Below are 57,671 nucleotides of genomic sequence, written 5' to 3'. Positions count from 1 at the left end.
AGATCTAAACGATGTAGCAGTAGAAAATCATTTAAATCGGATTGAAAAGAACATCAATCGTTTCGGACAATCAATTGATTTCACTTCGGAGGACTTTGCTGGCAATATTTCAGGAATCGCCATGAAATATAAGTTGATGGCGATTGATAATAAATGTAAAACACTTGAAAACAAATTTAATACCTCGTTAACTCAAATGATGTATCTTGTGTGCCACGTTTGGAATACACAAAAGGTTGATCTTAATTATCTTGATGTGTTCTTTACATATAAAAGAAACCTTCCGACTGATTATCTGTATGAAGCGCAAATTAGTACAGCTTTAAAAGGTAACGTCTCTGAACGTACTCGCTTATCTCTTCTTTCTTTTGTGGACGATGTTGATTATGAACTTGAGCAAATGAAAGAAGATGCTGAAGCTTCAATGACTGCTTTTACTAATCCATATTCTGATGTTGAGGATGAATTTAATACCGGCAATTTAGAAGAAGGTGAAGAGGATGAACAAGAAGCAGTTTAAGGAGTATCAGCGGATTATTAAAACAATCAAAAGTTCTTCAGAAAAACAAATTGGTAAAGAGTATTTGAAAGCAATGCAAGCTATTAAATTAGAACTTGCCAATATGTTTGAAAAGTATGGAGAACGTGGAATTGTCCGTCATGAAGTTATGCAGAAATATAACCGGTTGGCAGTACTTGAGAAGAAGATGATTGACCATATTAATTCCTTAACCAAGGTGCAAATTAAATATACTAAGAATGCAATTTTAGATATTTATAAAAAGTCATATTATTATCAAGGTTATGTTATTGAGACTTTAGCCGGTTTTAGTATGTACACAATGATTAATCCGTCTGTATTAGATTCCATTATCTTTAATGAGATGGATGCAATCAAATGGGATGAGCGCACAAAGGAAAATAATAAACTGTTAATTCGTCAATTGAAAGAGACTCTTCTTTCTGGTTTAGTTCAAGGGCATTCCTATCAGAAAATGGCGAAGGTTGTATCTGAAAAGATGAATATTGGACAAAACAAAGCAATTCGTATTGTTCAAACTGAAACACATCGTTCTTCACAAATGGCTAATCTAAATTCTATGAATCATGCTGTTTCTAAGGGTGTGATTATGAAAAAGATGTGGCTTGCAACTTTAAGCAATAAAACCCGTGATACTCATCGTCATTTAGATGGTCAAATTGTTTCAGTGGATGATCCTTTTGTTTCTAAAAGTGGTGCAAAAGCACAGTCACCGGGAAGGTTTGGACGGGCAGAGGAAGACATTAATTGCAGATGTGATATGATTTCCGTTTTTGATGGCATTGAACCATCTGTGAGAAAAGCAAAAAATCCCCATGCAGGTAAAAATGAAATGATTAAATATCAGACATTTACTGAGTGGGAAAAGAATCTTGCTTCTTAAATAAAAATAAAATTATATATGAGGGCAGATAAGCAGCAACTTCTTTTGAAGGTGCTTTTTTATTTGAACTCATTAGGAGGAAACTAATTATGTCAAAACCAGTTACAACAAAACAAAATTTCTTATTGCCTTTAGATATTCAATTCTTTGCTGAGGGTGGAGAAGTGGAAAACAACGGTGGAGGTAGTGAGGACAGTAAAGGTATTGGACAAGCTACTGAAAAAGTTGAAGCAACAAATGAACAGAAGAAAAATGATATTCATAACGGTTCAGCAACAGAAGAAATGATTAAGAAAATTGTTCAATCTGAAACTGATAAAATCCGTACTGAGTATTCAAAGAAGCTTAAAGACAAAGATGTTGAATTAGAAAACTTCAAAAAATCCAAGATGTCAGAAGATGAGATTAAGGATTTTGAAGCGAAACAGCGCCAAGAGGAGTTAGCTTCTAAAGAAAAAGAAATTGCTGAAGCACTAACTCAAATCCAACAAACAAAGATGGAATTGCTTACTGTTGATTTATTGAAAGAGCATGAATTGCCAATTGAAGCGAAGGGATTCTTGGTTAATCTTGATGCTGATAAAACAAAAGAAAATGTCGTTGCTTTCAAGACCATGTTTGACGAGGCGGTTCAAAAGGGTGTCAATGCTGCTATTAGCGGTACATCTAAGGAATTTAAAAAAGGTGATACGGCTAAACCGGCATATACAATGGATCAATTGAAAAACTTGTCTACTGAAGAAGCACGACAATTGATTAAATCAACTGATTGGAAAGATATTGCATCTGCAATGGTTCAATCAAAATAATTACCGTTTAAGAACATGTCAAAATGGCATGTTTTTTATATTTTAAAAAAACTAACTTATTGGAGGAATTATTATTATGCAAAACTTTATCCCAGCTATTTGGAGCGCTAAACTACTTGAGGAAATGGATCAAAAATTCACTTATGGTAACCTTGTTAATCGTGATTATGAAGGTGAAATTAAAGATGCCGGTGACCGTGTAAAAATCAACTCACAAAATCCTGTAACAATCGGTGACTATGTGAAAAATACTGATATGGCTGATCCACAACTTCTTACTGGTACTCAACAAGAACTAGTTGTTGACCAACAACCATACTTCAATTTCTATATTGATTCAATCGATGCTGCACAATCTAATATTGATAACATGGCAAAAGCTATGAAAGATGCAAGTAACGGTCTGAAAAAGCGTGTAGAAACTAAAATCGCTTCTCATTATGTAGATGTTCATGCTGATAACTTCTTGGGTTCTGATGCAACTCCTGAAATCATTACAGCTGCAAACGTTTATGATAAAATCGTTGATTTGAAAGTACGTCTTGATGAAACTGATACTCCTGATGATGGACGTTTCCTTGTTGTTCCTGCTTGGTTACATGGAATGCTTTTGAAAGCTGAAGTGCTTACACATTCAACTCAAGCTGCTGATGGAGTAGTTGCAAACGGTTATGTTGGTCGTGTAGCAGGCTTTAACCTATTCAACTCAAACAACGTTCCGTTTTCAACAGTAACAAAAGACAAATACAAAATCATGGGCGGTGTAAGTCAAGCTATCACTTTTGCCGGTCAAGTAACAGAAATGAAGGCATATGAGCCTGAAAAACGTTTCGGTGCTGGTGTTAAAGGTCTTTACACATTTGGTACTAAAATTACTCTTCCTAAACAATTAGTTGTTCTTACAGCTAACAAAGGCTAATACATAATTGAATCCCTCTTATGTTTAGGAGGGATTTTTTTATTTTATTTGTGAAAGGGTGAAGAGAATGAAAGTTATTAAAAATAATACAACAGGTATGGAATTTCAAATTGAAGATGAAAAACTGATTGAATATCTTCTTGAAAAAGAGGAATTTGCAGAAGTAAAACCAGTGAAGAAAGCACCTGCTAAATCGAAAGAAGAGAAGTAATTATGGTTACTCTTGGGGAAATCAAAAATTATTTAAGCGTTAAAGACAATTCAAAAGATGATTATTTTACTTCCATGATTCCCGTTGTCACTTCATTCATTGAAAAAGAAACCGGTCTTGATCTTACTGCTAATCCTTCACTAGTCGATGACACATTAAAGTTTATGGCAAGCAAGATCATTGAATTTTTCATGCTAAAATCAGGAGTTAAAGCAAAGGCAATATCAAGAATGAACACTACATATTCTGAAGAGCTTCCTTCTTATATCACTTCTACATTGGAGCGATATAAAGAAACAACTGATCCTTCAGCTGGTGGATGGAGTTTCATCTAATGGAGCAACTTTTCACAATTAAGCGTAAAGTAGTTGCTATTAATGAATTGAATCGTGAAATCACCACTTTACAGGATGCCGGTACTGTAGAAGGTGTTCTTGATTTGCTTACTGGAAGCACTGTCTTTAAATACGCAAGGATGCAAGAAGAATCAACTCATATTCTTATTTGTGATGTAGTGGATGTAAAAGAAAACGACATTCTTATCAACCAGTATAGCAATAAGAAATATGAAGTTACATATGTGGATAATCCTTTAAATATGAATGATCATTTAGAGATCGAGTTGAAATTCATTCCTCAAAGTGAGGAGGGGAAATAATGAGATTTGAAAATCATTTTGATCGTGTAAGAGAAGAAATACAGAAAAACGTTGAAAGAAGCCTTGAAGCGATTGGTCAATACGTAAAAGGTGAATCGAAATTACGTGCGCCCGTTGGTGAATATAAGAATGGACGTGTTGGTGGGCGTTTGAGGGATAGTATTAATCATAAGGTTGATATAAACTCGAAATCCGTTCAAATTGGAACAGATGTTGAATATGGGGTTTATGTAGAAAAAGGAACCTATAAGATGAATGCTCAACCATACTTAACTCCTGCTGCTGAAGAGAATCTTGATAATATCCAACGTATTCTAGAAAATCATTTTGAAAACCTGGATTCTTAGGAGAAGCGATTATAATGAAAACAGCGAAAAAAATTAATTTTATTATAAATCAATTAAGCTCTGTAACACATAAAGCTTTTTATATGAAAGCACCAAAAGAAACATCATTTCCTTATATAGTGTTTAACTTTCCTTCCAACAATCCTTCTAATAGTAATGCAGAAGACAGAATACTTGAATTAGATGTTTGGAATCAAGATAAACCCAATTATGACGCTCTTACTGAAACTGAGAATTTAACAGATCAAGTAGAAAATATTTTTAAGACTCTTCGTCATCTAGATGAGGAGTCTTTATTTATATTTACTAAGTTAAACCGTTTTTCTCTGCCAGATGAAGATACAAGTATTGAACGCAGACAATTGCGTTTCCTTATAAAAAATTATGATAGAAACTAGGAGGAATTTAAATGTCACTGAAATCAACTAGCTATACAAATAAATCAGTAGAACGTTTTGTCATTGATGCTGGAGCAGTCTACAAGAATCTTGAGATTGATCCTACTACCGGAAATCTAATGTCAGGTGAAGTGATCGGCGCAACTGAAGGTGGTAACGAATTTGTTGTTGAAACAGAAATTAGAAATATCGTTGTTGATGGGATGAAGGGAAGAGGTAAAGGATTAGCAGTAAAAGAATTTGAAAACCCTACTCTGCTTGTTAATTTGAAAGAAGTTACGGCTCAAACACTTGCTTTGACTATTTCAGGCAGCAATGTTGATACAACAACAAATAATATTTATGACATCATTACAACAAAAGGGATAATTGAGCTAACCGATTACCTAGAAAATGTTGCTCTTGTTGGTCGTTTAAGTGATGGTCAACCAATTATTGTTGTGATTGAAAATGTTATTTCTATTGAAGGATTAGAAATGAAAACAAAAGACGGAGCGGAAGTTGTTATCCCTGTAAAATTAGCAGGGCATTATGATGAAACGCACCTTGATGAAAATAGAGCTCCTTATAAAATTTACTATCCTAAGGCGCCTGTTTCTCCTGCAACACCTTAATTAAAGATTTAAATCGAGAGTGTCACTAATAGGGATGCTCTTTTTGTATATCTAACAAAAATAATTATTAATCAATGGAGGAAACGAATAATGACAAAACAAGAAAAAGAATTAGAAATTAGGGGACTTACATACAAAGACATTTTTCCTATGTCGAAAATTATTTCAAAACTTAATATTAAGTTGAAATTTGAAAAAGGACTTTCACAAGAAGAAATAGGTTTTGAATTAGCTAGCCGTGTTTTAAGTGGATTGCATCTAGCAGAAAAAGAAATTACTGATTTTCTTTCTAGTTTACTTCAAGTTAAACCAAAAGAACTTGAACGTTTAGGATTTGAGGTGCTTTTTGAGGTGTTTAGCCAATTATCTAAAAGTGAGGAATTTGACCGTTTTTTGAAACTAGCTTCGAAGTAATCAATAACGAGTGGGAGATAAAAGACCTCTTATTGTCCCGTTATGGTGGTGGCTTTGAAACAATCATGGAAATGTCTGTTGTAGGGGGCAGAGAAATGACCATGAAGGCTAATGAAAAGAAGTTAGATGAACACATGGAAAAGCTTTATGTTTCATTGTATCCGCACATACAGAATGAAAATTTCATGACATTTACACAGTTCAAAGATCGTGTAACAGGCAAGAAAAAACCGTCTTCTAACAATCACAATGTTGTTCGATCTGGTAAATCTGATGAAGAAATTATCCAAGATGCTACAAACATTTTGTCTATGGGCTTTGTACAAGTGGATTTTGAAAAAATCCCTAAAGATAGGAGGTGATATACGTTGGAACTCTTTAGGTTATTGGGTTCAGTATTTATTGATACAGATCAAGCTGATCAGGCTTTAAATGACACTGAACAACGTGCCCATGCTTTAGGAGCGAGCTTTAAAAATATTGCTGGGAAAATGGCTGGCACAGGTGCTGCAATAGCAGGTGGTATTGGTTTAATAGGCGGTGCATTGCTTAATAGTGCTATGGATTCCGATGCAGCAAGCGCCCAAATACAAGCGTCATTAGGTTACACAAAAGATCAAGCAGACGCTCTGGTGCAGACAGCAAAGGGAATTTATAAAGATGGATTTGGTGAAAGTTTAGAACAAGTCTCACAAGATATGATTTCCGTTAAAGAGCAAATGCAGGGAATAAATGACGCTGAATTAGGCGGGGTAACACAACAAGCTATGGTGCTAGCAAAGACAATGGATGAAGATGTTGGAGCCGTTGCAAGATCGGCAGATATGCTTATGACACAGTTTGGGATTTCTTCTAATAAAGCATTTGATTTATTGGCAGTTGGACAGCAAAAGGGGCTTAACTTCTCAGGTGAGTTTCTAGACTCTATTAACGAATACTCAGTCCACTTTAAAGAAATGGGTTATACAGCTGAAGAAGCCTTTGCGATTATGGTTTCAGGAAGTGAAAATGGCGCTTTCAATTTAGATAAAGTTGGAGATGCGGTTAAGGAGAACTTTCTACGGTTATCTGATATGGGCAAAGGTCAAGCCGAAGTAATGAGTGCAATTGGTTTGAGTGCAGAAGACGTTATGGGCAAGATCAATGCAGGTGGTGAATCAGCAAAGGGCGCTTACACTGAAGTGATGACAGCGTTAGCTGGTGTAAAAGACGAAACTGAACGTAATCGTATGGGAGTTGAATTGTTTGGAACTCAATGGGAGGATGTCGGTCAAAAAGTTGTAATGGCTATGAATCCTTCCACAGAGGTTTTGGGACAAGTAGAAGGTGCTGCTAAAAGAGCTGGAGATGCAATTGAACAAAGTGTTTCTCAACAAGCTACAGCAGTTTGGCGAGAATTTAAAGGCGCATTAGAACCATTAGGTCAAGTGCTGCTTAAAATGGCTCAAGATTGGATGCCTAAAGTTTCAAGTGCTGTTAAAGGTCTATCTGGTTTCTTTTCAAATATGTCCCCAACCATGCAAAAAATTGTTGTAGGTCTTGGATTAGCAGCAGGGGCTTTGGGAGTTTTACTGATTGCCATATCACCTATAATCACAATGATTGGTACGCTAATTCCTTTATTTGCAACTGCAGGAATAACATTTGGAGCAATAGCAGCACCTATTGGAATTGCAATAGCTGCAATAACAGCTCTAGTAGCTGCTGGAGTATTTCTTTATAAAAATTGGGATGAGATATGGGCATATGCTAAAAAAGTTTTCGGAGCATTGAGCGATTTTCTTTCAAATGCAACGAAAACAGCAGGTAAAGCTTTATCAAGCGGATGGCAAGCAACAATAGATTTCTTAGCAGAACTATGGGATAGCATAGTTCAAACAGGTATTAATACTTGGAATTCCTTGGGGGATATACTTTCGAAGGTTACAGAAACAACAAAAGACTTCCTAGTAAACGCTTGGAATACTGCCGTTGAAACAGTTAGTGGACTATGGAGTTCAATTGTTTCAACAGTTTCTAGTACTTTTTCTACTGTAGCAAACTTTGTGCAAAGCTTTACAGAAAGTGCAAAGTCAGTATTTATTAATGGGTGGAGCAACGCTAAAGAAATAGTGCTTGGGATTTGGTCAGCTGTCAAATCTTTAGCAAATTCCTATTTTAGTGCGATAAGTAAAATTATCCGAGGAGTTATAGATACTATACTTGCCATCTTTAACGGTGACTTCTCCAGTATACCTAAAATATGGGAATCCGTTTTTGGGCAAATTAAAACTATAGTTTTAGGAGTTAAAGAAAAAGTTGTTGGTTATGTGAAAGATATGATTGGTAGTTTTAGTGGTTTAATCACAAAAGTCGGAGATGCTATTAATAAAGTAAAAGAATTGATTGGTTGGGAATCGAAGACAGGGAAAAGTAGAAGTGACGGAAAAAGTAGTAAAAGTAGTGGTGATAGCAAAGATGAAAAAGATCGTCTGGCTTTGGGTACTAAAAACTTTTCCGGTGGATTAGCTGTGGTAGGGGAGCAGGGGCGTGAAATTGTTAGTTTGCCAGCAGGTTCTCAAGTAATAAAAAATAGAGATACTGAAAAAATGTTAAGGAATAACTCAATTACTCAAAACCTTATTTTTAATAATACAGGCAATTTATCTTCTACAGAAATAGCACGTAAAGCTAAGTATGCTGGGCAAACTCTTGCTTTGACTTTAAATACATAAAAGGGGAGGTGTGAATGTGCAAAAAGCAAGTTATACAAACGAAAGAGGTCAAAGTATCCATTTCGATATTGCTCCCCCTTTTATTCTTCAAAGTATAGAAGGAACTGGAAATGTAAGTGTAAATTTGAATACATATTCTACTCCTAATCACGATGGGAAATATATAAAAGATTCTAAATTAGATATGAGGCATATCGTCCTAAGAACAACAATAAAAGCAAGAAATAATAAACAGTTATTCGGATATCGAGAGTTCATTTCAAGCATATTCAATCCAAAACTAAAGGGTACTTTAGAATATAAGACGCCAAATGGAACAAAGAAGATTAATGCAGTTATCGAGGAAACACCTCTCTTTTCTGAATATAAGGGCGATACGGTTGTTTGTTTAATTAATCTACTATGTCCTGATCCTTATTGGTACGACCTTCATGAAAAACACTATACTTTTTACACTCCTGTAACCCCTGCCTTCTCATTTCCACTGAATACAAAGAGTAACGAATACTTCAGCTTAGGTTATGAAAGCACAACGACAAAGGTTGTAAATAACGGTCATGTACAGACTCCTCTTTTCTTAAAATTTGAAGGTGGAGTAAAAAATATTTTTCTTGAAAATTTAACAACCGGTGAATTTATCAGGATAAACAAAAAGATTAATTCAACTGACACTCTAGTAATTAATGCGGCAGATGGACAAAAGGAAGTTTCTTTGATTAAAGAGGATGGAAAGAAGAGCAACGCAATAGGAATGATGTCATTAGATTCATCATTCCTATATTTAGATATCGGTGAAAATGTTCTAAAGTACACAGCCGAGAGTGATTCAGGTTCAGCTACTTTACATTTGCAGTGGAATCATAAGTATTTAGGAATATAAAGAATGGAGGTTCATGATGACAGAAATCTATAAGTTTTTTAATAGTTCAACACAACAAGTCAGAAGCTATCAAGCAACTGACTTTTCTTCATATTTTTCACAATTTCTTTCAAATGGATTAATTCATAAAGATAATGTTCCTTTCATCAAAGTTCAAACTGATGGAATAGAGTTAAAAACAACAGTCACTCCGGGTTCAGCCGTTATTAAAGGACATCTTTATGAAAATACAGAAGACTTACATCTTCAACATGATATAGCAGATGAAAATTTTGATCGGATTGATAGAGTCGTAATTAGGTATGATAATAAACCGGAAAATCGTCATATCAAAGTATTTATTTTAAAAGGTCAACCATCTTTACTTCCTCGAGCACCCGTTTTAACACGTGATGAGGAAGTATATGAATTGTCTTTAGCTCAAATTAGAATTCCTTCTAAATCAACAGTAGTTATGACTAAACATATTACGGATGAACGATTTAATAAAAATTTATGTGGATTGGTCTCTTCGCTTATTTCGATTCCTTTAGAAAAGTTAGAAGAAAATTTTAATGAATTTAAAAGCCAAATAAATGATGATCTCTATACCCGGTTCAATGAATTAAATCAAGAAGTTGAGGTAACGAATTTAAAACAGGAAATTGAGCTTGTGAAGAAAAATCAAATTGAATTATTCACTCAAAGATATTTAGAAGGAAAGACAGGTACAACTGGAGCTGGTTATTTTTACGATATCTTAAAGGATACCTCCAAAATCGATCTCAACAACACAACTGCTCAAATTGATACGGATAAGATGGAAATTCAAATGAGTGGAGCTAACTTAACAGATCAAGTAACATGGAAGCCTCATCCAATTGGTTTTGTAGCAAATAAAGTGAAGCATTATCACACTAGACCGGCAGGGAAGTTAGTAAAAGTCACTGAAAATGCTTTATCAGGTCAAAATAAAATTAAAGTATCAAATGTGAATATAACTGTTACTGAGGTGAATGTGTAATGACAGTTAATGCCCAATTTATTAGTGATTTACCCCTTGGTGCCAAAGTTAGAATGGGAAACTTTAAACATCAATCAGATCAAGAGTCAATGGTGTGGAAAATTGTCTCAAAAGATCACTGGAAAAAAGATAATAACTATCCTCAAAATGCTGTTACCATAATGGCTGATAAAATTTTATTCTTTATGGCTTATGATGGAAAAGAGCCAGAAAATGCTTTATCAGATAGAGCAAGATATGGGAATAACCGTTACAAACAATCTAACATAAGGCAATGGCTAAACACAGACTTAGGAGCAAATGAATGGTTTGTTCCTCAAAATATTGCTGGAGATTATCATTACAACGACAGGGATACTCCACCTTCTATTAATTATATTTATTACAACACTTATCATTATCCTTATGAGGAATTCCAAGGTTTTTTGGGAATGTTTCGTGACTATGAAAGGGACTTGTTCTTAAAAACAAAAGTGAAAGCAGCAACTAATCCAACTTTTGACTTTAAACCAACGTTTGGAATAGGGAAAGGAAGTTACGATTTAACTGAAGACACATTCTTTTTACTTTCTCTAAGTGAATTAGGGTTAGGTGAAAATAAATATAATGCTGATACCCTAGATTCAATTAAAGAAGGGGAAACGCTTGAATATTTTGTTCAAATTCCAGACGTGTCATCGAAGGCTTCTGATTTAGCTTTCTCCAAGAGTCCATATTCAACATGGAGTGCAGAACAATCTGGTATCACTTATGGTATGAATTTTGAATACATGACAAGGAGTGCCAATTTACAATCTGTTCATCAAATCTTAGAGATTAGTTCTAATGGACAATCTACATCAGGAGCTGATGCTAACAAATATTCTGGATTAAAACCAGCAGTGAATATTACTAATCAAACTCTTGTTTCTTTGGTTCCAGATGAAGAGGGAGTTTATGACATTATTGCTGATGTAGCTCCAGTTGTTGAAGTGTTAGGAACGAATGTACTGACTATTGATTATACTGTTCGAGATATGAAGGGATTAACACAAGAGATAAAAATCTTTTTAAATAACGAGTTACAGCAAATTGTTACAACCGATTTAAATTCCCATCTGCAATTTACTCTGCCGCATGAGAAATTATTAGATGGTAACAATGAATTGATTTTTGTCAGCAAGGATAATGCTGGTTTAGAGCGCAGACAATTATTCCAAATCCATATTGAGAAAGGTTCCTTTAACGTTGGTGATGATGTTGCGGTTACTAATGAAACTTTTGAAGTGCAAGATGTCATAGATAACCTTGATGGGACAATGACTATTACATTGAATCGTAATCTAAAAGATACGATAAAAGCGAATGAGACATTAGAGAATATCAAATTTAACTATGTACCTCATGTCTTTGTGACGGATGACTTCTTTGCTCAGCCTTTATATACACCAATGATATTTAAAAGAGTTTCCTATGATCAACAAAAGGAATTAGCGACAGAAGAATGGGAATCCGTTGTTTCAGGATCATATTGTTTTACAAAGTTACTATTGAATAGAGAGTCAATTCATGAAGAAACATTCCTGAAGAAAATTTCTCAGGTCTATAATTTTGGCGATCATATCTGACACTTCTTAAAGAAAGGAGATGGGCTAATTGGCTGAACATATGGTTGAAGTTACTATTTTAAGCGATAAAGATTTAACCTTTAATATGAAGTTTGCATTTCAAGTAGCTAAAGCTAGTTTCCTATTGAATAACAAGGAAATTGGCTTTTTTAATGCCGAAAATAGTAAAGAGACTTCTTTTTCAGTTAATCATAACTTTTTAAAAGAAGGGGATAACAATTTCATTATTAGGACGACTAATCTTACTGGTATGATTGAAGATAAAACATACACTATTTCTTATCAGGTAGGCACAGCTGAAGATATTATTATTGGTTCTCAGATAATCATTAATTCAAAACAATATAAAGTGCTGGAGTATTTATCAAATACCGATGGATCATATGAAATTACACTGGATAAAGCTTTAGAAAAAGATGTGAATGTAAATCGAATGTTGGAAAACTCAAAAATTCACTATAATCCTTTAATAGATCTTACTTTTGAGGATATGGAGCCTGCTCTCAAACCAATGAAATTTGTTAAAGGAATATATAAGAATGGCATGGTTGAAGAGGAATATGAATTAGGCGGTTTAGTCGGCGATAAATTGCATAGCAGTATTGAAATGAGTCGTGATAATACAAATGAAATACCTTTTTTAAGAAAGGTGGAACGCTTTTTAATTGCTAGGACGTGATAAAAATGACAAATATAAATATCTTGAATGAAGATTTAGAACGAATTGGACTCATAGATGATTATGAGTCTTTTTCATTTACCACAAATTATAATAAGGTTGGTGAATTTCTCCTTGCTATTGAAGCAGACGATAATAATGTTCGCTTATTAGAAAAAGATCAATTGATCTTAGTTGGAAACAATAGAGAGAAGGTTGGAAAAATTGATCATACTGAATATGATTTAAATGAAGAAGGAAAAGTTATTAAGAAGTTTTCAGGTAAAACACTAGGCACAATTTTCGAAGAGCGCATTACCCTTACATATGGAGAGAATAACGAGAAAAGAGCTTATGATCAAATACAAGGAAATGTTGAAACGGTTATCAGACATTATATTAATCGAAATATTGTAAATGCTATTAATCCTGCCAGAAATATTCCTCAATTGGAAATGACAACCAATAAAATGCGTGGTGAAATTATTCGTTATCAGTCTAGGCATAAAAAGCTTAAAGAAGAAGTGGAGCAATTAAGCGAATTGTATGGGCTAGGTTGGCATATTTACCTTGACTTCCTCAAAAACAAATGGGTCTTTGATATGTATGAAGGAAGAAACTTAAGCGTTAATCAATCGGAAAATTCACCTGTTATTTTTTCTCCCAAATTCGATAATATACAAGGTTTACGTTATATAGATAGCAATTATACTGAAAAGAATGTTGCTTATATTGCAGCCGATGGTGAGGGAGAGAAGAGAAATATCTATTCAATAGGGGAGGCATCTGGCTTAAAGAGAAAAGAAGTATTGATTGAAGTGAGTGCTTCAGAAGGAAAATATATTGATCCAATTGAAGAGGGAAAAAGAAGACTCCAAGAACACAGCAGAATTAACACATTGGACGCTGAAATTAATAATACTGATATGTTTCAATATGAGCGTGATTACAAATTAGGTGACATTGTAACTGTCCAACATGATGATTGGAGAATCAGTAAGGATATGCGTATTACTTCCATTACAGAAGCTTTTGAGCCTTCAGGATATAAGCTGATTGCAACATTTGGAGATAAAATTCCCTCTTTAGCAGAACGTATTAAACAAGAATTAAAGATTTTTGAACCATACATAAGAAAGTAAGCCTTCCTTTTGCCAGGAAGGCTTTTAATTTTACAGGAGGATAAATGATGAATGAAGTTTGGAAGTTAGATAAAAATTATTACTGTTTATATGTTGAATCAAAGGATGTAATGAAAAGGATCAAGCGTTATTACACAGACTTTGTTTTAATGGCTGAATACTATGACCATAATGGAAAGTTACAAGCAAGGCAATATAAAGTGGAAAAGAAGCGTAAAAGAGTAGCAGTTCGCTTAAAAAACATTGGGTAACTCCATATTCCTCTTTAGGATATAATCCCCTTACCTCGATTTTTCCCCCTCTTAATTCCTTTATAATTAGCTAGAATTTCCTCAAAAGTGTATCAAATACACATGTTAATTTTTCTCTCTTATTATTTTTTAATTTATATATAGCTGTGAAAATTTTACTATAAACGGCAGGAAACACCTTCCAATTGTCGAACCATGATAATAGGGGGGTGTTTTTTTGTTTTATGTAGAATTTATTGATTATGAGACAAATCATACTTTTGCTATCTTACCTGACCTAACATTAAGAGAAGCATTAGAGTGTATTCGGATTTATAAGCGAGAAGATCATTCATATTACGATTATGAGAAGAAAATGATGATGCATCAGCGGTATGTAAGTAGTAATAGGTTTGTTAAACGAAAAGGAGATAAAACAATAAAAGGCTTTCAATTATTTCTTGAAGCATATCAAGTGAAAACTAATTAGAAATATTATCCTGTTTTAGAAGGTTATTCTTTCAGGAGCGTCGAAAGTAATGGGTATAAAAGCAGAAGGAGATGTTTAGGGGAAATGAAAAAAAGCATTAGTATATTTCTGTCTTTTGTTTTATTATTTAGCATGTTTATATTTAATAATGAAGCAGAAGCAGCAGCTGTAAACCAACATAATACAGTTAATTCGGCAAAATTAGATGTACGTGAGAAGCCAAGTCCTAGAGCAAAAATAGTAGGTTCTCTCAAAAAGGGAAAAGTTGTATTTGTTTACAATACTGAGCCGGGTGGTTGGTCTAAGATTAAGTACAATAACAAGGCAGGGTACATAGCAACTAGTGGACTTAAGATTGGTTCCATCAAAGTTAATTATACAATGGATAAATACGGTGTAATTCAAGCGAATTACGATGATGGGGAGACAATAAGGTTAAAGGTTGGACAAAGAATTCAAGTGAAGCGTGTAGACAAACTAAACAGAGATAAATACTATGATAGAGTGCTGATAAGCTACGGACCCATCGATTTCACTAATAACAATGACATAATTGGTCTAAAGCCAGGTGTAAGTGAGTTGACTATAATACCATTTTCATACAACTGGGAAGATGCTCATGTAATATATATTGAAGTATATAAATAGACAAAAAGGTAAAATTTTTAGAATCGCTTTTTGGCGGTTCTTTTTTAATAGTACACCTTTTCTTCAAAAATATGAATTAATTGTAAGAAATCTATTTAGATGTAATGAAAGTAGTGGGATATATCTAAATATAGAAGGAGATGTATTGAAAAGATGAAGAAAATTATTAAGGTTATACTGCCTTTAATATTATTGCTGAGCTTTTTTTGCTCTGCGATACAAACAGAGGCAAGCAGCAAATTCAAAGATATCAAAAACCATTGGGCGGAAGAAGAAATCAAAAATTTAAGTAGTAAAGGTGTAATCAGTGGTTTCAAAGATGGAACATTCAAACCTAATATAACGGTGACAAAAGCACAAGCGGCAATAATGATTGCGAGAGCATTAAATTTAGATTTAAATAATAGACCGAATCCGAACTTTGCAGATGTTGGTACTAGTCATACAGCATACAAAGCAATTGCAGCGCTTGTAGATGAAGGGTATTTTTTTAAAACACCAAAATTTTACCCTGATCATGCCTTTATTAGACAAGAAATGGCTAGAATATTAGTAACTGCTTATTCCCTTAAGGGAGTTGGTCAATCACATTTCGCAGATGTCCCTACTTGGGATGTGAAATACAAAGATATAGACGCTTTAGCCTATAATAGTATTACTCAAGGTTATCCAGATGGAACATTTAGACCGCATACGTCAGTTACAAGAGCACAGTTTAGTGTTTTTATAGTAAAGGCTATGCAAGCTTCAAGCGACACTGAAAAGATAAAAGAAGGAAGTATCGCTTTAAATAAAAACAACGTTTCTATTTTAGAAGGTTCTGAAGAGAGATTAATCATTAAGCGTGTGGATTATCCCGATAAAGAAATTTCTGCGGATAAGAATCAAATAAAATGGTTTTCAGAAAACGCAGCTGTTGCCACTGTTGACTCGAATGGTAATATCAGGGGAGTTTCTCCCGGAACAACTAAAATTGGAGTTATAGTAGATGGAATTAAAATTTTTTGTACCGTTCAAGTAAAGCCAATTCAAGTAAGTGGAATTGATATCCCCTCCAAAATTATTATAACAGAAGGACAGGAACAAGAGATAATTGCGAAGGTAGTGCCTGAAAAAGCTCATGATTATAAAATTATTTGGCTTTCTTCAGACAACAATATTGTTTCTGTTGATGCTAACGGAAAAATCAAAGCACTAAAAAAAGGTACTGCAAAAATTAAGGCAACAATTAGTGGTTCCAATACAATTTATTCAGAGGCAGAAGTAACTGTTCAAGAGAAGGTTTTAACTTTAGAAGAAGTTACCAATGCTGATCAAGCTATCTATGAGAAATATTTAAATCAGAATTATAATTCATTACCAACTCCAATGGGAGATTGGAACCCAACACTCTCTGTCCGTAAAGCAGATAAGAATGTTTATATTGAAATAAAATGGAACAGTTTGAAAGTGTCTCCATATGATTTAGAATATAGTAGACCACAAGAAGAAATACAAAAATTTGGAAAAGTACTATCAAATGCTGATAGAATTGAAACAAAGAGGTTGTTGAGAGAGTATATGAAAAAAATAGCATCGGATACAATCTCTTCGTATCCGGGATACTATGTTAGCGGTAAGTTTTATACAAGTGGATATAGGTATCCATATATAAAAGAAGGATTTTGGTCAATTTCATTTTTGACTTGGAATAACTTTAATGGAAATAGTTTAACCTCTAATTTAGTATGGGATACGAAACATGACGATTATGATTTTTTACTAGATCAAAAAATTTCAAAGATTGGGTACATTAATCCTCTGGATAACAAAATTTATTATGGTACAAGTTTTACCGATAAGCCTATTCAAATAAAAGTTGGTGAAACGCTTCAACTACAATTAGCATTTTTACCTGAACAAGACTATAGAAACATGACGTATAAAGAACTTGGATTTGATATTAGCCCTTTACTAGGGGGGCAATATTTTGATGTCAATTCTTCCGGTTTAATAACGGGTAAAGCAAAAGGAAAAGGATCTATTTTCATTTATAGTTCGAGGTACAATAATATCACTCCGAGTATTAAAGTGGAAGTTACAGAGTAAATTATTAGTAGAAGATGAACGAACTATATTAGACTAGCCTGCGAAATGTCCATTCCAAATAAGACACGTCTAAATGGCGTGTTTTTTCTTATATTGTCATATTGGTCACGATGTAGTTTTTAACAATTTAAGTTAAGATAGAGACTAGAAAGAGAGTAAAACGGTTGAAGAACAGCGAGGTGGGGTTAGTGAACGGTTTTAACTTTTTTAGAGAGAATCCAATGACAAAGTTTGTTAGGGAACAACAAGCGTGGAAAAGACAGCTTATAGGTTTGGCTCGCTCTCCTTTTAAAGAGGTATTTGAAGAACATAGAAAAATGAGAGAGAATTCATTTAAACCCTTTTTTGAAGTAAATAAGGTAGCTGAAGCTTTAAGAAGATGGTCTGAAGGTATAGAAGATACAAAGGAAGACATGATAACTTTTAAAAAGGCAATGGTAGACTTAGGCTATCCTCCAAATGATTGGATTGATATAAGAAAGCTCAGACAGATTGCTCAAGATTATAGTGAGAATGGAAAAGAGCATGTAGCAGAATATATTGATGAGTTTATGGTAAAGTTTTATGATGAGAAAATGCTTGAGACAATAAGGGCTAATTGGAATGAAAAATCCTATCTTAAGAATCGATTACCTTTATTAAGAAATGCAATTATGGCTCATAAGTTAGGAATGTACGATCTCGTGGTTCCAGCAGTATTATCTCAACTAGAAGGGCTAATAATTGATTCCTTTGAAATTAAAGGATTTGTCAATGAAGACATACAATTAATTTTACTTGAACATCTATTATTGAAGAATAAAGAAATTACTCATAGTTTTGATTATGATGATGCAATTTATGAATATTATTCAACTAATATTTTAGTAAGCTTTAAGCACGGAAGTTTTATCAAGTCGGATGTGAGTAGGCATGCTATTTTACATGGTGGATATACAAACTTTGGCAAAGAAACATCCTCATTAAAAGTGCTTTTATTAATTGATTATCTAATTGATGCAATAGAAGATTTGAGAGAGAAAACTATTAAATTAGCAAAAGAAGAGGTACGTATTTATAGAAAACTTAGATATCAACGTCAAAATAGAAGGAAGAGAAATAGATAAAGAGACTAACCAAAGCCTAAGTACGGTAATTCGTATTTAGGCTTTTTTTGTTCAGGCTATAGAAAAAGTTTCTAAGTGAAATAGTTTTATTTGTAATTAATTTGTATCTAAGGAAACCATTTCAGCTATTCGTCTAAGTTTTAATCCTTTATCCTAATTAAGGAGCTTGATTAGGAGGAAGTAATAATGGAGCAATTAATCAAAAATAAAGACAATACAGGCGATGATTTACAGAAAGAAATACATATTAATAGAAGAATAAAGAAAAAACAAAAAGCACCGGACTTCTACGTAACACACAAATACAAAGAGGACACCGATAAGACACTAGAAGACTTACTATATAGTAAAGAATTTGTTGAAACTCTTTACAAGATGGTAATGAAATATACTGACTAAACACATAATCAGATAACACTCCAATAGTTAAAGAAGAACTTATTAAGATATAAATGATTGAAAGGTGAGACATCATGACGAAAACTGATAATGATTCAAAGACAAAGGTGAGACAATCTACAAAGATCATTTATCATCCAGAAATTCTTGAAGAATTTAAAAAGAAATTAATAGAGCATTTTCCTGAGAAAATTCTTCAAGAATGGGCAAAACAGATTAACAAGTATTATTAATTTGGAAGTCCTGTGAGTATTTCTTTTCGATTTAGGAATTATTCGATTCACTAACTCTGGGCAATTGAGTAAAATTTAGTAGATTGCAAGCTAGCTACGTGTTAAAATAGAGGGAGAAAAATGGGATACTGTTAGAAGATAGTTGTGAGACAAAATTCCAAAAATATGACCGAGTAAATTAAATAAACCGTTATATATCAACCATATACACACGCCTTTAGCTCAGCAGGATAGAGCAGCAGCCTCCTAAGCTGCAGGTCAGAGGTTCAAATCCTCTAAGGCGCGTAAAACAGAAGGGAAAACCCCTTCTGTTTTTTTTTGCTCTTTAACTTTCTATTTGACATCCCTCTTAATGGAAATGTCGAAAATGCCGGATGAGCAATACAGCAATCTCCAGCAGCAGGTTAAAGTCATCGGGCTGGATGAGAGATGGAAAGAAGCCAGAGATATATACAGCTGTGTGAACCTGATGTTCGACGATATGGCGTTCTTTATGGTACAAAACAATTTGACCGAAGAAGACGTGCTAGAAGAGGAAATAAAATTGACTTTCCGGATTATGTTATCAAGTTGTTTGAAGGCTATTTAGGCTAGTTACACGGTAGACTCCCGAAGCAGTTCTAAAAAGGGATCTTAAGAGGAAAAGAGCCGCTCACTGCTCAAAATGACGAATCTATTTCTAGAGGCGATTTGATAATTGAATGACGATCAAAAAAGTTAAAATAGGAGTTCTCCAAACAACATCTTTAATCAAGAATACAAGCACAACACCTATATAATCATTCAACGTATAGAGAAAGTGCTGTACGTTTTCATTGATTGTTTTACGAGATCCATTTTCTTGATTTTAACAAAATTTACAATGTGCAAAATTCAAATTAAATATTAAAAATACTTCTCAACAAGCATTAGTTACTAGATATACCCATATCTAACAAGTGCGGATTCTCTGTATAAAAAACTTCGTATTAAATTGATAAGAATTTCAAGAGATTTTGATAAGATTTTAAAGTTTTATTTTCTAAATATTCTATATAATCTAAATAAATCAGAGATAAAGGGGGAAAAAAGATGCAGAGAAAAGGAAATTTGGCATTCGTTTTATTAAGCGCTTTTCTACTGTTTATATTTGCAGGCTGTTCCGGAAAAAAAGATGCCGGCTCAGAAAATGGTGGAAAAGATAGCGAGAATGGCGGAACGGTCACAATCGGGATTGCACAGGACGCCGTTGCCATTGATCCGGCCTTTTCCTACGATTTTGCGACAGGACCAGTCGTTAACTCCATCACAGAAGGATTGCTTAAATTCGATAAAAACGGCGAGCTTCTTCCTAACCTTGCAAAGGAATGGGAGAATCCTGATGAGAAGACATACATTTATCATATCCGCGATGACGTGACCTTCTCAGATGGAAGTCCGATGACAATGGAAGATGTTATGTTTTCAATGGAAAGAATTAAAGATCCTGCAACCGCTTCCTATGTAGGCTGGATGTATGAAAATGTAGAGAAGATTGAACAAGATGGGGATTGGACAATTAAAGTCACATTATCAGAGCCTGATGCTTTGTGGCAATATGTACCTGCAACAACTGCTGGACATGTAATTTCTAAAAAGTATTTTGAGGAACATAAAGAAAACTTCGGCAAGCCAGAAGGTGGACTATTGGGGACAGGGTCCTTTAAGTTTGTAAGCTGGCAAACAGGATCAGAAATTGTTTTGGAGAAAAATGAAAATTACTGGAATAAAGAGGGCGGCCCTTATGTGGATAAAGCGGTTTTCAAAGTGATTCCCGAGGGCACAACGAGAATTACCGGGTTGAAAACGGGGCAATTAAATATTGCCACAGAGCTTCCTCTGGATCTAGTGGAAAAAATAAAAGAAATGGATAATGTGAGATTGGATACGTCAGATTCATATTTAATAGATGGTATCGAGTTCAATACACAAAGAAAGCCATTTGATGATCCTAAGGTAAGACAAGCAATGAACTATGCGCTTGATAAAGATAAAATTTTAAAGCAGATTGTTAAAGATGCGGGGATTCCTGCTGAAGGGTCAACTGTGCCGCCAGTCATGTGGACGTTTTCTAAAGATAAGTGGGAAGCTGCAAAGAAAGAGTTGCCTGACTACTCTTCCAACATAAAAAAAGCAAAGAAATTATTGGCAGAATCAAGTGTGCCGAACGGCTTCAAAGCGACCATTTCCACTGATGGAGACAGTCTCCGAATGAATGCTGCTTTGGCGTTGCAAGCTGCAGTTAAGCCGCTTGGCATTGAATTAGAGGTTGAAAAGCTGACTGGAGAGGAATTGATGACCCGTACATTCGGCGGCGCCAGAGATTATGATATTGCGGTGCAAAACTGGGGGTCGGATTTCCCAGATCCTTCAGGAAACTTAAGTCCGTTATTCCACTCAGCTAACACAGCTGATGGCGGTGCCAATTACGCCAACTATAAAAATCCAGAAGTTGATAAGCTGCTTGAAGAACAAAACAAGTTGATCGACCATGACAAGCGTGCAGAGCTAATGATTCAAGCACAAAAAATCATTGCGGAAGATTCGCCATGGATCACACTAAGCCATCAAAAACAAATGATGGCAATGACCAATAACGTGGAAGGTTATCATATCACTCCATTATGGTATTGGGATGATATCTTAAAAAACATTAAATTAAAATAATGGCAGTATGAAAGAGCTCCTCTTCATCAAGCATTTATTTGAAGAAGGGGAGATTCTCCCTTCGGAAGTCTTCCTTTTTGATATGGGGCAGCATGGATTAATGCTTGGAACAAGGAAGGGCGATAGCGTAAATTATTTTCCCTTGAAGGAGGTGTAGGCTTGACTAGCTATATTATAAGGAGACTTCTCTTTTTAGTTCCCATATTATTCATTGTATCTGTTCTCATTTTTGGCATGTCAAGACTGGTACCCGGGGATCCGGCAATCATCATGGCGGGCGGACACCAAACGTCACCGGAAGTCTTAGATAATATCCGTGAAAAATACCACTTGAATAAGCCGGTTATAGAACAATATGCCATCTGGTTGAAGAACGTGGCTGTAGGAGATTTGGGCGAGAGTTTCAAAATGAAGCAATCTGTCACAAATATGATCGTGGAGCGCCTGCCGCTCACATTCCAATTAATTGTCATGAGTATGATCTTTACCTTGATCATCGCCATACCGCTTGGTATATTGTCAGCTGTTAAGAAAAACACTTGGATGGATCACCTCTCAACTTTATTCGCTTTCGTGGGAGTATCTTCTCCTGTGTTCTTCACCGGTATTTTGATGGTACTGTTATTTTCCTACCATTTGGATTGGCTGCCTGCTTTTGGAGCGGGGAGCGGATTTAATGAGAACTTGATTCATTTGCTGCTTCCTTCTCTCGCACTGAGCTTCAATATGATCGCTTTAAACTCCGGAATTACAAGAAGCGGTATGATTGAAGTAATGAACACGAACTATATTCAAACAGCTGTAGCGAAGGGGTTGCCGCGAAAAGCCATTATTTTCAAACATGCATTGAGAAATGCACTTATACCACTTGTCACTGTAACCGGAATCCAAATCGGTGTTCTCATTGTAGGAACAGTGCTTGTTGAATACACATTTGGTCTGGGAGGGCTGGGCAGTCTTATTATTAACGGGGTCCAAACGAGTGATTACCCCGTTGTCCAGGGAACCATGCTTTTTATGGTGGTTGTCTTCCTGCTGATCAACCTTGTCGTTGATGTTCTTTATGCTATTATCGATCCAAGAATACGTTATAAATAGAAAGGAGGCATACGATGGAACTCCAAAGTCAGCCACCTGCACAACTGCCGGCAGCTCCAGCAGAGAAAAAAAGAAGTGTATGGAAGTCACCGCTTTTCAAAAATAAATTGTCAGTGATGTCGGGAATAATTATTATTATGATAATACTTATTTCGCTGTTTGCCCCGCTGATTTCTCCATATGATCCTGATGTGCAGGACCTGAGCAAATCATTAGAGCCTGCTTCCTCTGCACATTGGTTTGGCACTGACATGCAAGGGAGGGATATTTTAAGCAGGATCATTTATGGAACGAGAACAACCTTGCTCGGAGCAGTGTTTGTCGTATTGCTATCAGTTGTTGTCGGCGTTCCACTAGGCCTTATCTCCGGCTATTTTGGAGGTAAGATTGATAACCTTATAAACCGTGTCTGGGACGTTCTTCTCGCTTTTCCAACCATCTTACTCGCATTCATTATTGTTGCCACATTTGGAAGAGGCTTTGAAAACGCTGTAATCGCGCTAGGTATCGTGTATGTTCCGATGATTGCCAGGCTTGTTCGCTCTGTGACACTTGTAGAAAAAGAGCAATCCTACATCGATGCAGCTCAAGCTTTAGGATATTCCCATACACGTATCATCTTCCGGCACATTTTACCTAATTGCCTGTCACCGATTATTGTTCAAGTCGCAATCGACTTCGCCTATGCGATCATCGATTTGGCGGCATTGAGCTTTCTAGGACTGGGTGTACAGCCTCCGACGGCAGACTGGGGATACATGCTGTCAGAAGGAAGGGAATATTTACTCATTTCTCCGAATACGGCTTTAGCAGCAGGTTTTTCTATTATGATCACCGTGATTGCGTTTAATTTGTTTGGCGACGGTTTGCAAAGCCAGCTAGACCCAAAACAGCGAAAAGCAAGTTAATCTAATGGATGACCGGAGGATTTATGTTGCTTTCTCTTAATCTATTCACGGCATTAATCATTTTGGGCATTGTTGGCGGAATGATCAGTCTCACTATGATTGTCATGATTTTAATAACCGAAAAAGAAGTCGACTTTTTGGAAGTCGAGAAAAAAAGAGCGGATCTCGAAGTGCTGCTGAACGAATCTAAGCTACTTCACTTATCCGCTCAAATTCAGCCCCACTTTCTCTTTAACACATTAAACACAATTTCGACGTTAATTCGTTTAGAAAAAAATAAAGAGGCGGAGCAGGCTATTTACTCCATGTCATCGCTGCTCCGCTATCACTTAGATAAAAAAGCCTCACTTATTTCTTTAAAAGAAGAGATGAAGTATGCAGAGCAATATTTATCCATTCAACAGCTTCGATTCGGACCTAGGCTGGAATGGAAAATTGATGCTCCTGAAGAATTGCTGGAAATGAAAATACCAATGCTTGTTATCCAGCCATTAATTGAAAACGCCTGTATTCATGGAGTGGAGCCATCTATGGACGGAGGTAAGATTAGTATATCTGCCACAAGCACGGATGGAGTGCTGCTATTGGAAGTTAGAGACAACGGAGCAGGAGTCAGTGAGGCTGTGGTCCGTGAGTTTGAACAATGGAAAGCACACAGCCATAGTGCAAAGAACGGAACAGCTATTGGCCTAAGAAATGTCCATTCCCGCCTAAAAGAACAATTTGGCAAAAATAGTGGATTATCAATTAAGAAGGATAGAAAAGGTACAATCAGTACAATTACGATCACACCTATTTCCCAAGATTTCCAAGAAAATGATCATGCGTAAAGGAGGGGCCATATGAAAGTACTCATAGTTGATGATGAACCCTTGGAGCTTTTGAATATTGAAAGCATTCTTCATTCATTTGACCCCCTGATTGATGTATTTACAGCGGCGAATGGCTATGAAGCCTATAGCATGCTGAAAGATGAGCCCATGGATATTGTTTGCCTGGATATTCGAATGCCTGGCTGGAATGGAATTGAAACATTGCAGAAAATTAAGGCGCAGTGGCCTCATGTGAAGGTCATACTTATTTCTGCCCACGGTGAATTCCATTACGCGCAAGAGGCCATTGTATCCGGAGCATCCATCTATCTTTTAAAACCTGTGGTTCCGGAAGAACTGATGAATGCGATCAGAAGAATGCAACATGAGATTGAAAGAGAGCTTGAGGAACAGTTACTGTTGCTGCAAATGGCAGCTGAAAAATGGTCAAGAGGAGAGGAATCAAAAAAGCTGCTCTTTGGTGCGCACCTTCATATCCAGCCTAATGTGGTCACTGTCATCAGATTCAATCGTAACAAACCTTTTGATAAGGCGTTCTGGGATACCATCGTATGCCGAACACTTGATAAGACAACAGCTGTCCCCCAGTCTGTCGATGGGCACTGGATCTATTTGACAGAATGTCCTGAAGGAAACAATTACACGGTGAAAGAGAAGCTTTCCTTCCTAAAATTAGAGCTTGCGGAGAAGGATAAAGAGATCGAATGGCTGTTTGGCGTAGGGGAAGCTGTTGCCCATCCAGATTTTCTAAAGCAATCGTACGATAGTGCTGTGCAAGCTGCATTAAACAAGGATGAAGCGGTGATTCAACAATGCCTTCATTTCTTATCACAGCAATATGCCAGTCCGATTACTTTGAATCAATTAGCACAAGAGGTTCATCTCAGTGCCTCACATTTAAGCAGAATATTCAAGAGCCAGCTTGGAATTACGTTTGTTGATGTCTTAACAAAAATTAGAATTGAACAGGCAAAGGAACTATTGAAGAACAAAGAGCTGTCCATTCAGTTCATATCCGACCGAATAGGTTTCAGCAGTCCGGATTACTTTTCTTCAACTTTCCGGAAGCTAGAGGGAATTTCCCCAAGCCAGTTCCGTTTACAGAGGGAGCATGACAAACAATCATGTTCCTAACATTGCAAATTTTTACTCTTGTTAGTTTATTTTTGTTGTTAATCGGTGCTCGGCAAGTAGAGAAGAACAACCCCGACCTAGAACGTCCCATTGGCTTAGGAAAAGGGATTGTTATCCTCGTGAATCAATGGGTTGGATTGACCACATTTCTTGTTGCAGCGCAATTGTCATATGAGCAGGGCGTGAGTGGTCTATTCGGCTATTGCCTGGCTGGATTGGCCAGCCTGCTCTGCCTATACTTCCTGTTGAAAAAAAGAGCAGTGCCGCATGATCCGGTGCATGCGACAAGAACAATAAAGCCGCTTTTGCTGCTTTATTATCTAGAACATTTTATTGTAAGCCTATTGGCTGCAAAGTTTATATTCAAGCTTTTCTATAGCGTAAATATAGTGATCTTAGCCGGCTTGTTTGTCGTCTTTTATCAATTTATTCTTTTGGCGAAAAGTAAAAATCTTTATATTCGCTCTCTCATCATCAGCATGCTGGCGTTGGTTGCTACTGTGCTTTTACCTACCTTTGTATATTTAAAGATGAGTGTGCCCACGATCTATTCTGGTGTTCACTTTTTGGCACCGGAGATGCTTATTTTGGATGATCTGTCGGGATGGCTTCTAGGAGGAGTATTATTCATTCGGTTCATGGCTCATCACCTATTGAATCAAAACATGCGGAAAATCTTTATGAATATTAAACAAGAGAAAAGACCTCTTGCTTTTACGATTTCATCTTTCATATGGTTCTTTGTCCCGCTCTCGATGGGAACCTTGGCGTTTGTCGCCAAAGCATCCGCCATATGGCCGGCTTCCAATGATGAAGTAGGTCTTCAAGTCGTCCAGCAGTTTGGCGGACAGCTTGGAATTGTTCTGTTAGTCGTAACCTTGCTGGTCATTTTGTTCTCTTCCTCGGCTGGTGATTTTGTTGATAAAACCTTTGTCCGAAAAGATATCTTCGTGAAGGCAGCGGTATTAGGAATGGCTGCGTTGATAGTAACTACGCTTCCAAAGCTTACGATCCTTGATGTCATGGTCTTTGCCTCTCTTGTTTGGGCTCCGGTGGTTCCAGCTATGTATTTAATGGAAACAAGCCTATTGGCCAGGTGGCCCGTAGCTTTCGTTTTTCTAGCCGGTGTAGGAGCAGAAACATACGGAATGTTTCATTTTAGCTTAGAATGGGGAATTTTGCTGTCTGCCATGGTATCTGTTTGTCTGTCTTTCTTATTCAGAGGATACCGCAGTAAAGAAAAAAAGCAATCAGCATAAAAGTCTTCCGCTTTTCTATTAAAGGGGGAATGTGTAAATGAGTGATTTACTTACAGTAAAAAATTTATCCACTCAATTTCAAACAGAACGGGGAATTGCTCATGCGGTTCGCTTTGTGAATTTCTCCATCAAATCAGGAGAGACAATGGGAATTGTAGGCGAAAGCGGCAGTGGCAAAAGTGTGACAGCTAAATCGATCATGAGGCTTGTTGAAGGCCAAAACGGAAAAGTTGTATCTGGGGAAATGATTTTTGAAAATATTGATCTAGCGAAACAAACGGAAAAACAAATGCAGAAAATCAGAGGCAATTCAGTGGCGATGATCTTCCAGGACCCAATGACCTCTTTGAACCCTTTAATTAAAGTGGGCGCCCAGATTGCAGAGGTGCTTCGTTTTCATAAAGGAATGGCCAGGCAGCAAGCGAAACAAGAAGCAATAAGGCTCATGACTCAGCTTTCCATCCCTTCACCGGAAAAGCGTTATCATCAGTATCCGCACGAGTTTAGCGGGGGAATGCTGCAACGGCTAATGATTGCCATTTCATTGGCATGCAAGCCGAAATTGCTTATTGCCGATGAGCCAACAACCGCGTTAGATGTAACAATACAAGCGCAAATTCTAAGGCTAATGAAAGAGCTTCAGAAGCAATACGGAATGGCCATTCTGATGATCACTCATGATTTAGGCGTTGTAGCCGAAATTTGTGACAAAGTATCGGTTATGTATGCAGGTGAAATTGTTGAAAGCACAAGTGTGGAAAATATTTTTGAGAAACCGCTGCATCCTTATACAAAAGCGTTAATGGATTCAAGACCGAAGCTTGGTCATAGGGAGAAAACACTTAAATCCATCGAAGGCTCACCGCCTGATCTGGCAAAGGAGATTAATGGATGTCCTTTTGCTCCCCGCTGTGCTGTCAAAACAGAAATATGTGTGACAGAAAAACCTGCATTGAAACAACTCGCTCCTTCTCATTGGGCAGCATGTCATATGGCCGAAGTGGCAGTAAAGGAAGGAGGTGAGCGTCTTGACAGCCTTGCTACAAGTTGAAGGGTTAAAAAAATATTTTCCCGCTGGAAAAACGAATTTCCTTGGGAAGCATACACAGCTGCTAAAAGCCGTGGATAATCTTTCTTTCACTATCCGGGAAGGTGAGATATTTGGACTTGTCGGTGAGAGCGGATGCGGCAAGTCAACAACGGGCAGGTGTATTTTAAAGATTGAAGAGGCAACCGGCGGCAGTGTCTATTTTATGGGGAAAAATATTACTAGCCTTAAAGGGAAAGAGCTTTTACAGATAAGACGAGAAATGCAAATGATTTTTCAGAATCCCTATTCTTCTTTGAACCCAAGACTGACAATCCGTCAGACGTTGCAGGAAGTGTTAAAGGTACACCGGATAGCAACAGGAGATCAAGCAAAAGACAGGATCGTAGAGCTGCTAGAACAGGTCGGACTACCGACGGATGCGATGGACCGTTATCCGCATGAATTCAGCGGCGGACAACTGCAGCGCATTGTGGTGGCAAGAGCATTGGCTGTAAATCCTAAGTTTATTTTTGCGGATGAACCGGTTTCTGCCCTGGATGTTTCCGTGCAAGCTCAGATTTTGAATTTGCTGGCGTCACTGCGTGAAAAGCTAGGCTTGACGATACTTTTTGTGGCCCATGATTTAAGCGTTGTGGAGCATATCAGTGATCGGGTCGGAGTGATGTATCTGGGACAGATGGTGGAAATGGCCCAGGTGGAAGACTTATATGAAGAGCCGCTACATCCTTATACGAAAGCCTTAATACACTCAATTCCCATCAATAACCCGAAAGAAAAGAAAGAAAGAATTACATTGGAAGGAGATATTCCAAGCCCTATTGATCCACCAACGGGCTGCCGCTTCGCTTCCAGATGTCCTCAATGCTTTGCTCGCTGTACAGAAGCAGCGCCGATTTTTAAAGAAGTACAGCCGGGACATTTCGTAGCGTGTCATTTATATGCTAGTAACGAGAAATAGACTGGAACTTCCGTCTGGCCGGGAGATCGAGGTAAGTAGCTGATGTAGTTGAATTGTTGGCGCTAGATAGACTGCCGAGATTTTCGAGTAATGAGAAGGATGAAAAAGCTGTCTAATTTTACAAAAAAAGCAAACGGGGGAGAGGGAATGAGCTCACTAAAAGACCTTCTAGTGGAATTTGATGCCATTCATGGTGTATCAGGGGATGAAGAACGTGTTGCACAAGCTCTACAGGCTCATTTAAAGCCGGTGACAGACGAACACTTTGAAGATGCACTTGGAAATCAGGTATTTATCAAAAAGGGAAGCAACCCAGATTTTAAGGTTATGCTTGCGGCACATATGGATGAAATCGGCTATATTGTTCATAACATTGATAGTCAAGGTTTCGTTTATATTTTACCAGTCGGTTATCACGACAACCGAACAGCATTCAACCAAGTGCTAACGATTTATACAGAAAAGGGCCCTGTAACAGGAATAACCGGGGGAAAGCCTGCACACATTGTGACACCAGAAGAGGCAAAACTCGCCATTCCTATTGAGGAGTTATATATTGACGTTGGAACGACAAGTAAAGAAGAAACGTTAGCGCTCGGCGTGCAGATCGGTGATTATCTGACATTTCAAAGAACGGGACAATTTCTAAATGACGGTAAGATTTTCACGGGAAAGGCTGTTGATAATCGTGCAGCCTGCGCAGTGATGGTGGAAGCAATGAAACGACTGGCAGACAAAAATATCGTTCCCACCGTTTATGGAGTGGGGACTGTGCAGGAAGAAATGGGCATCCGTGGTTCCGTCCCGATCTCGAACCGGATCCAACCTGATATCGGTCTTGCCCTTGATGTCTGCCTTTCCGGAGGAACACCTGCTTTAACTGAAAAAGACGTTGCAGTTACGCTTGGTGGCGGTCCCGCGCTTATGCTATATGACTGGACACCGAGTACCGGACACGGAAATAATGTCCCAAAGAAACTAACTCGCAAATTAATTCAAGCGGCAGAAAAAAACAATATCCCTTATCAGCGGGAAGTTGTTCTGAATGGCGGAACAGATGCCTGGGCCATGAGCGTAGCAGGCAACGGAGCTTTAGCTAGCTGCATTTCTTTTCCATCCCGTAATATCCACTCAGCAACTGGTTGTGTACATATAGATGATTTGGAATATTCTGTACAGTTGATTGTAGCATTTATTGAAGCCTTGCAGGAAAAAATATAAAAAGATAGGGGGCTATTCCATGAGTCAGGATAACCGACTTATGGAACAGCCCCTATTAGTAGGTTTTTAAAAAACAAAAGAGGTTTCCATAGGAATCAAGTCCATATCATGGGCTCATTTTCTTTCATTTATATAACTAATTTAAATAATAGTTTTGCAGTAACTATTCAATGGATCATTTTATTCAACGATTCTATCTGCTAATCGTTTCTCTTTCCAAGACACTGTGATAAATAGTGCAACCGCTAGAATAATGGCTGAAAAGATGTAAGGGAAATGGATGTTGAAATCAAACAGAATCCCTCCTATTGTAGGCCCTACAATATTTCCTAAGCTTGTATAAGTGGAGTTCATTCCTGCTACAAAACCTTGTTCATTTCCCGCAGTCCTTGAAAGAAAAGTGGTGAGCGCCGGCCGGAGCAGGTCAAAGGCTAAAAAGATAATACAAGTGACCATCAAAACAAGCCAGAAGTTAGTGACGACAGTTGAAGCAATAGCAAAAATGGCTCCAGTTATGAGGCATAATTGAATAAGCTTTTTTTCACCTAATACATGAATCATTTTTCCGAATAAAAAGACTTGGAAAATCATGCCGAATATCGAACTGATAGTAATAATATAAGCAATGTCCTTAGGGGTAAAACCAAATTTGTGATCAGAAAACAAACTAAAAACTGTTTCGTAAACTGATAACCCAAATGCCAGGACAAATACAATGATAAATGCCACAAAGTAAAGAGGATTTAATGACTTCTTTAACTCTTTTACAAAACTTGCTTTCTTGTTTTTAGAGGAAATAGCGGATAATTGTTCTTTTGTCAATGGCTCCTTAAGAATAAATAAGGAAGAAATAGCAGCAAGAAAAGCGATTGCTGCGGCACAAAAGAAAGGAACTCGAATGCCATATTCAGCTATAAACCCTCCAATGCCAGGGCCGATGATGAAACCGGTACTGATAGCCGCTGATAAATAACCTAATGCTTTAGGGCGTTCCTCTAAAGAGGTAATGTCTGCAATATAGGCTGTCACTCCCGGCATAATAAATGCTGCGCTGATTCCTCCTAGTATTCTTGAAAGATATAGGACTAAAACGTGCTTTCCTAATCCAAAAAGCAGCTCAGAAAGACAAAAGATAAACAATCCAATAATGATGATTTTTTTTCTGCCGAACTGATCTACCCATCTTCCGGCCACCGGGGACATTAATAATTGAGAAAAGGAGAAAGCGGCAACCATGTAGCCCATTGTGGCACCAGACAAATTCATTTCATTCATAAAGGAAGGCATAATGGGAATAATTAAACCAACCCCTAAAAAAGCAACAAAAATATTGCTTAATAATATAAGAAGTACTATTTTTTGATTACGAATCATAAGTGAGTATGCACACCTCTGCTTTCACGGGAAAATTTTCTCACAAACTTTTATTGATTCTATCGCTCCAACGAGATCCCTCTCCAAAACACTTTCCATGAAGCTTCCAACCTGTCTTCAACTTTTTTTAAGCTATTCGTATAAACAAGCTCCACCATAATCGCATCGATGATACCTATATAAGCAATCGTTGGTATCTGGGGGTCTGTTCCATAAATAACTTTTGCTTCAATCCATTCACTAAATTTCTTTTCAAGAGACTCTTTTACTTGCTGTTCAATATCTATAATGTTCTTCTCTATTTCTTTCAATAAGTGATCCGGGGGAAAGAAGGACATTCGAAGCCAAAATTTCATATATTCATCCTTCTGAAATAACTGTGTAACCATAATTAAAAAACCGTACAGATCCTTCTCCGGGTGATTGACCGCTTTTTCATTAAAGTATTGCAACTTTGAAGATAATTCTACTTCTTTTGCATCTTGAAGTAATTGTAAAAATAAATCGTCTTTACTCTTAAAATGAGCATAAATCGATTGTTTCTTTATCCCTGCTTCCTCAGCAATTTGCGATAGGGAAGCTCCCTCATAGCCATGGAGGGTAAAATACTTGAGTGCTGCTCCTTTGATTTTATTGCTTCTCACACACCATCACCTCTTTTTTAACGAACGTTCGTAAGTTAATTTACCAGAGAATGGACCGGCAAGCAAGCTAATTCTTTCATATACAAAATAAATGAAAGACAGCCTTTATTTTAATTGCAGAATGAAAGCAGCCTCTTTTTTAGGTGAATGGCCGTAATGGCAGAAAAATTTGATATAGTTGCTCGAAGGATTCCAGATTCAAAATAATACCAAAATGATAAAGGGAGGATGTATGAAGGGAGAACTTTTCTGCAAGCTGTCTCTGTCTTTTTTGAGTGTGTTAGTCTCTTCAACGCTTATCGCCTGCTCCAATGATGAATCTTCTATAAAAACTCAAGAGGAAAAACGCAAGGCACAAGAAACAGAGTCTTTTACACAAGCTAAGCTCTATCTTGTTAAAAAAGATGGAAGGTATGGCTTTATAAATCAGAAGGGACAATTGATGATTCCTTATCTGTATAAGTCAGCACAAAACTTTTCAGAAGGATTAGCGATGGTAAGCAAGGATGGAAAACATTATGGATATATAGATACAAGTGGTAAGGTGAAAATCCCTTTATACCTTCAAAACTGTGAAGGAGAGCTGCCATTATACGGCGGTTCAAATGATCAGCTGGATTTCAATATGGGAAAAGTCACCTATTATGATAAAAAGGCAGACAGCACGGGTATCTTAACTAACAAAGGACAAAATCTTCATTCTCCAAAATATAACTATGATTTTATAGAGGAAGGATATATATTTGCGACTGACAAGAAAACAAATCAACAAGTCGTCTTAGATAAAAACGGCAAAAAGGTGTTTACACCTAAGAGAGGCGAGGTCGTTAGGGATATTTATAAGGATTATTTTGCCGTTACCACTGTTAAAGAAGACGATGAACAGGAAGAGTTTGAGATAGTCGATTTAGTAGATAACCATAATAAGGTTATCGTCGACGCTACAGAAAAAAAGATTATACAATGGAAATATGGGAACGAAGGACTGATTCCGTACTATACTGATGACTTTTTTGAAGGCGAGGGATATGTAAATGACAATGGAGAAATTGTCATCAAAGCCCGGTTTGACAGTGCCAGCCCATTTTCAGAAGGGATGGCGGTTGTTGGATTAACACCAGAACAAGCAGAAGATCCCTACGTTAGGAGCGGTTATATTAATCAGACTGGAGAAATAGTTATTCCCGTCATTTATGATACAGCTACAGATTTTAATGAGGGAGTAGCTTTAGTATCCAAAGACAACAAATATTTTTTCATTAATAAAACAGGAAAGAAACTATTCAATCAATCATTTAGCGATGCGCGTAATTTTCAAAGTGGGTTGGCTCTCGTGAAGAAGGGAAACAAGCTGCAATATATAAATAAAAAAGGAAAAGTAGTTTGGGGAAATGTGATAACGAATGACAAGGATTTATTCGCAGATTTTATCAATGATGCGTTTTGAAGCATCTGGAAGAACGGCACCCTTTCAATGAAAAAAGTTTGAAAGAGCTACGGGACAATAAAGTAATTTAAAAAGCCAAACAAGCATAACCCCGTCCTGGATTTAGGACGGGGCAAAAATGTACTTGGTTAATTTTGGTGCAAGATACTTCGTTACACTAATAAAGTCATTTGAAAATCTAAGGCTGATTATGCTAATCCAAGTAATTAAAAATCGGTGTGGAAAACGGATTCTAATTGATTTTCTTGTATTTTGGCAGGCAGCCTTCTCATGATTGCATTACGAATCTTAATTTGAAAGGGATTGTCTAATTGCGCTACTTTTCCAATGCGCCATGAAAGATTGATAACCTTTTTTGTCTTTGGCATTCTTAAATTTTCAAATTCAAGAAATGCTTCTTCCCTACACTTCTTATACTTTAAAATTTTGCTTAGTATGATTGCATCTTCAATGGCTTGACCTGCTCCTTGACCAATATTAGGAGTAGTGGCGTGAGCTGCATCACCAATCAGCAGAATTTTATCCAAAGCAAAGCGATTGGTAGGCTTGAGATCAATGATGTCATTCCATATGAGTTTTTCGTCTCCTGTCCATTTGATTAACTCAGGTACAGGGAAATGATAATCTTGAAAGGCATGAGACAATTCATTCGTTGTAAAAGCTGACATGTCTTTGCTTTGAAAAGGTGCGTTGATACATGCAAACCAGTATATCTGATTATTTGTCAGAGGGGCCATGCCGAACCGTCCTTTCGACCCCCATGTTTCGGTAAATTCCCCGGGTATGACAAATTCTTTTGGAGGCTTCACCACAGCACGCCAACAAGTATAACCTGAATAACGCGGATTTATGGTTGAAAGGGATTTTTTCCGTACGACGGAATGGATCCCATCCGCTGCTATAAGTGCATCACCTTCTATGGCATTTCCATCTTCTAGACGCACTGTAACTCCCGTTTCATTTTAATATCCTCCGTTGTCCACTTTTTCTTGTTTTATTGGATAGTGATCTTCAAAAAAATGATTGCACGGAACAATTTTATTATCTACGACAGTATTAATATGTTTATGTCGCAGTTCGTTGGAAATGAGAAGGTGACTAGTGATATTTACATAATAAAATATAGAACATTATCAAACTTGTGATACGGAATATAGAGAAGAAGAGCTACAAAAACAAGCATAACGATAGCTAAAACAAGGCTACAAAAAGCTAAAAGTTTCTTCTCAGATCTTTTAAACAAAGAGGTCATACTTAAGATAAGTACTGTCGGAATACCAACATAAAAGGCGATCATTAAGTCAAATGCTAGTGGAGAACGAGCATGGATGACTGGTGAAGCAGCTAATAATATACCTAAGGTCAACGAAGTATAACTAAGCCAGGAATATCTTTTATTGTTTTTCATAACTTGCCTCATCTTTCACTTATAAAAACATTAATTACACATTTTAACTCATTTAGAATTAATATACAAACGAGGTTCGTGTGGCTGTCGTTTATTCAGTTGGGGGTATGGCTACATACTGGATTTGGTTCAGGAAAAATTGGAAGGAAGAAAAAAACAGCAAAGCTCCCGGCCTTTTAAAAAGTGTTGGCAATTTGGTGAAAGAGCCTAACCTTAAAAATACAGCAGAAATCGACTTAATTGAAAATGCAGATTGTGTAGTTATCGATGGACCATTGACGAAAGTGACGCCTAAATAATGTGAAGATGACACAATTATTTGGAAGGGTGGTAAGGTGCTTAACGTGATAAGAAGTCAGCAGGTTCGGATGTCTGGATAGGATGTTATTTAAACAGAAGTATAGGGAAGAGGGTGAGGCCCTCTTCAAGACGCTGTAAACCTAATGAAATACATCATTTTTGTTATCAATATATAGTGATCCATCTTTTTGAACTTCAGCATAGAAGACATCGGAAATAGAATTGATACCAGCTGATTGTAGTTGTTGATCTAACCACTCCTCGTTAAGATTTAACTTTTCTAAATTCTTTTTATCAATTTCGCCATCAGAAATCACAGACATAGGAAGAGGGAAAAAATCGGTATTAGTTTTTGGGGTGTTCATGCCGCTCTCAATCAAAGTCTGCTTTGGTTCCTTTTTTATTACGGAGAGAGTGCCATCTGTTTCAAAAATTGCGTAATCAACATCAGAGGTGGAAAATACGTTCTTCTTTCGTAATAAAGTGTTTAAAGAATCTATATCTAGCCGCGCCTTGCGGAGAGTATTTTCCATAATTTTTCCTTTTCTAATAAGAATGATTGGTTGTCCTACAATAGCATAACGTGCATTTTTAGATTTTATATCTAGAAATCCGAGAAAGATGGTGAAAGCGCTCCAGCCTAACAAAGAGATCAGTCCGTTACGAATACTTAGTGAGTTATCAATAGCAAGAGAAGCCCCTATAGTACCGATTGAAATAGCAGATACAAAGTTAAAAAAGGTCATTTGGGAAATTTCTTTTCTTCCAATAAGCCTTGTTAAAACTAATAAAGTAATAAAAGAAATAGAAAGCCTTAGAACTAGTTCTGGAACCGACATAGTTAAACTCCTTTCATTCATTATGGAAAGTAAATTACTACGTATTGTTCCAAACTTTTAAAATTTGATGTATCTTCTATTGATTTTTTTGAAAAATATAGAAATGATCAGTATGCCGTAGTTCGTTAAAATATAACAGATTAATAAATACCCCAATGGAAAATAAGGGCGCCAAAATATGAAGGCAGCGGGCAGCTGTTCTGTTATTTGGTGCCCTCTTTTACTTTATAGGAGGAAAGGGATATGAATGCATAACAATTAAAATTAAACTAAGGGGCAGTTTAATTGGAGAGGGAATGATAATTTTTAGAGGTTATTTTTGTCTTAATATCGAAACAAGGATTAGGGGAGTAGTCTTTTTATTGGAGGATATGTAATGAACATAAAAACAAAAAGGTTATTAATACGTAAATTTACATTCGATGATTGGCAAGCTGTCTATGAATATACTTCTGAGGTTAATGTAATGAAATACATACCAGAAGGTGTTTTGACTAAAGAAGATGTAAAAGAATTTATAAATAAAAACAAGGATGATGCGGCTGAGAAATTTGCTGTTGTATTAATAGACGAGAATATTGTTATTGGACACATCGTTTTTTTAAAGTATTTTGGTGAGCATACTTATGAGATTGGGTGGGTGTTTAACCCAAAATATCACAATAGAGGATATGCTTCTGAAGCAGCACGAGCGGTTTTAAAATTTGGTTTTGAAAAAATGAAATTACATAGGATTATCGCAACGTGTCAACCAGAGAATATTCCATCATATCGAGTTATGGAGAAGATTGGAATGAGAAGGGAAGGATATTTTAAAAAATGTATCCCAAAGGAAAATGAATGGTGGGATGAGTATTATTACGCTATTCTAGAGGAAGAGTGGAAAATAGATAGTGTAAAGTTGTAAGGAATTGTTTAGCTATTTAAAAAGATGGAATGAAATTGGTTTTTCATTTCATCTTTTATTTTTTTACAGTAAAATAAGAATATTTCGAGAGCTGTTAACTGTAAAAAAGGTAGAAAATTTAATGGGAGGGAAGGCAATGGAGAAATTAGAATATGAATGGGTAAAACAAACAAGAAACATTTTATTAGACCAGTGTAAAGAATTAACGGAAGAAGAGCTTATCAAGGAACTTGACTTTGGTTTTCAAAGTATAAAAGATTCCTTCTTTCATATAGCGGGATGTTATCATGCTTGGTTAGGTTCTTTTGTGCTTTCAGCGACAACTACCCCACTTTACTCAAGAAAAGAAATTAATCAAATGCAACTAGAAGATATTAAACGTTATTTTCAACAAGCGGATGCATATGTAGAACAAGTATTTGAAAAATCTATTGAAGAGTTGAATACAGTTATCGAAAAGAAGCTTCCTTGGAGAACGGAAAGTGGATTTGTGAGAAAAACCCCCCACCAATTATTGGTTCATTCAATTACACACGAATTTCATCACAAAGGGCAAATTGTAGCAATGTTACGTCTGCTTGGCTACGTCCCTCAGAACACGGATATACTGGGATTGCCTGGTTTAGATTAGGGGGCTATGCTGCTTATTTAACTGCTGAAATTAAACCACGTTAATAATCACCTATCAAAACGATAATTAAGCAATTACTGTCTTTTTAAGAACAAAAGCAGATAGCTCTATTGTTTCGATATAAAGAAGGAACGAAATTCAGTTTAACATGAGAAGAACATGATTTGATCAATCTTTTTTTCAAAACATGTTCTTTTTTGTTCATTTATCAAAATTAATAACATTGTTTCAATTAAACTTTATTCGAAAGCTACATCAGACGAGCACCTCAGTTATTTTAATAATTAATATTTTATTAATCCTCTTATTTGATCTGCCTAGACAAGCTTTCCATATTCTTCATAAGCTATAGTATAACACAATGAAGGGAGGAATAAATTTGTCAAATTGTCAAAGACTTGCAGATATTATCGGCGGTGAAGTAATTCAATCGACCCCTGCTTGTGTAATTATGCGTCTGCGAGATATTAGAGCAACTATTTTAGGCCGCAGGACCCTTTCTCCAGTAGCTCTTCCATTTATGTTATCTTTTGAAAATAATGGTCTTAACCTAGGGGAAACTGTGCTCCTCCAAAGAGAAGTTAATCCAATGCTCGATGCATTACGAAGAAGAGGACTGATCGTAACAGCGTTTCATAACCACTGGCTGTTTGAAGAACCACGGCTAATGTATATGCATTGGGAGAATGTTGGAATGGACCCCTTTGAGTTTGCTAGAGAAAGCTTTGAGGCTGCAAAAGAAGCCGGCCTTAAATTTTTTTGATAGTTTATGAGGAGCTGTTTCTTTCGACTTGCGAAACAGATAAAGTAACTTGAATACATTAAGAGCATGTTTTGAAAGAAGATTGTTCAAAACATGCTCTTTTTTTTCACTTATCGAGATGATCAGTAGTAATTTCATTTATTTAAGAAACTTTTATGCTATTCATTCTTTTCTCACATTTAGCTGTTATAAATGATGTTGTATACTCACATTTTTTCACATGATCTATCATAGAATCTTTAACTGTGATTTGTGAATAAAAAGGTCTTCAGAATAAGTGATTTGAAGATAGTTCTGATTGTTATTTAATAAAGAGTGGTGGGATAAAATGTTACCGATAGAAAGGCAACAACAAATTTTAACGTGGTTAGAAAAAGAAGAGACACTGCGCGTTTCAGATATCAGCAAAAGATTAGAAGTGTCCGAAATGACGGTTTACCGAGACTTAAAACCTTTAATTGATCAACAGAAAGTGTTTAAAACATCTAATGGAATTACTCTTATTGCCAACAGCTATGTTTCTTCTAATACTTGTTCTTATTGCTATAAGGATGCAAATACAAGACTATCTGTTCAATTAATTAAAAAGAATCAGCACGTGGAGAAAGCTTGTTGTCCTCATTGTGGACTTCTTCGGTTTCAAGATATAGAAAATGACGTCTCTCAAATTATTTGTCATGATTTTTTAAAAGATACAACGATAAGTGCTAAAACAGCAAGCTTTCTTTTGAATGCAGATATTAATTTGAATTGTTGCCAGCCGCAAGTTATTGCCTTTGAATCTACCAAACAAGCTAAACAGTTCCAATTAGGGTTTGGCGGACAAATATATCGTTTTAGAGAAGCTATTCAAGCTATAACTAGTGAAATGCATGACAAAGGCTGCTGCCATTTAAAACAGTAGAAAAATAGATATTTGATGGGGGTTTAGAGGTGAAAAAAAGCAACTACAATCGTTTATGGAGATGGCACTTTTATGCAGCCTTATTTATCGCACCGCTATTAATCACATTGACCTTAAGCGGTATTGGTTATCTATTTTATACAAATGTGGAAAATAGTGCTTACGACCATCTATTCTTTGGGAAGAGCGATAAAACCGAACAATTATCAATTGATGAAGGCATTGAGAACGCAGTAGAGCAATATAAAGGCTATTCTGTTTCAAAGATTATGGTATTAGAAGAACCGTATACTACACGCTTAACAATGACAAATAAAGCCGGCGACCAAAAATATGTATTTTTAGATGATAATTATCAAATGGTTGGCAGTCAAAACGCGGCGTATACCTATTCAAATGTTATGAGATCAATACATAGTTCGCTTTTTGTAGGTGGAACCATTGTAAATTATTTAGTTGAATTAGCTGCCTGTTGGGCAATCTTCTTAATGTTTTCTGGTATGTACATGACATTTAAGGGACGGGCATTGAAGAAGAAACAGAATCCAACGAAGAGACAAAAAAATAAAAAATGGCATGCGTTCGCAGGAACAATTATTACCATTCCAATGATTGTGATTATTTTTACCGGCTTGCCTTGGTCAGCATTTATGGGGAATTTTATATACTCGGTAGCTCAAGAGTATCCTTCTATCGGGACTCCCATTTTACAACAACAGCCGCCGGCTTCAGATATGAGTGAGATTCCATGGGCTACTCGTAAAAATGAGGCGCCCGCATCAAGTGAACCCCATGCACATCATGATATGGCGAATATGATGGATAGGCCAAATAAAAGCAATATGTTAAGTGTTCAACAATTGATGAATAAGATTGAGGGCTCCCATATTTTAAAACCATATTCAATTGTTTACCCAATGAGTGAAGCCGGGGTATATACAGTATCTAAGGGGAGTAATACTGGTGTAACCGGTTTGGATGTTAGCCCGTATGATGAAATGACAACTTACTTCGATCAATATAGTGGACAATTGATTTCAAAAGTGAGCTATCAGGATTATGGCATTTTAGCCAAATGGTTTACATGGGGGATCCCGCTACATGAAGGTCACTTATTTGGCTGGCCAAATAAACTGATTAACTTAGCTGTTTGTCTAACCTTCCTATTCGTCATTTTTTGGGGAATTAAAACGTGGCTATCTCGCAAAAAAGAGGGGAAACTCTCAGCTCCACCAAAAATATCAAGTGGTCTGTCGATTGGTTTTATCATCTTTATGGTAACTTTAGGTTTGATCATGCCTCTATTTGGTATTTCCTTAATTATCGTAGGTATTATTGAATGGATCATTCACCTTAAGCGGAAAAACATAAGCATTGTAAATTAATTGAATATGTTACGAGCGTGTGTGGATCAGTCTTTTTTTCACTTATCAAAGTTATTAGTCGTAACTGGATCGATCATTATTCCAAAGCGACAAGAGCTCGTATTTTATTCAGACAAAAACTGGACAGAACGGGCACCATCTTAGGCACCTTTTTATTTTCCCGTTGAGGGTAAGACAGGCCATTGAGCTAATGAAAGGTTTATCCCTTGGTATTTTCTCTCCTAACACGATTCCGGATACAACCCACCCGCTTTGTTAGTTTTTTGAATGTACTCAAAGAAAAGAACATGCAAGGCCAATTCGAAATGAATACTTTCCGAAGATTGAAAGCATCATCTGGTATAACGCATTAGAATGTCAGAGAAGCGGCATAAGACTATGGGAGTTGAAAAATTTAAGCGGGGGGCACCTCAAAGGGGGAGCGGGTGCATGATTCTTAATGAACAGCTGGGAGGAAGAGTAGTTGAATATCCTCCTCCACCAGCTGTTAGGTTACCGGTTGCTGATTATCATTGCCGCGGCGTGGCTAACCCTGTATTTGATGATGATTAAAAGCTTTAGGCAAATTGATTATGACGGTCGTTCCTTCACCGAGTTGACTATTAATTTCTATGGTACCGCTATGGTTTTCTATAATTCGTCTACACATCATAAGGCCTAAACCTGTCCCTTTTTCTTTTGTTGTGTAGAAAGGCTCAAATAGTCTTTTCTGTCTCTCTTGTGAAATGCCGCTCCCTTTATCGATAATTTCTATTGAGACACTCTCACCATGCATATTCTTAAGGGAAATAACTATTTCTTGCGTGGCAGGGTCAGTAGTGGCTTCAATCGCGTTTTGTATCAAGTTCATTAGCACCTGTGTTATCTGATTAGGATCGCATTGAATAGTAAATGTCTGATCGAAATGAATGGATTTAATAAGATGTATACCTTTTAAAGTAGCTTGAGGCTTCATAAATTCTACAACATGAGAGACCAAAGCCTTGATGTCCACTTCCCTAATCTTCATGTTTTCTTTCGGTTTAGCTATAAAGATGAATTCGTTTACAATGGCATTAATTCTATTTAATTCTCTAAGAACAATGTCCATATAACTATCTATTGTTTTATCACTTGAAAGTTCCTTAATCATTTGAGCAAAACCGGTTACACACGTTAAAGGATTTCGAATTTCATGGGCAACCCCAGCTGCTAATTCACCAATTAACGAAAGCTTTTCTAGCTCTTGAATCTTGAGGGTGTTCTTTCGGTGCTCTGTAATCTCGATGGCTGTCCCATTTACTTCAATGACTCGTGAATTAATAATTACTGGAGTTAATGAAGTAAGATAATAGAATCCATTGAGGTTTCCTTCATAATTAATAATGCTGCCATTCCAAGCTTTTTCATAATAAAATTGTTTCTCATCTGCATGACTTTCAGGTAAGAAGTCATGCAAGGTTTTACCAACAATTATCGAGGGGGGAATCTCTATTTTTTTAGAAAGTCACCTTCTGCAAATGTATGGATAAACTCATTGTTTTTCTTTATAAATTTAAATACAAATCCATTATGCTTCGGAATAAGATTTCGATAATCGATATAATTATCAAGAATGTTCTGAATAGTTCCAGTGTCATTATGAGTCATATTTGCATCCTCCGATTATTATGATGGTTAGTAAATACATTTTATGGGGTTTTTGTAATTTTTTTTATTATACACTAGTTTGGGCTGTGTTTCTTTATAGTGTTAAACTTAAAGATAGAAAATCTCTAAAGATTGACAAAGGTCTTTTTTTTTATTGCTTGAAAAGGGAAGAAAATAGGTAAAGGCTCAACGGTTTGACAGAGCTTTTAGTATTGATTATGTTGAAACGCCAGATGGGGATCCTGCCCACTAAAGATTTGTTCTCAAAAGGCTCCCTCGCAAGTTCCTGAAAATAGTTAGGGGGGAATACAAGAATTTTTGTAAGTAGGGTTACTGCCAGGTTTTAGTATACATTCTAAGTTTCTACGATATAATGACTCTACTCAGTTGTTTTAACGATAATCTGGAGACTAGCAAAGACATAGGGGGGACGAAGATGGAAATTAAATATGAGCTGACAAAAGATGATTACCTAGCGTTTAATCTTCATTACGTTAAGCATTCTAAAACTATAAAGCAGTCTTTATTCAGGCAACAATTTTTTGTGCCAATTATTTTCTTAATCCTGCCTTTTATTTTTCCTTTGGTTGCAGGAGAGTTTTCGGTTGGATTCTCCATTGTCTTTATGCTCGTCTCAGTCGTATGGATGATATTTTATCCAAAATATTTCTACTGGCATGTTATGAGCCATATAAACAAAAGCTTTAACGAGGGCAATAATGAGAATTTGTTAGGGGAGCATACATTTACATTTAATGATGAGGGGTTTATAGAAACGAACAGAGCAGGAGAAAGCCAGGTTAGTTGGTCCAGTATAGAAAAAGTAGAAGAGAATGACCAATATTTCTTTCTCTTCTTTAGTACTATGAGTGCCTATATTCTACCGAAACGTTCATTCTTGAATGAAACGGATCAGAAAAACTTTCAGCGTAGGATGGATCAACGAATTTCTTCAGCCGCTAGTAAGTAAGAGCTTAAATAGACTCCTTGTTATCCGTGGTTTTACTCTATAGAAAGAGTCATTATTTTGATTATTCTTTAATCAAAATAATGACTCTTTTTTAATGTTCCTGTTCCACTAATCTTGTTAAAATATTTAGTCCTTCTTTTAATTCTTCTAATGACGCATAGGCATAGGAAAGACGGATATGATGTAAGTCTCTTGTTTCATATATATATCCTGGGTTAATCAGCACATGCTGACTCAACAAATTTAGAAATAATGCCTTATTTACGATAGGTTTATGGAACCTGATCCATATGTAGAAGCCACCCTCAGATTTTTTCCACGTAGCTATTTTTTGAAATCGCTGCTCTAAAATTCCTTCTACAAATGCCGCCCGCTTTTTCAATTGTTCTCGAAGTTGAACCAAATGCCTTTCGTATAAACCAGTTGCTATCCAATGGGCAACGATTTCTTGGGAAAAGGCGCTTGAGCCGTAATCCGTTTGCATTTTAATATCAGCTAATCGTTTAATAACAGGAGAAGGGGCAACTACCCAACCAATCCGTAATCCCGCACTGAGCGTTTTGGATACACTGCCGATATAAAGCACTTGACCGGACGTGTCAAACGACTTTATGGCAGGCGAAGTGGAGTCGAATAATAATTCATGATAGACATCATCTTCAATAATCGGGATTTGCAGTTCTTTGCATGCATGATATAGTGTTTGTTTTTCCTTCATCGACCAATTGTGTCCGGTCGGATTGTGCAAGGTCGGCACACAGTAAAATAAAGATTGTCTTTTTCTTTTGAGTGTCCTTAATTTGTCTGCTAAATGGTCATCCCTTGAAACTGCAGTCATGCGCATGCCTGCAGTTTGAAAGAGATGAATGGAATTTAGATACGATGGCTGCTCCTGAAAAACAATGGAGCCTGCTTCTAATAAACCAACAGCGATTAATTGAAGAGCTTGAAGGGCGCCTGAAACAATTAAAATGTTCTCCGGCGCTGTTTGAATACCTCGTTTTTTTAAGTAGCTACATAGAATGACGCGAAGCTTTTCGCTTCCTTGAGGAGAGGAATAACCGATGGCTTTTGGATTGAGCGAGATTTCTTTTAACGACTGTTCCATTTGTTTTGTTGGAAGTAAGTCGGGGGATAACTCACCTGTTCCAAGGCGGATGACATGATCCATCTGCTCATGCTCATTGATAAGCTGAATCGTATGGTAATTTGGTTTGTGAATACTGGATTCAATATGCTGCTGCCAGTTCGGCTGAGATCTATTCACAAGCACATTCCACGAATTATTGGCCACAAAGACGCCCGACCCTTTTTTCGATTCGAGAAAACCATCTGCTCTTAAGTCATCAAGCGCAAGTTGAACAGTGCTCCGATTGACGTTAAATTGTATTGCCAGCTGGCGTTGCGTGGGAATTTTTGTGCCAACTGTCCAATCCCCTCGTTCAATCTGAATCTTTATCCAATCTACAATTTGCTCTTGGATGGTTAAATGAGAATGACGGTTGGGTTTCCAATTCATTGAATCCCCTCCTAAATTGGGTGGATAAAAAACCATCCAATTGGCTGTTTTCTTTTAGTTGTATCATAGTACGATAGTAATTGGAAGGGAGTTGATGACATGGATGCCATTATCCACGGGATCATTTTAGCCTTTGGTCTTATTTTGCCTTTAGGCGTGCAAAATGTATTTGTATTTTCGCAAGGAGCCACACAGCCAAAACTGTTTCAAGCACTGCCGGCGGCTATTACAGCTGCATTGTGCGATACACTTTTAATTATCTTAGCCGTGTTTGGTCTATCCGTGATTGTTTTACAATTTGAATGGCTACGGGTTAGTCTCATGATCGTCGGAATTTTATTTTTGCTTTACATGGGGTACGCTATTTGGCGGTCTGCGCCAATGGATACGGAAGAGAATAAAGCATTATCAATCCGGCGGCAAATTATTTTCGCTTTATCTGTTTCTTTACTAAATCCTCATGCTATTTTAGACACAGTGGGAGTGATCGGGACAAGTGCATTAAGATATGTTGGCACAGAGCAAGTTTTTTTTACAATCGCCTGTGTGACAGTGTCTTGGATTTGGTTTTTTGGATTGACGATTGCAGGTGCGATTATGAAAAAGCTTGATGGTACAGGAGGGTTAATGAATATATTCAACAAATGCTCTGGTCTATTTATCTGGGGAACTGCCGTTTATCTGTTGATTGGATTGATATGACAAACAGCAAACAATAACAATATTATGTCTAGTGAAGACTCTTCTTTTATCGTTTGTCACAATGAGAATACTAGTTAGAATTTGAACGATATATATGGATACATAGAAAGAGGCTATCTCATCTTCTTGTCGATCATGAACCATAAATATAAGAGCCATTTGATTTATCAAAAAGCGAGGAAGCCTGCAAAAAATGCAGGCTTTTTTTATGGTGGTGCCTGTTTTATTGTACTGAATGGTAAAACAGGCAGGTTCAGGACTTTTAATTTGCAAATTCTATCTTTACAAATGGTTTTTCCGAGAGTATAGTAGCTATTATCAATTTAATGTTTACATTAAATCATACCTAATATCGCTTAATTCTTGAGGAAGTGGGGGACCCATTTTTGTGCATAGCACTTGGGGTGAATCCTTCGTTAGAAGGTAGGGCTACTTTCAAGGCCCGAGTCCGACAGCTAACCCCATCAGCGTTTTGAAAGGAGGTTTGCTTTGTGTTGTGTAAAGAACACTAAGTAGGGCTTCTTAGTGTTTTTTTGTTGCCCTGCTTTCAATATTAGTCCATTGCCCTTTAAGAAAAATTTAGGATTGAGAAGTGAAGGAGATACTATCGTGAACAGCAAATCCAATCATTTTATGGATCCCCCTAAGATCTTAGCAGGCGGATTTGCTCTTGTTATTTTGTTAGGAGCTTATCTTTTGACGTTGCCAGCGGCGACAAAAAACGGAGAGGGCCTATCCTTTTTAGATGCCCTTTTTACATCCACGTCTGCCACGTGTGTAACGGGCCTGGTTGTTGTTGATACAGGCACCACGTTTTCCACCTTTGGCCAGCTTGTTATTTTGGGCCTCATCCAAATTGGGGGGCTAGGCTTTATGTCGGTTGCAACGCTGTTTGCTTTTTTGGTGAAAAGAAAAATTTCTTTGAAAGAACGATTGATTTTACGGGAAGCTTTTAATTCCCCGGCCATTGAAGGGATTGTTAAACTCGTAAGGCGGGTTTTGCTTTTCACACTTGCCTGTGAGTTTATCGGGGGGATATTGCTTACCATTCGTTTCTCTTTTGATATGCCGATAGGGAAAGCGATGTATTATGGATTTTTTCATGCTATTTCCAATTTTAATAATGCAGGATTCGACCTTATGGGTGAATTTAGAAGTTTAACCGGCTATGTAGATGATCCAATCGTTGTATTAGTGATCTGCTCGTTAATCATTATGGGAGGCATCGGGTTTGTCGTCATGAACGAATTGTATGACTACCGGAAGAGAAAACACTTATCTCTACACACAAAAATTGTTCTGGTGACAACCTTCTTGCTAGTTGGAGTAGGAACGGTTTTAATTTTCTTGTTGGAATTTCACAATACAAAAACATTGAAGCCTTTATCGTGGACGGGGAAGTTTTTAGGCGCTTTGTATCAATCAGTAACAGCGCGTACAGCGGGATCGAACACACTAAATATTGCTGATTTGACAGATACATCTTTGTTCTTGATTATCTTTTTAATGTTTATTGGTGCTTCTCCTGGTTCTACAGGTGGAGGGATTAAGACAACGACTTTTGCTACGCTGGTTGGAGCGGTCATGTCCCAGATTAAAGGGAAGGAAGAGGTTGTTTTTTTCGAAAGACGAATTGATTATAAATTAATCTATAAGTCTCTTACGATTATATTAAGCAGCCTATCAGTTGTTGTTATTGTAACAATGATTTTAACGATTACGGAAACAGGCAAGGGATTTTTGATGATTGTTTTTGAAGCTACGTCAGCTTTTGCCACAACAGGGCTATCGATGGGATTAACACCGGATTTAACTCCTATCGGCAAGGTGGTCATCATACTCGCCATGTTTACAGGAAGGTTAGGCCCTTTAACGTTAGCAGTAGCACTTACGCTGAACCGTCAGCCTGATCGGTTCCGTTATACAGAAGAAAAAATAATGATTGGATAAGTTTATGCCATTATGCAGGAGGATTTACGGATCGTGATTAGAGAATTAATCAGCCAATGCTTTTCACGTATTGGTTCAGCACACATTCACCTTGTTTTAGATAAGAGAGAGTTTGCTCCAGGAGAAAAAGTGACTGGATACTTCTCTCTTGAAGGCGGGTGGTTTGAACAGGAAATTAAGAGGCTTGAATGTGATTTAGTCGTCACAGACAGCAAGACGCAAACGGAGCAACTGGTTGAAGGGGCTGTGACAAGACTGATGTCAAAATCAATTGTCTCCAAAGAATCAGATCAAATCCCATTCACGTTCCTGTTGCCAGCTGAATTAGATTCTTCATCTGATAGCCGCTCATATTGTTTTCACACGAGAGTCGTTTTTAGCAATGGAGCCAAAAGCATGGAACACGATGAAATTAAAATTTTAAGATAAATGCATTAACAGTGACGAAAACAAGGCATCCCTGAGTGTTCAGGAAGATGCCTTGTTTTGCTTTTGGCAAAATCATGAAATGGTTAAAAAAGGGAAGTGGATAAGAGGGAGGTAACTCATCATAAAATTGTTTCAGTTCCTAATTATGTCTTCTGCGTATTTTTTCATAATTTTGTCAGAGGATGAATTATCGGCAAGGGAGATGGTTTGGATAAAAAAAGATCCAATCAATCAAGAATGTTAAAAATGAACGTTCTATAACGGATTAAAAGGATAAAAAATTTTACAACAAGCAATAGCGCAGCAAAAGCTTTAGCAAATTTAAAAAAGATGGATTATTAAGCGGCATGTTTACAAAAGAATATGACCGTCGGCTTAATAAGTCGTGTTTAATGATCAATCAATAAAAAATCAGTATAAAAAATCAGCTTAAAAAGCATCTCGTTTTATTTTTAAAATATCTCAATATTAATAGTATACTTTTAAGATGAGATAAAATGATTTAACTTCCTATAATTTATATTATGTTAACTAAAATAAAACGTAAATAACATGGTCTAACTAATCTTCTCCCCTTTAGTCCTCCTAATAATTATTATCTCGCAAATTTTACATAATCCTTGTATACTTCTACTTCGCGCATGACTGTCTCACTAACTGCCGATCTTTCACCTTAGCTTGGCGCTACATATATCACAGAAATATAAACGTATATGAAATACACTGCGGGAATGAGTGAAATAATTATGCCGAGTAATCTAGTTTCTAACTTATACTGCAAAACTAAGCCAATAATCCAAACTAGTAACCAGATCAGTATGCGATAATCATTTGTGGGCTCATCCGTGTCTGCTATTCCGCTAATTAAAAAGCCTATAAAACTAGAAAAAGCAACAAATAATCCGGTCACAACATTCATGATAATCCATACAATTCGACTCATTTAAGTTCGACCTCTTTCTTTGCAGCGTTTTAATACGAACCTCCGAAATAGTCACGCAGAAAATGCGCTCTGGGGGTATGTGTTTGTTTGACAATCCTTTGAGGTGTTTTTGGATGAACTTCTGCTGCTCCTTGAATTTAGAGAACATTAAACATCATGGATACATGTTTTGGGGAATTTTTGTATTTATCCTTTGAGAGAAAACGTTGAATCGTTAAAGTAGACAAAGAATTATTAGTTTACATAATTACAGAGACTATTCTATTTTCTAACGCATACTAAAAGCCAATCTACTTCTGTAAGTATGTAAGTGGAATTATTTGCTGCCCAGGTTGTTTACAGCCATTTGAATACTCCGGGTCTAGGTAAAGAAACAAGAGTGCCTCCTCCCTCTTGTTTCACTCGTTTTCTCTTAAAGACATAATAAGTCCGATCAAGAAAATGAGCGGAAACAAATACCATATGATCAATGCTGCCAACAATGATAGTAATGGATAATACTATGACAATCGCCGCTTTATACCACCTTCCTTTCTTGTCGTACTATCATTTTTTAACCTATATACCTACATAAATGCATATAAAGGCGATCCTGAATAGCGGATCGCCTCCTTCCTTTATTTCATAAGATTTTTTGACGGTTCTTGGTAGACGGGTTCTGTTTCAGAATGGATTAAATGATTGGTCCCTAGACTGATAATTATGGCTACAATGACATTGACCGCTACCGCAATGGCTCCTGTGTTGATATCGTTAAGGACCGGAGGAATAGACGGGAAGAAATCAACCAGCTTAGCGGATGTAACCGTTGCATATAAAACGATGGCAACTCCCGTAATGATTCCTGCCATGGCACCGAACTTATTCATGGCACGCTGGTTGAAAAAGCTGAATAACAATGCCGGAACAAGTTGGGCAATTAAACTGTAAGACATAATATTCAATATTGCTAAAGCATTGCCGCCTGTAATCGTGAAAACGAACGCAATGACGATAATGACTAAAACGAAGACTTTGGAAACAATCAACTGCTGACGATCAGAAGATTTGGGGGCTATCAATTTATAAAATCCCGTCATTAATCCAATGGAAGCAGACATTAACATCACAGAGACTGGAACTAAGGCTGTGAGCAAGCCAGCCGCTCCGACAATGCCCACCACCCATGGATCAAATGTTTGAAGAGTTAAACGCAGTAAAGATAAATCTCCATCCGCTCCTTGTAACCCCGGGATCTGTATGATAGCTGCAAAGCCGATGAAAAATGCGAATAACAGGAGCAAGGTATATAAAGGCAAGGTGATCGCATTTCTTTTCAATGACTTCTCTCCCTTGGCGGATAAAACAACGGAAAAGGAATTCGGCAATAGATAAAAACTGAAGGCATTTAGGATCACCGTAGACACGAACCAGGAAATGCTCAACCCTTCAGTTGATAAAACGAGGCTTTCAGGTTTGACTGCTTCTACCGCTTTGAATAGAGGCTGAATTCCACCAAAGTAATGGAAAGGAATATATAGTCCAAGAAAAACGATAACAAACAAAATCATGATGTCTTTAAGAACGGCAGTCCAGGCGGATCCGTGAATTCCTGAAATAACGACATATATAGTAGCAATGACAGCTCCTATCGTACTTGCTGCAAGCGGACTAATACTTCCATAAGACGCTTCTGAGACGATGATTCCCAGACCTTTGAGCTGGATGACGATGTAAGGAATCAACGCGATCGTTCCGATAAAGCTCACTACCAGACCTAATATGGGACTGTTAAATTTTGAAGCAAAATAGTCAGGCTGAGAGATGATGTTATGCTGTTTAGCATAGCGCCAAATGTTCGGAACGATCCAATACGAAACGACGTAAGCCAGACAAATATAGGCAGGGACATAGAATGCGGCTGCACCTTTTGAATACGCCCATCCGCTGCCACCCAGAAAGGTAAAAGTTGTATATACCTCACCAGCGATCAGCAGGAAAACAAAAAGGGTACCGAACCCTTTGTTTCCAACGGCAAATTCATCTACATTCATTTTCTTCCCATGTGTGGCTCGAATACCGAGAAAGAGAGCAATCGCAGCGAAGGCGAATATGATAATCAATGCGATGTTCATTATTCTTCGCCTCCCTGGTTAGCAGGATCATACTTATAGACGATAGCCAGGATAGCTGATGACAAAATCATCCATAATACGATCCAAAACAGCAGGAATGGCAATCCCAATACATACGGTTCAATTTTATTGACAAATGGCAGCAAGAAGCATATTCCGATGAAAGGCACAATGAGCAATAGTTTAATCATAATTCCACTCCTCCTATTGATAGTGCGCTGTCCATAGGAGCTTTTAGTCTATAGAAGTATTTCCTTCTTTCTCTGTTCGGAACATGGTTGTCGCTCCATTTTCCCCTTGATGGTCTTTGGCTGATGACAAGTCCTGTTATTAGCTGTTTTGCCCAATCTGTTGGGTATCGAGCCTTTAATTATGAACGTGCAGTTGCCTTTGTCCGCTCAAAAACAATTTCACCATCTATCATCGTTAGTTCGACCTGAATATCTTTCAGATTTTCCTCGGATTCTTTCAAGATGCTGCGGTCTAAGACAACCAAATCAGCCAGTTTACCCGCTTCTAAGCTGCCTTTGATGGTTTCTTCAAAGCTGGCGTATGCGCCGTTATAGGTATACATACGAATCGCCTCTAGCAAATTTATTTTTTGAGCCTCTTCGAACGAAGTGCCGTTTTTCATGCAGCGGTTAACGGCTGTATAGATGCCGATAAATGGATTACAGGTCGTAATCGGAGCATCGGATCCAGCGGCAGCTACAATTCCTGCGTCGATAAAATCACGGGCTGGATACATGTAATTCACACGGCTTCCATAGTTATGTAGATAACTTTCTCCAAATTCATACGGGAATGGCGGATTCGGCACAGGGATTATATTTAACTTTTTCATTCGCTCTTGCAGATCAGGGCTTGCAATGCCCGCATGTTCGATGCGATGCCGATGATTTTCCCGGGGAACTTCTTGCAGCGCCTTTTCCACAACATTTAAGTACATCTCAATGGCGCGGTCTCCCTGAGCATGAACAGTTATTTGATAGCCTCGCTTATGGGCTTCTCCTAATACTTCATAGATCTCATCTTCCGAGTAATACAGTATGCCATGGTCTTGTTTATTGCTCGTGTACCCTTCCCTAGTCGCAATTGTTGGCCCTGTACTGCTGCCGTCTGTGAAAAGCTTGGCCGGACCGATTTTGAAAAACTCATTTCCCGTACCTGTGATGACACCGGCCTCCATCATATTCAAGGTGAATTGTTTACAGTCATTCAACGTGCCGATCATGGCATAGACACGGATTTTTAGGTCACCGCTGTGGGAGGCAAGCTGGAGGAGTCGATAGCTTTCCTGATTAAAGGTTCCTGCTTCATGTACGCTTGTTATTCCTGCCTCTATAAAATGCTGCTGAGCGATAGAAATAGCTTGCTGGATTTCTTGTGGAGTGTATCTGGCGGTTTCATTCATTTTCATATAAGCGGTTTCGATAAGGCGTCCTGTAAGGTTGCCATCCGTATCTTTTTCTATGCTGCCACCTTGGGGATTGATTGTATGTGCATCTATATTGGCTAACTGAAGGGCATAGCTGTTGGCGACACCGATATGGCCACACGTTCTGGTGATCACGACCGGGTGTTCCGTGGAAATGGAGTCGAGTTCTTCTAGAGTCGGGTAGCGTTTTTCGTCTATCGTTCTTTCGTTGAAGCCCCAGGCCCGCACCCACTGGCCCTTTGGTGTATTAGCGGCTCTTTTCTTTAACGCAGTCAATAAGGCATCCATTGACTGCATGTCTGGCTCTTTGCAGCTTAAGTTCAATTGGAAAACGCCGTACAGGATGAGATGTAAGTGAGCATCAATGATACCGGGAAGCAATGACTTTCCATTCAAATCAATTACTCGTGTTCCTTCGCTTGCAAATGCTTGCAACTCTTCATTAGAACCAACAGCCAAAATTTTATTTCCCTTGATTGCGATGGCTTGTTGAATAGAATCCTTTTCATCTACAGTCATGACCTCACCGTTCAAAAAAACGATATCTGCCTTCATCGAATCCCTCCTATTTTTGAAACATTCTATCAATTATTGGTAATTTGAAAAATATAGCATGAAATGATAGGAAAGATAATACCCAAAAGGTAAGGTTGTTTCTCCTATTAATTGGACAATTTGTTAATGAGGAGAATGAATCTAAACATTAGAATACACGCTGAAGCTAACACCTATTATTTTGGATGAACTCACCATAAATACTACAATATAGTTATCTTTGTATAATTTAATTAGTGGAAAATGAAAAGAATCACGGGTTTATACAGGGATATTATTTTATTAATATATTTATTAAATCGGATTATAGACGATAACTTGACAGAAGCTAGATGAAAAAGAAAGAGCCTATATTAATTTATGATAGGCTCTTTCAATCCTTTTAAATTAAGTTTTCATGCATCATTATCAACCCTCTTATCTGATAATGTTCACTTGCTTCAATGCTTCAATAGCAATATTTTTAGCTTCTGTACCTGATCCGCTGAGGTTAACGGCAAATACCCAAGTTTCTTTTTTTGTCTCTATGAAGCCCACATACCAGCCCAATCCCATGTCCGAAAGCCTTGTTCCTGTTTTCCCATGAAGCGTGTAATGGTCCTGCTCATCCTGTATCATGATTCGTTTAACTGTTTTTTGGTTTTTTTTCTTCAATGGCAGTTTTTCTTCTACAAGGTCTTCTATAAATTCAGCTTGCTCCATTGCTGAAATCTTCAATGTGCTATCAAGCCAGAATCTATCAATACCTCCTGATAGATTCTTGTTTCCATATCCGATTCGGTTAATGTTTTCTTGCATCTTCATTTCACCGATATCTCTCGCCAAGTCCTGATAAAACCAGATAGCTGACTCTCGCATGGCTGAAGCTAACGAGTGGTCCCGATTCCAGCTTTCAAATTCTCTGATCACTCCATCCCAGCGCTTTACTTCATATTCGTCCCTTACAGCGCCTGTTTCTAGTCCGATTAAAGCGTTAGGCACCTTAAAGGTGGATTCAGGTGTCAGTCTTTTTGTACTTCTTTTACTGTTATACACGTAAGTATGGTTGTTTTTTAAGTTCTTAAGTACCATTGTGCCGTCTTTGCCATTAAACAATTCTTCAATTTCCAGCTTCTTTGTTTTTTGAACTTCCGCATTCGCTGCTTTTGATGCACCTGTGAAAACCAACATGGCGGAGACGAAAAAGAGTATGGCTAGATGAATAAACTTTCTAATTGGCCTTTTCTTAGAGTCGTACATTTTCAATGTGATTTCCTCCTTTTTTACTGAAGTTACATGCCCCTTCTGGTAATTTATACTATAGGGAAATCTTCTTTCATGGTAGAGGCTAAAAATGTCATCTGTGCCCATACAGATGGCGAAGATGGAGGGCTTTATAGAGATGAAATACGAAGAGATTATAAATGAAATTCAGAGTAGAGTAGCCGATGGCCGGCTTAAGCCTGGTGAGAAGTTGCCCTCTATTCGTTCACTTTCAGAAGAGTTTAGCTGTAGCATTAACACAATTATTAAAGCCTACAATGAACTAGAAAAAGCGCATAAAATTTATTCAGTTCCCAAAAGTGGTTATTTTCTTGTAGGCAGCCAGAACTTGGCGTCTAATCCTCCGCAGGAATTCATTGATTTCTCATCCGCTGGTCCTGATAAATGGCAGATGCCTTACCGCGATTATCAGCACTGTATTAACCAGGCCATTGAACTATACAAGGAAGAAATGTTTCAATACGCAGAACCTCTTGGCCTACCGTCACTGCGCTATCAGCTTTCCAGGCAGCTGCAAGAGCTGCAAGTTTTCACGCCCCCGGAAAGAATTTGTGTGGTCTCTGGCTCCCAGCAGGCTCTTGATATTCTTGTAGCTCTCCCCTTTCCAAATGGAAAAGAGGAAATCTGTGTGGAGCAGCCGACCCATTTCAGCTTTATTGATTCTATTTGCTCCCGTGGCTTACAGGCAATTGGAATAGAGATGACAAGGGATGGTATTGATCTAGCATATTTAGAAAAAGTATTCAAAGAAAGGCTAATTAAATTTTTCTATACCGTCTCTAGATTTCAAAATCCTACTGGATACAGCTATACGAACAAGGAAAAAAAGAAAATTGTGGAATTGGCACAAAGATATGATGTATTCATCATTGAGGATGATTACATGGGAGATCTTGACACAAGAAAAAAGGCTGATCCTATGTTTGCGTATGATCCGTCCGGTAGAGTTATTTATACAAAAAGTTTTTCAAAAGTCCTATTACCCGGCTTGAGACTGGGAGCAGCCGTCCTGCCAGATGCCCTTCTAGGATTATTTGCGAAAGCTAAATTTGCTGCGGATGTTCATACCCCTGTACTGACCCAAGGTGCATTAGAAATTTATCTTCAAAGCGGGATGTATAATGCTCACATTGAGGGGCTTAGGAAAGTCTATAAAAGAAAAGGAAAGATACTTAAACAAGCGTTTCGTAACTATCTTCCAAACGAGGTAGTATTCACTGGTGCTGACTCCGGTTTTTATTCTACCATTCAATTGCCTTCTCATATGAAAGCAGCACACCTCGTCCATGGCCTCAAGAAAAAGAATGTGCTTGTCCAAGATGCGACCGGAATGTATCTCCCCTTGTATAAAAAGGAGAATGTCATCCGCTTAAGTGTTTCTCAAGTAGAGGATAAAAAGATTGAGGACGGGATTAGGAAGATTGGAGAGGAAATAGGTTTGCTTGTAAGTTCAGGTAAAAGCTAGCTTTAATCACTTTCGTCGAACATAGGCGTACGTAGTGTTGATAAACTAGAAAGAAAAAAGATTGCTTAACAGCAATCTTTTTTCTTTCCTCATTTGACCGCAATCCAAATTTCTGAGTAATAATCTGGACTTGTTGGATTTCCAGCTGAATAGACTTCTAATTCTGGCGCACCCGCATGCTCATAGCCGCTGGAGGGAAACCATTCCGAGAAAATTTGCTTCCAAGCATTTTGCATGGAATGAGGCATAGGGCCATGCACTTCGAATATCGCCCATTTGGCTGCCGGGATTTCCATGCTCAAAAAGTTGCCAGGCTTATCAGATGCATGGCCTTCACAAGCAGCAGCAATCCAGTATTCCATGCTGTCAGGCTTTGTATTGCGCTTATCTACACATATACCAAGAATCCCTTTAATATCGCCGTCATTTAATTCAAGAAGTTTGTCAGCCGTTCCGTCATTGTTCGCTTTATCCCACATCTTTGGAATGGCGATAAGATTTTTTCCATCCTCTAAAGATAACTCCTTCTTTACCCCTGTCACGTGGAAACTTTCTTTTTTTACAATTGAATATTGCATGGGTTCTGCTCCTTTCAGACTCACCTGAATTGTCAGGCGGTTATAAGATTTCAGCTTTCCTCTAAAGTTTCTTGCTTCAGTTGGCGTCATGCCATGCTGCCTGCGAAAAGCTTTAGCAAAGGATTCGGGAGTTTCATATCCATACTTGTAGGCCAGATCAATGACCTTGCTGTCAGTTTGGGTCAGCTCCTGTGCCGCCAGTGTCAAGCGTCTGCCTCTGATATACTCTCCAACTGCCATATCCGTCAAAATGGCGAATGTGCGCTGGAAATGATAAGCGGACGCATTCGCTTCTTCTGCCACCCTTTCGATTGAAAGGTCACTATCGAGCAAATGCTCTTCAATATAATCGATTGCCTTCTGCAGCGATACGATCCATGCCATAATGTCCATCACTCCCTTGCTTCCATCTTATACATTTCAGAAACTCTTTTCCGGTCATTTCATGCTTTGTTGTGACAGGGGTGTTATGTAGAAAAAGCAAAAGGCATAAGGAGGCCAATTCCTCTATACCTTTTCTGTTAGCATGTTACTGCCGAAAAACATTCTTTTTATGCCATCTAAAATAGGGTTTATTTTCTTCGTAGCGAGCAATTTTCATTTTAGGGTGAAGCCTATAATTATCGTAATCTATTTCGGGTATTTGCGGTGAAATATGCAGACGCCCCCGGCCATCAAAGGCAATATAGCCTTTGTCGTATAAAGCATCATGATTGCAACATAAAAGCACGCCATTAAACGGATCTAGCCGCTCTATATCAGTGCTGTCTTTCCATGGTTTCGAATGGCTTGCTCGTAATAATGCAGGAAGTTCGATGCCACAAAGTGCACACTTATGCTCCCATAATGGTAATAATTCACGTTTGAACTTTTGCTGACCTAAACGAATTTTCGCTTTTGCTTCTGCTTCCGTTTCAGCAATCATCGGTACAATCGTATTGCGCTCTGTTTGACGAACGATGCCCATGGCTAATTCAAGCTGTTCGAGTTCTACTTCGTAAATATTAAGGTCGCTAATAAGTTCTAACAATTTAATGGCTAACTCTTCATTGCATGGATATAAGTACCCTTGATTTCCGTTGCCATCTTGTTGGAAAGGTGAATATTTAAGCGGCAGCAGAGGACGCAATGCATCGAAACTCGTACGTATGTTTAAAGGTACTTCTAATTCATGATAATGAAGCGGCACTAAATAGCCGTTTTCTCCCCATTGCTCAAAACTTTGCATAGCAACTGGTTTGGTCGCTTCTTGACAATTTGATGAGGCAACACTGATCGCAACGATCTCTCCTTTTACGTAATGAAAGACTCTGTCACCCTCTTTCACTTCAGTCATACGCAACCATGAATGCGGGGTATTGCCTCCTTTATCTTT

At 37.4% G+C, this 57,671-nt stretch carries 62 protein-coding genes, 1 tRNA gene and 1 riboswitch (2 of these 64 cut by a window edge); of the genes, 49 read left to right on the top strand and 14 right to left on the bottom strand.

What is annotated here, in order from left to right; genetic code table 11:
* The 36 genes from ACH0BF_RS02195 to ACH0BF_RS02020 all read left to right on the top strand — a co-directional run.
* On the top strand, positions 1 to 520 hold the 3' end of the coding sequence (locus tag ACH0BF_RS02195) for a phage portal protein (protein ID WP_406908757.1). 1,013 nt of this gene lie to the left of the window's left edge; the window shows 520 of its 1,533 coding nt (coding positions 1,014-1,533); the start codon falls outside the window, past its left edge; its stop codon occupies positions 518 to 520.
* A complete protein-coding gene (locus ACH0BF_RS02190) occupies positions 501 to 1,424 on the top strand; it encodes a phage head morphogenesis protein (protein WP_406908756.1) in 924 nt (307 codons plus the stop codon). Before ACH0BF_RS02195 ends, ACH0BF_RS02190 begins: the two co-directional genes overlap by 20 nt.
* An 89-nt stretch (positions 1,425 to 1,513) precedes the next feature.
* Positions 1,514 to 2,233 carry a capsid assembly scaffolding protein Gp46 family protein gene (locus ACH0BF_RS02185; protein ID WP_406908755.1) on the top strand — a complete coding sequence of 240 codons (720 nt, stop codon included), beginning with the start codon at positions 1,514 to 1,516 and terminating at the stop codon, positions 2,231 to 2,233.
* Between the two features lie 76 nt (positions 2,234 to 2,309).
* A complete protein-coding gene (locus ACH0BF_RS02180) occupies positions 2,310 to 3,152 on the top strand; it encodes a major capsid protein (RefSeq protein WP_406908754.1) in 843 nt (280 codons plus the stop codon).
* 67 nt (positions 3,153 to 3,219) lie between these two features.
* A complete protein-coding gene (locus tag ACH0BF_RS02175; protein ID WP_156136561.1) occupies positions 3,220 to 3,363 on the top strand; it encodes a hypothetical protein in 144 nt (47 codons plus the stop codon).
* 2 nt (positions 3,364 to 3,365) lie between these two features.
* On the top strand, positions 3,366 to 3,698 hold the full coding sequence (locus tag ACH0BF_RS02170; protein ID WP_041095937.1) for a phage head-tail connector protein: 333 nt from the start codon (positions 3,366 to 3,368) through the stop codon (positions 3,696 to 3,698).
* Complete coding sequence (locus ACH0BF_RS02165) at positions 3,698 to 4,021, top strand: head-tail adaptor protein (RefSeq protein ID WP_406908753.1); 324 nt, start codon at positions 3,698 to 3,700, stop codon at positions 4,019 to 4,021. The genes ACH0BF_RS02170 and ACH0BF_RS02165 overlap by 1 nt, the downstream gene beginning before the upstream one ends.
* Positions 4,021 to 4,368: an HK97-gp10 family putative phage morphogenesis protein gene (locus ACH0BF_RS02160; RefSeq protein ID WP_406908752.1), complete on the top strand. Its 348-nt coding sequence runs from the start codon at positions 4,021 to 4,023 to the stop codon at positions 4,366 to 4,368. The genes ACH0BF_RS02165 and ACH0BF_RS02160 overlap by 1 nt, the downstream gene beginning before the upstream one ends.
* Before the next feature lie 14 nt (positions 4,369 to 4,382).
* Entirely contained in the window at positions 4,383 to 4,766 is a 384-nt protein-coding gene (gene gp17, locus ACH0BF_RS02155) for a tail completion protein gp17 (RefSeq protein WP_406908751.1), read from the top strand.
* Positions 4,767 to 4,777: 11 nt separating this feature from the next.
* On the top strand, positions 4,778 to 5,380 hold the full coding sequence (locus ACH0BF_RS02150) for a hypothetical protein (protein WP_406908750.1): 603 nt from the start codon (positions 4,778 to 4,780) through the stop codon (positions 5,378 to 5,380).
* A 90-nt stretch (positions 5,381 to 5,470) separates the two neighbouring features.
* Entirely contained in the window at positions 5,471 to 5,794 is a 324-nt protein-coding gene (locus ACH0BF_RS02145; protein ID WP_406908749.1) for a hypothetical protein, read from the top strand.
* 95 nt (positions 5,795 to 5,889) lie between these two features.
* Positions 5,890 to 6,156, top strand: coding sequence for a hypothetical protein (locus ACH0BF_RS02140; protein ID WP_406908748.1), 267 nt, complete (start codon positions 5,890 to 5,892; stop codon positions 6,154 to 6,156).
* A gap of 6 nt (positions 6,157 to 6,162) precedes the next feature.
* Complete coding sequence (locus tag ACH0BF_RS02135; RefSeq protein ID WP_406908747.1) at positions 6,163 to 8,508, top strand: phage tail tape measure protein; 2,346 nt, start codon at positions 6,163 to 6,165, stop codon at positions 8,506 to 8,508.
* Positions 8,509 to 8,524: 16 nt separating this feature from the next.
* On the top strand, positions 8,525 to 9,388 hold the full coding sequence (locus ACH0BF_RS02130) for a phage tail family protein (protein ID WP_406908746.1): 864 nt from the start codon (positions 8,525 to 8,527) through the stop codon (positions 9,386 to 9,388).
* A gap of 13 nt (positions 9,389 to 9,401) precedes the next feature.
* Entirely contained in the window at positions 9,402 to 10,391 is a 990-nt protein-coding gene (locus ACH0BF_RS02125) for a hypothetical protein (RefSeq protein WP_406908745.1), read from the top strand.
* Positions 10,391 to 11,998, top strand: coding sequence for a DUF6273 domain-containing protein (locus ACH0BF_RS02120; RefSeq protein WP_406908744.1), 1,608 nt, complete (start codon positions 10,391 to 10,393; stop codon positions 11,996 to 11,998). Before ACH0BF_RS02125 ends, ACH0BF_RS02120 begins: the two co-directional genes overlap by 1 nt.
* Before the next feature lie 28 nt (positions 11,999 to 12,026).
* A complete protein-coding gene (locus ACH0BF_RS02115; RefSeq protein ID WP_406908742.1) occupies positions 12,027 to 12,677 on the top strand; it encodes a hypothetical protein in 651 nt (216 codons plus the stop codon).
* A gap of 5 nt (positions 12,678 to 12,682) precedes the next feature.
* Positions 12,683 to 13,798 (top strand): siphovirus ReqiPepy6 Gp37-like family protein, encoded by a 1,116-nt coding sequence (locus ACH0BF_RS02110; RefSeq protein WP_406908741.1) that lies wholly within the window; start codon positions 12,683 to 12,685, stop codon positions 13,796 to 13,798.
* Between the two features lie 44 nt (positions 13,799 to 13,842).
* Positions 13,843 to 14,049, top strand: coding sequence for a hypothetical protein (locus ACH0BF_RS02105; RefSeq protein WP_406908739.1), 207 nt, complete (start codon positions 13,843 to 13,845; stop codon positions 14,047 to 14,049).
* Positions 14,050 to 14,266: 217 nt separating this feature from the next.
* Complete coding sequence (locus tag ACH0BF_RS02100) at positions 14,267 to 14,518, top strand: hypothetical protein (RefSeq protein WP_406908738.1); 252 nt, start codon at positions 14,267 to 14,269, stop codon at positions 14,516 to 14,518.
* 84 nt (positions 14,519 to 14,602) lie between these two features.
* On the top strand, positions 14,603 to 15,166 hold the full coding sequence (locus ACH0BF_RS02095; protein WP_406908737.1) for an SH3 domain-containing protein: 564 nt from the start codon (positions 14,603 to 14,605) through the stop codon (positions 15,164 to 15,166).
* 153 nt (positions 15,167 to 15,319) lie between these two features.
* The gene (locus ACH0BF_RS02090) at positions 15,320 to 17,254 is read left to right on the top strand and encodes an S-layer homology domain-containing protein (protein ID WP_406908736.1); all 1,935 of its coding nucleotides are present in this window, start codon (positions 15,320 to 15,322) and stop codon (positions 17,252 to 17,254) included.
* Positions 17,255 to 17,442: 188 nt separating this feature from the next.
* Positions 17,443 to 18,360, top strand: a complete 918-nt coding sequence (locus tag ACH0BF_RS02085; RefSeq protein ID WP_406908734.1) for a hypothetical protein — start codon at positions 17,443 to 17,445, stop codon at positions 18,358 to 18,360.
* A 186-nt stretch (positions 18,361 to 18,546) separates the two neighbouring features.
* Positions 18,547 to 18,759 (top strand): hypothetical protein, encoded by a 213-nt coding sequence (locus tag ACH0BF_RS02080; protein ID WP_406908733.1) that lies wholly within the window; start codon positions 18,547 to 18,549, stop codon positions 18,757 to 18,759.
* Positions 18,760 to 18,833: 74 nt separating this feature from the next.
* Complete coding sequence (locus ACH0BF_RS02075; RefSeq protein ID WP_406908732.1) at positions 18,834 to 18,992, top strand: hypothetical protein; 159 nt, start codon at positions 18,834 to 18,836, stop codon at positions 18,990 to 18,992.
* Between the two features lie 212 nt (positions 18,993 to 19,204).
* Positions 19,205 to 19,277: transfer RNA gene (locus ACH0BF_RS02070), tRNA-Arg, on the top strand.
* Positions 19,278 to 19,359: 82 nt separating this feature from the next.
* Positions 19,360 to 19,581 carry a hypothetical protein gene (locus ACH0BF_RS02065; protein ID WP_406908731.1) on the top strand — a complete coding sequence of 74 codons (222 nt, stop codon included), beginning with the start codon at positions 19,360 to 19,362 and terminating at the stop codon, positions 19,579 to 19,581.
* A 482-nt stretch (positions 19,582 to 20,063) separates the two neighbouring features.
* Positions 20,064 to 21,677, top strand: coding sequence for an ABC transporter substrate-binding protein (locus ACH0BF_RS02060; RefSeq protein ID WP_340854181.1), 1,614 nt, complete (start codon positions 20,064 to 20,066; stop codon positions 21,675 to 21,677).
* Between the two features lie 159 nt (positions 21,678 to 21,836).
* The gene (locus ACH0BF_RS02055; protein ID WP_406908730.1) at positions 21,837 to 22,775 is read left to right on the top strand and encodes an ABC transporter permease; all 939 of its coding nucleotides are present in this window, start codon (positions 21,837 to 21,839) and stop codon (positions 22,773 to 22,775) included.
* A 14-nt stretch (positions 22,776 to 22,789) separates the two neighbouring features.
* Positions 22,790 to 23,683, top strand: coding sequence for an ABC transporter permease (locus tag ACH0BF_RS02050; protein ID WP_340854177.1), 894 nt, complete (start codon positions 22,790 to 22,792; stop codon positions 23,681 to 23,683).
* Between the two features lie 23 nt (positions 23,684 to 23,706).
* The gene (locus ACH0BF_RS02045; protein ID WP_340854175.1) at positions 23,707 to 24,513 is read left to right on the top strand and encodes a sensor histidine kinase; all 807 of its coding nucleotides are present in this window, start codon (positions 23,707 to 23,709) and stop codon (positions 24,511 to 24,513) included.
* Between the two features lie 12 nt (positions 24,514 to 24,525).
* Positions 24,526 to 25,650, top strand: a complete 1,125-nt coding sequence (locus ACH0BF_RS02040; protein ID WP_340854173.1) for a response regulator — start codon at positions 24,526 to 24,528, stop codon at positions 25,648 to 25,650.
* Positions 25,641 to 26,909, top strand: coding sequence for a hypothetical protein (locus tag ACH0BF_RS02035; protein ID WP_340854171.1), 1,269 nt, complete (start codon positions 25,641 to 25,643; stop codon positions 26,907 to 26,909). Before ACH0BF_RS02040 ends, ACH0BF_RS02035 begins: the two co-directional genes overlap by 10 nt.
* Before the next feature lie 37 nt (positions 26,910 to 26,946).
* Positions 26,947 to 27,960, top strand: coding sequence for an ABC transporter ATP-binding protein (locus tag ACH0BF_RS02030; RefSeq protein ID WP_340854169.1), 1,014 nt, complete (start codon positions 26,947 to 26,949; stop codon positions 27,958 to 27,960).
* Positions 27,938 to 28,918: an ABC transporter ATP-binding protein gene (locus ACH0BF_RS02025; RefSeq protein WP_406908729.1), complete on the top strand. Its 981-nt coding sequence runs from the start codon at positions 27,938 to 27,940 to the stop codon at positions 28,916 to 28,918. Before ACH0BF_RS02030 ends, ACH0BF_RS02025 begins: the two co-directional genes overlap by 23 nt.
* Positions 28,919 to 29,065: 147 nt before the next feature.
* Positions 29,066 to 30,139, top strand: a complete 1,074-nt coding sequence (locus ACH0BF_RS02020) for a M42 family metallopeptidase (protein ID WP_406908728.1) — start codon at positions 29,066 to 29,068, stop codon at positions 30,137 to 30,139.
* 180 nt (positions 30,140 to 30,319) lie between these two features.
* Here ACH0BF_RS02020 and ACH0BF_RS02015 read toward each other — a convergent pair whose 3' ends face one another.
* Together ACH0BF_RS02015 and ACH0BF_RS02010 are read right to left on the bottom strand one after the other, a co-directional pair.
* Positions 30,320 to 31,513, bottom strand: coding sequence for an MFS transporter (locus ACH0BF_RS02015; RefSeq protein ID WP_406908727.1), 1,194 nt, complete (start codon positions 31,511 to 31,513; stop codon positions 30,320 to 30,322).
* Between the two features lie 59 nt (positions 31,514 to 31,572).
* The gene (locus ACH0BF_RS02010) at positions 31,573 to 32,157 is read right to left on the bottom strand and encodes a TetR/AcrR family transcriptional regulator (protein ID WP_406908725.1); all 585 of its coding nucleotides are present in this window, start codon (positions 32,155 to 32,157) and stop codon (positions 31,573 to 31,575) included.
* 232 nt (positions 32,158 to 32,389) lie between these two features.
* Here ACH0BF_RS02010 and ACH0BF_RS02005 point away from each other — a divergent pair, with 232 nt between their 5' ends.
* Positions 32,390 to 33,604, top strand: a complete 1,215-nt coding sequence (locus ACH0BF_RS02005) for a WG repeat-containing protein (protein ID WP_406908724.1) — start codon at positions 32,390 to 32,392, stop codon at positions 33,602 to 33,604.
* Positions 33,605 to 33,810: 206 nt separating this feature from the next.
* On the opposite strand, the gene ACH0BF_RS02000 is transcribed toward ACH0BF_RS02005, so the two are convergent.
* Positions 33,811 to 34,548, bottom strand: coding sequence for an FAD-dependent monooxygenase (locus ACH0BF_RS02000; RefSeq protein ID WP_406908722.1), 738 nt, complete (start codon positions 34,546 to 34,548; stop codon positions 33,811 to 33,813).
* A 164-nt stretch (positions 34,549 to 34,712) separates the two neighbouring features.
* Complete coding sequence (locus ACH0BF_RS01995) at positions 34,713 to 35,012, bottom strand: hypothetical protein (protein ID WP_120031224.1); 300 nt, start codon at positions 35,010 to 35,012, stop codon at positions 34,713 to 34,715.
* 80 nt (positions 35,013 to 35,092) lie between these two features.
* Here ACH0BF_RS01995 and ACH0BF_RS01990 point away from each other — a divergent pair, with 80 nt between their 5' ends.
* Positions 35,093 to 35,311, top strand: a complete 219-nt coding sequence (locus ACH0BF_RS01990; RefSeq protein WP_406908721.1) for a hypothetical protein — start codon at positions 35,093 to 35,095, stop codon at positions 35,309 to 35,311.
* A gap of 141 nt (positions 35,312 to 35,452) precedes the next feature.
* Here the strand turns inward: ACH0BF_RS01990 and ACH0BF_RS01985 are convergent, their stop codons facing one another.
* A complete protein-coding gene (locus ACH0BF_RS01985; protein ID WP_340854160.1) occupies positions 35,453 to 36,151 on the bottom strand; it encodes a YetF domain-containing protein in 699 nt (232 codons plus the stop codon).
* A gap of 376 nt (positions 36,152 to 36,527) precedes the next feature.
* Between ACH0BF_RS01985 and ACH0BF_RS01980 the strand changes: the two genes are divergently transcribed.
* The 6 genes from ACH0BF_RS01980 to ACH0BF_RS01955 all read left to right on the top strand — a co-directional run bounded on the left by ACH0BF_RS01980 (position 36,528) and on the right by ACH0BF_RS01955 (position 41,293).
* Positions 36,528 to 37,058: a GNAT family N-acetyltransferase gene (locus ACH0BF_RS01980; protein ID WP_340854159.1), complete on the top strand. Its 531-nt coding sequence runs from the start codon at positions 36,528 to 36,530 to the stop codon at positions 37,056 to 37,058.
* A gap of 136 nt (positions 37,059 to 37,194) precedes the next feature.
* Positions 37,195 to 37,689, top strand: a complete 495-nt coding sequence (locus ACH0BF_RS01975) for a DinB family protein (RefSeq protein WP_406908720.1) — start codon at positions 37,195 to 37,197, stop codon at positions 37,687 to 37,689.
* A gap of 379 nt (positions 37,690 to 38,068) precedes the next feature.
* Positions 38,069 to 38,452: a DUF1259 domain-containing protein gene (locus ACH0BF_RS01970; RefSeq protein ID WP_340854157.1), complete on the top strand. Its 384-nt coding sequence runs from the start codon at positions 38,069 to 38,071 to the stop codon at positions 38,450 to 38,452.
* Between the two features lie 328 nt (positions 38,453 to 38,780).
* Positions 38,781 to 39,356 carry a DeoR family transcriptional regulator gene (locus ACH0BF_RS01965; RefSeq protein ID WP_340854156.1) on the top strand — a complete coding sequence of 192 codons (576 nt, stop codon included), beginning with the start codon at positions 38,781 to 38,783 and terminating at the stop codon, positions 39,354 to 39,356.
* Between the two features lie 29 nt (positions 39,357 to 39,385).
* Complete coding sequence (locus tag ACH0BF_RS01960) at positions 39,386 to 40,741, top strand: PepSY-associated TM helix domain-containing protein (protein ID WP_406908719.1); 1,356 nt, start codon at positions 39,386 to 39,388, stop codon at positions 40,739 to 40,741.
* Between the two features lie 429 nt (positions 40,742 to 41,170).
* Positions 41,171 to 41,293 (top strand): hypothetical protein, encoded by a 123-nt coding sequence (locus tag ACH0BF_RS01955; protein ID WP_340854155.1) that lies wholly within the window; start codon positions 41,171 to 41,173, stop codon positions 41,291 to 41,293.
* Here ACH0BF_RS01955 and ACH0BF_RS01950 read toward each other — a convergent pair.
* Positions 41,268 to 42,179 carry an ATP-binding protein gene (locus ACH0BF_RS01950; RefSeq protein ID WP_406908718.1) on the bottom strand — a complete coding sequence of 304 codons (912 nt, stop codon included), beginning with the start codon at positions 42,177 to 42,179 and terminating at the stop codon, positions 41,268 to 41,270. The two genes, ACH0BF_RS01955 and ACH0BF_RS01950, sit on opposite strands and share 26 nt — an antisense overlap.
* Before the next feature lie 32 nt (positions 42,180 to 42,211).
* The gene (locus tag ACH0BF_RS01945; protein WP_406908717.1) at positions 42,212 to 42,370 is read right to left on the bottom strand and encodes a hypothetical protein; all 159 of its coding nucleotides are present in this window, start codon (positions 42,368 to 42,370) and stop codon (positions 42,212 to 42,214) included.
* A gap of 436 nt (positions 42,371 to 42,806) precedes the next feature.
* Between ACH0BF_RS01945 and ACH0BF_RS01940 the strand changes: the two genes are divergently transcribed.
* Positions 42,807 to 43,340 (top strand): YcxB family protein, encoded by a 534-nt coding sequence (locus tag ACH0BF_RS01940; protein ID WP_182916930.1) that lies wholly within the window; start codon positions 42,807 to 42,809, stop codon positions 43,338 to 43,340.
* 91 nt (positions 43,341 to 43,431) lie between these two features.
* On the opposite strand, the gene ACH0BF_RS01935 is transcribed toward ACH0BF_RS01940, so the two are convergent.
* Positions 43,432 to 44,859, bottom strand: coding sequence for an aminotransferase-like domain-containing protein (locus ACH0BF_RS01935; RefSeq protein WP_406908716.1), 1,428 nt, complete (start codon positions 44,857 to 44,859; stop codon positions 43,432 to 43,434).
* A 99-nt stretch (positions 44,860 to 44,958) separates the two neighbouring features.
* On the opposite strand from ACH0BF_RS01935, the gene ACH0BF_RS01930 reads away from it, so the two are divergent.
* From ACH0BF_RS01930 to ACH0BF_RS01920, 3 genes are all read left to right on the top strand, one after another.
* Positions 44,959 to 45,561 (top strand): LysE/ArgO family amino acid transporter, encoded by a 603-nt coding sequence (locus tag ACH0BF_RS01930; protein WP_340854152.1) that lies wholly within the window; start codon positions 44,959 to 44,961, stop codon positions 45,559 to 45,561.
* 343 nt (positions 45,562 to 45,904) lie between these two features.
* Positions 45,905 to 46,045, top strand: a riboswitch (cyclic di-AMP (ydaO/yuaA leader).
* Positions 46,046 to 46,194: 149 nt separating this feature from the next.
* Positions 46,195 to 47,511: a TrkH family potassium uptake protein gene (locus ACH0BF_RS01925; protein WP_340856407.1), complete on the top strand. Its 1,317-nt coding sequence runs from the start codon at positions 46,195 to 46,197 to the stop codon at positions 47,509 to 47,511.
* A 33-nt stretch (positions 47,512 to 47,544) separates the two neighbouring features.
* Positions 47,545 to 47,940, top strand: a complete 396-nt coding sequence (locus ACH0BF_RS01920; RefSeq protein WP_406908715.1) for a sporulation protein — start codon at positions 47,545 to 47,547, stop codon at positions 47,938 to 47,940.
* Positions 47,941 to 49,500: 1,560 nt separating this feature from the next.
* Here the strand turns inward: ACH0BF_RS01920 and ACH0BF_RS01915 are convergent.
* The 4 genes from ACH0BF_RS01915 to blaOXA all read right to left on the bottom strand — a co-directional run bounded on the left by ACH0BF_RS01915 (position 49,501) and on the right by blaOXA (position 54,205).
* Positions 49,501 to 50,997 (bottom strand): sodium:solute symporter family protein, encoded by a 1,497-nt coding sequence (locus ACH0BF_RS01915; protein WP_340854150.1) that lies wholly within the window; start codon positions 50,995 to 50,997, stop codon positions 49,501 to 49,503.
* The gene (locus ACH0BF_RS01910) at positions 50,997 to 51,188 is read right to left on the bottom strand and encodes a DUF3311 domain-containing protein (protein WP_120031247.1); all 192 of its coding nucleotides are present in this window, start codon (positions 51,186 to 51,188) and stop codon (positions 50,997 to 50,999) included. The genes ACH0BF_RS01915 and ACH0BF_RS01910 overlap by 1 nt, the downstream gene beginning before the upstream one ends.
* 179 nt (positions 51,189 to 51,367) lie before the next feature.
* Positions 51,368 to 52,990, bottom strand: a complete 1,623-nt coding sequence (locus ACH0BF_RS01905; RefSeq protein ID WP_340854149.1) for an amidohydrolase — start codon at positions 52,988 to 52,990, stop codon at positions 51,368 to 51,370.
* Positions 52,991 to 53,407: 417 nt separating this feature from the next.
* The gene (gene blaOXA / locus ACH0BF_RS01900; protein WP_340856406.1) at positions 53,408 to 54,205 is read right to left on the bottom strand and encodes a class D beta-lactamase; all 798 of its coding nucleotides are present in this window, start codon (positions 54,203 to 54,205) and stop codon (positions 53,408 to 53,410) included.
* A gap of 166 nt (positions 54,206 to 54,371) precedes the next feature.
* On the opposite strand from blaOXA, the gene ACH0BF_RS01895 reads away from it, so the two are divergent.
* Positions 54,372 to 55,718 carry an aminotransferase-like domain-containing protein gene (locus tag ACH0BF_RS01895; protein WP_406908713.1) on the top strand — a complete coding sequence of 449 codons (1,347 nt, stop codon included), beginning with the start codon at positions 54,372 to 54,374 and terminating at the stop codon, positions 55,716 to 55,718.
* A gap of 89 nt (positions 55,719 to 55,807) precedes the next feature.
* Here the strand turns inward: ACH0BF_RS01895 and ACH0BF_RS01890 are convergent, their stop codons facing one another.
* Together ACH0BF_RS01890 and ACH0BF_RS01885 are read right to left on the bottom strand one after the other, a co-directional pair.
* Positions 55,808 to 56,680 carry an AraC family transcriptional regulator gene (locus tag ACH0BF_RS01890; RefSeq protein ID WP_120037735.1) on the bottom strand — a complete coding sequence of 291 codons (873 nt, stop codon included), beginning with the start codon at positions 56,678 to 56,680 and terminating at the stop codon, positions 55,808 to 55,810.
* Positions 56,681 to 56,825: 145 nt separating this feature from the next.
* Positions 56,826 to 57,671 carry the 3' portion of an HNH endonuclease gene (locus ACH0BF_RS01885; RefSeq protein ID WP_120031252.1) on the bottom strand. The gene runs 75 nt beyond the window's last position, so the window shows 846 of its 921 coding nt (coding positions 76-921); its start codon lies beyond the right edge, outside the window; the stop codon is at positions 56,826 to 56,828.

The organism is Pseudobacillus sp. 179-B 2D1 NHS, assembly GCF_045370945.1.
Taxonomy (GTDB): domain Bacteria; phylum Bacillota; class Bacilli; order Bacillales; family Domibacillaceae; genus Pseudobacillus.
This window is presented reverse-complemented; position numbering and strand designations above follow the sequence as displayed.

Excerpts from the sequence above, each read along its gene's own strand:
- ACH0BF_RS02190 (WP_406908756.1), top strand. The coding sequence starts at position 501 with ATGAACAAGAAGCAGTTTAAGGAGTATCAGCGGATTATTAAAACAATC.
- ACH0BF_RS02185 (WP_406908755.1), top strand. The coding sequence starts at position 1,514 with ATGTCAAAACCAGTTACAACAAAACAAAATTTCTTATTGCCTTTAGAT.
- ACH0BF_RS02180 (WP_406908754.1), top strand. The coding sequence starts at position 2,310 with ATGCAAAACTTTATCCCAGCTATTTGGAGCGCTAAACTACTTGAGGAA.
- ACH0BF_RS02175 (WP_156136561.1), top strand. The coding sequence starts at position 3,220 with ATGAAAGTTATTAAAAATAATACAACAGGTATGGAATTTCAAATTGAA.
- ACH0BF_RS02170 (WP_041095937.1), top strand. The coding sequence starts at position 3,366 with ATGGTTACTCTTGGGGAAATCAAAAATTATTTAAGCGTTAAAGACAAT.
- ACH0BF_RS02165 (WP_406908753.1), top strand. The coding sequence starts at position 3,698 with ATGGAGCAACTTTTCACAATTAAGCGTAAAGTAGTTGCTATTAATGAA.
- ACH0BF_RS02160 (WP_406908752.1), top strand. The coding sequence starts at position 4,021 with ATGAGATTTGAAAATCATTTTGATCGTGTAAGAGAAGAAATACAGAAA.
- gp17 (WP_406908751.1), top strand. The coding sequence starts at position 4,383 with ATGAAAACAGCGAAAAAAATTAATTTTATTATAAATCAATTAAGCTCT.
- ACH0BF_RS02150 (WP_406908750.1), top strand. The coding sequence starts at position 4,778 with ATGTCACTGAAATCAACTAGCTATACAAATAAATCAGTAGAACGTTTT.
- ACH0BF_RS02145 (WP_406908749.1), top strand. The coding sequence starts at position 5,471 with ATGACAAAACAAGAAAAAGAATTAGAAATTAGGGGACTTACATACAAA.
- ACH0BF_RS02140 (WP_406908748.1), top strand. The coding sequence starts at position 5,890 with ATGACCATGAAGGCTAATGAAAAGAAGTTAGATGAACACATGGAAAAG.
- ACH0BF_RS02125 (WP_406908745.1), top strand. The coding sequence starts at position 9,402 with ATGATGACAGAAATCTATAAGTTTTTTAATAGTTCAACACAACAAGTC.
- ACH0BF_RS02120 (WP_406908744.1), top strand. The coding sequence starts at position 10,391 with ATGACAGTTAATGCCCAATTTATTAGTGATTTACCCCTTGGTGCCAAA.
- ACH0BF_RS02110 (WP_406908741.1), top strand. The coding sequence starts at position 12,683 with ATGACAAATATAAATATCTTGAATGAAGATTTAGAACGAATTGGACTC.
- ACH0BF_RS02105 (WP_406908739.1), top strand. The coding sequence starts at position 13,843 with ATGATGAATGAAGTTTGGAAGTTAGATAAAAATTATTACTGTTTATAT.
- ACH0BF_RS02095 (WP_406908737.1), top strand. The coding sequence starts at position 14,603 with ATGAAAAAAAGCATTAGTATATTTCTGTCTTTTGTTTTATTATTTAGC.
- ACH0BF_RS02090 (WP_406908736.1), top strand. The coding sequence starts at position 15,320 with ATGAAGAAAATTATTAAGGTTATACTGCCTTTAATATTATTGCTGAGC.
- ACH0BF_RS02080 (WP_406908733.1), top strand. The coding sequence starts at position 18,547 with ATGGAGCAATTAATCAAAAATAAAGACAATACAGGCGATGATTTACAG.
- ACH0BF_RS02075 (WP_406908732.1), top strand. The coding sequence starts at position 18,834 with ATGACGAAAACTGATAATGATTCAAAGACAAAGGTGAGACAATCTACA.
- ACH0BF_RS02065 (WP_406908731.1), top strand. The coding sequence starts at position 19,360 with ATGCCGGATGAGCAATACAGCAATCTCCAGCAGCAGGTTAAAGTCATC.
- ACH0BF_RS02060 (WP_340854181.1), top strand. The coding sequence starts at position 20,064 with ATGCAGAGAAAAGGAAATTTGGCATTCGTTTTATTAAGCGCTTTTCTA.
- ACH0BF_RS02050 (WP_340854177.1), top strand. The coding sequence starts at position 22,790 with ATGGAACTCCAAAGTCAGCCACCTGCACAACTGCCGGCAGCTCCAGCA.
- ACH0BF_RS02045 (WP_340854175.1), top strand. The coding sequence starts at position 23,707 with ATGTTGCTTTCTCTTAATCTATTCACGGCATTAATCATTTTGGGCATT.
- ACH0BF_RS02040 (WP_340854173.1), top strand. The coding sequence starts at position 24,526 with ATGAAAGTACTCATAGTTGATGATGAACCCTTGGAGCTTTTGAATATT.
- ACH0BF_RS02035 (WP_340854171.1), top strand. The coding sequence starts at position 25,641 with ATGTTCCTAACATTGCAAATTTTTACTCTTGTTAGTTTATTTTTGTTG.
- ACH0BF_RS02030 (WP_340854169.1), top strand. The coding sequence starts at position 26,947 with ATGAGTGATTTACTTACAGTAAAAAATTTATCCACTCAATTTCAAACA.
- ACH0BF_RS02020 (WP_406908728.1), top strand. The coding sequence starts at position 29,066 with ATGAGCTCACTAAAAGACCTTCTAGTGGAATTTGATGCCATTCATGGT.
- ACH0BF_RS02015 (WP_406908727.1), bottom strand. The coding sequence starts at position 31,513 with ATGATTCGTAATCAAAAAATAGTACTTCTTATATTATTAAGCAATATT.
- ACH0BF_RS02005 (WP_406908724.1), top strand. The coding sequence starts at position 32,390 with ATGAAGGGAGAACTTTTCTGCAAGCTGTCTCTGTCTTTTTTGAGTGTG.
- ACH0BF_RS01995 (WP_120031224.1), bottom strand. The coding sequence starts at position 35,012 with ATGAAAAACAATAAAAGATATTCCTGGCTTAGTTATACTTCGTTGACC.
- ACH0BF_RS01985 (WP_340854160.1), bottom strand. The coding sequence starts at position 36,151 with ATGTCGGTTCCAGAACTAGTTCTAAGGCTTTCTATTTCTTTTATTACT.
- ACH0BF_RS01980 (WP_340854159.1), top strand. The coding sequence starts at position 36,528 with ATGAACATAAAAACAAAAAGGTTATTAATACGTAAATTTACATTCGAT.
- ACH0BF_RS01975 (WP_406908720.1), top strand. The coding sequence starts at position 37,195 with ATGGAGAAATTAGAATATGAATGGGTAAAACAAACAAGAAACATTTTA.
- ACH0BF_RS01965 (WP_340854156.1), top strand. The coding sequence starts at position 38,781 with ATGTTACCGATAGAAAGGCAACAACAAATTTTAACGTGGTTAGAAAAA.
- ACH0BF_RS01955 (WP_340854155.1), top strand. The coding sequence starts at position 41,171 with ATGATTCTTAATGAACAGCTGGGAGGAAGAGTAGTTGAATATCCTCCT.
- ACH0BF_RS01945 (WP_406908717.1), bottom strand. The coding sequence starts at position 42,370 with ATGACTCATAATGACACTGGAACTATTCAGAACATTCTTGATAATTAT.
- ACH0BF_RS01940 (WP_182916930.1), top strand. The coding sequence starts at position 42,807 with ATGGAAATTAAATATGAGCTGACAAAAGATGATTACCTAGCGTTTAAT.
- ACH0BF_RS01935 (WP_406908716.1), bottom strand. The coding sequence starts at position 44,859 with ATGAATTGGAAACCCAACCGTCATTCTCATTTAACCATCCAAGAGCAA.
- ACH0BF_RS01930 (WP_340854152.1), top strand. The coding sequence starts at position 44,959 with ATGGATGCCATTATCCACGGGATCATTTTAGCCTTTGGTCTTATTTTG.
- ACH0BF_RS01925 (WP_340856407.1), top strand. The coding sequence starts at position 46,195 with ATGGATCCCCCTAAGATCTTAGCAGGCGGATTTGCTCTTGTTATTTTG.
- ACH0BF_RS01915 (WP_340854150.1), bottom strand. The coding sequence starts at position 50,997 with ATGAACATCGCATTGATTATCATATTCGCCTTCGCTGCGATTGCTCTC.
- ACH0BF_RS01910 (WP_120031247.1), bottom strand. The coding sequence starts at position 51,188 with ATGATTAAACTATTGCTCATTGTGCCTTTCATCGGAATATGCTTCTTG.
- ACH0BF_RS01905 (WP_340854149.1), bottom strand. The coding sequence starts at position 52,990 with ATGAAGGCAGATATCGTTTTTTTGAACGGTGAGGTCATGACTGTAGAT.
- ACH0BF_RS01895 (WP_406908713.1), top strand. The coding sequence starts at position 54,372 with ATGAAATACGAAGAGATTATAAATGAAATTCAGAGTAGAGTAGCCGAT.
- ACH0BF_RS01890 (WP_120037735.1), bottom strand. The coding sequence starts at position 56,680 with ATGGCATGGATCGTATCGCTGCAGAAGGCAATCGATTATATTGAAGAG.